The following is a 55,242-nucleotide window of genomic DNA, read 5'->3' on the forward strand; positions in this document are numbered from 1 at the left end:
TCGGGAAGTCGCGAATCTGCTCCACGGTTTTGAAGTTGCCCGACACGCGCAACTGCACACGCTCGCTCGGGGTTTCAAAAAAGCCGGCGGTCGATACGGCATTTTGTTCCTGCAACGCCTGCTGTACTGCGGCCAACGGCAAACCCAGGGTGGCAAGCTTGAGGTTGGACAGTTCGATCCAGATCTTCTCGTCCTGCAGGCCAAGCAACTCGACCTTGCCCACGTCCGGCACCCGTTGCAGCTGAATCTGGATGCGGTCGGCGTAGTCCTTGAGCACCGCATAGTCAAAACCATCGCCGGTCAGGGCGTAGATATTGCCGAAGGTGGTGCCGAACTCGTCGTTGAAAAATGGCCCCTGGATATCCGGTGGCAAGGTTTGGCGGATGTCGCTGATTTTCTTGCGCACCTGGTACCACAACTCAGGAATTTGCGCCGAACGCATCGAGTCGCGGGCGATGAAAGTGACCTGGGATTCGCCAGGGCGCGAGAAAGACACAATGCGCTCGTACTCACCGGTCTCCATCAATTTTTTCTCGATGCGTTCGGTAACTTGGCGCGACACCTCCTGGGCCGTGGCGCCGGGCCAGTTGGTCTTGATCACCATGGCCTTGAAGGTAAAGGGCGGGTCCTCGCTTTGCCCCAGCTTGGTGTAGGACAAGGTGCCGACCACGGCCAGCAGGATCATCAAAAACAGTACGATCTGGCGATTACGCAGCGCCCATTCGGAAAGATTGAAACCCATCGGGATTACTCCTTGGCCGCCAGATTCACGACACGGTTGGAGCGATCCACAGGGCGCACTTGCTGGCCCTCATGCAGCACATGCACGCCTGCGGCGACCACCCAGTCGGTGGGAGCCAAGCCTTCGAGCACCGGCACGTTTTTTTCACCGAACGCACCAATGCGCACCGTCGTACGCTCAAGGGTGTTGTCCGGCTTTACCCGCCAGACGAAGGACGCGCCGTTCTCTGCGCTGAGGGCAGACAGCGGTACCGAGAGCGCAATGACGCCGTCGGTTTGTATGAATACGCGCGCGCTCTGGCCCAGTTCGGCAGGGACTTTACCGCCGGTGAAGGCTACACGGGCGGCGAAGGTGCGGGATTTCGGGTCGGCTGCGGGTGACAGTTCACGGATGCGTCCGGCGAAGCGCTGTTCGGGCTGGCTCCACAACTCTACCGACACCGGCTGGCCGACCTTGAAGCGGCCGAAGCCTTGCTCGGGCAGGCTGATCAGCACTTCGCGCTCACCATCGGTGGCCAGGGTAAACACGGTCTGGCCCGCCGAGACCACTTGGCCGACTTCGACAGCACGCTTGGCGACCACGCCGTCCTGGGGCGCGCGCAGCACAGCATAGCCGGCCTGGTTGCTCGACACGTCGAACTCGGCCTTGATCTGCTTCAGGCGCGCTTCACCTGCTCGGTAGAGGTTTTCGGCGTTGTCGTACTGCGAGCGGCTGACCATCTGACGGTCCATCAGGGTCTTGTAGCGATCGCGCTCAGCGCGCACCAGGTTCAGATTGGCCTCAGCGCCGGCCACTTGGGCACGGCTGGCTTCCAGTTGCAGGCGCACATCCTGGGGGTCAAGTTCAGCCAGTGGCTGGTTGGCCTTGACCCGCTCGCCCTCTTCCACCAGCCGCTTGCTGACTTTGCCGCCGATGCGAAAGGCCAGGTCCGGCTCATAACGGGCACGTACTTCACCGGGGTAGCTGTCCATTGCCTGTGCCGAGGGCTGCGGTTGCACCACCATGGCGGGGCGGACGGTGGCCTGGGTCGCTTCTTCATGGCCGCAGGCGGCCAATAAAAAGACCAGGCTGACAGGCAAAGCAAGGGGCAGGAACGCGCTGCGCATGCTGAAGGACCTTTCGCAAATGGAGCTTGGAATAATTATACTGGCCGGTATGTTATTAATACCAAACTCGCCAGTCCAGTATTAAAGGTGAAAATGTCCGACAATCCTGTGAACACCGCCAGCCCCGGGCGTCCCAAGGACATGGCAAAACGCCAGGCAATCCTCGAAGCCGCGAAATCCCTGTTCCTGGGCAATGGCTACGCGAACACCAGCATGGATGCCGTCGCGCTTGCGGCGGGCGTCTCGAAACTCACCGTCTACAGCCACTTCACCGATAAAGAGACGTTGTTCACCGCGGCGGTAGTGGCCAAATGTGAAGAGCAATTGCCGGTGATGTATTTCGAGCTCCCCGAAGGCATGCCCGTAGAGACGGTATTGCTGAACATCGCACGGGGCTTTCATCGGCTGATCAACAGCGAGGAGTCGGTGAACCTGCATCGCCTGATGATGACCACCGGCAATCAGGACGTGAAGCTCTCGCGGATCTTCTTCGAAGCCGGCCCCATGCGCATGTTGCAAGGCATGGAGCGCCTGCTCGGCAAGATCGACCAGAGCGGTGCCTTACACATCGACAACCCCTTCAAAGCGGCGGAGCACTTCTTTTGCCTGCTCAAGGGCACCGCGAACTTTCGCCTGTTGTACGGCTGCGGCGGGCAACTGAGCGCAGAAGAGGCAGAAGAACATGTGCAGGACGTGGTGAAGTTGTTTATGCGGGCCTATCGCAGCCCGGTCTCGACAACAGCGTAGGGTGCAGCAACCGACCGTAACCATCGGGAGCAAGCCCCCTCCCACATTTGGATCTCGCAGCATCACGAATATGAGTGCTGTTGCTTGCAGCTTATGGCTTGAGCGCTTTCTTGGGATAAATATCGTAGCGGCTGGACTTGCCATCCAACGCATGACTCGGCTTGGGCCCGTCAATGCACGGCGCCTTGCGCGGGCGCTTGACCACCACACGGTGGCTGGCCAAAGCCAGGGCGGCAGCGAGCAAGGCCGGTGCATCCGGATCATCGCCCACCAACGGTCGAAACAGGCGCATTTCCTTCTTCACCAGGGCGGTTTTCTCACGGTGTGGAAACATCGGGTCCAGGTAGATCACCTGGGGCGGCTCGCCCTCCCAATTGAGCATCACATCGATGGAGTTGCCCTTGAGCAGCTTCATGCGCGCCACAATCGGTGCCACTTCAAAATCCTGCGCAGCGCGTGCCAGGCCGTCTTCGAGCAAGGCACCGATCAACGGCTGGCGTTCGATCAGGCTCATCTCGCACCCCAGGCTGGCCAATACGAACGCGTCCTTGCCCAACCCGGCCGTGGCGTCCAGCACCTTGGGCCGTACGCCTTGGGCGATGCCCACGGCCTTGGCGATCATTTGCCCACTGCCACCGCCATATAAACGCCGATGTGCCGCGCCGCCTTCGACAAAGTCGACCCGCACCGGCCCCGGCGCATCGGGCCCAAGCTGCTGCAATTGCAGGCCCTGCTCGCCCACTTGCAGGGAAAAATCCGCATCCGCCACCTGTAAAGGCAAGCCCAGCAGCGAAGCCCACTGCTCGGCGCAGGCCTGGAAACTGTCGGCCAACGCCTCGACTTGGATGCGGCTGGCCGCTGGTTGTTCGTTCATCAATCGCTACGCTCAAAAATATTAAGGATCGGCAAACAGCGGCCGATAAAAACAGCAGTCAGGTATTTTGCCAGAGCTGAGCGTCGACCGAGAAAAATGTCAGACATTCTTCCCCTAACCATCGGTGTACTGCCGACCCACAACCACTACGGCCTGCGCAATACTCAAGCGCTGGCCGGGGTGAGTCATGTGTGGCAGGACTTCTTCGCCCGGGCGCTGGCCGAACAGCTCGGTGAAACGCCGCAGGCACTGGCCGCCAAGGCGCCTGCACCTGCCGACCCTTCGGTCGAACCCGGCGAAGGCGCCGACATGCTCTCGCAGATCCTCACCCAGCGTGAGTGTGACGTGAAAGACACCGAGATCGCCCCGCCTGAGCCGCTGTTCCTGCCGATTGCCGAATTCGAAACCGAGTTGCTGCCACCGGCGCCGATACCCTTCCCGGAAGAAGAACTCGTCGCCCAGCAGCGCCAGCAGGACTTCGACAGCGGTTGGGTCCGCCCGATTGTGCTGAACGCTGGCCAACCACTACCAGAGCCCGGCCCGGCCCCCGAGCCACGCACACTGCACTTGCCGATTGCCGAGTTCGAACTGGACCTGTTGCCACCGGCTGCCGAGCCATACCCCGAAGAAGAATTGATGGCGCAACAGAAGGCGCTGGATTTCGACTACTACTGGGCGCGCCCACTGGTGACCCACAACCTGCGCCTGGCCGCTTAAGCCTCAGCGACACACCCACCATCGCCCCATATCCAGGTGAAAATGGTTGCGGTGAGCAGCGTTGTAATCCGGGCTCAGCACCACGTTGAAATCATCACAGGCACCATCGCGCACCAAGCGCAGGAAACGCGCACTGTCGCCCTCCCCCGGCCAATCCTTCAACACGCTGATGCTGCGCCCGTCCGCCAGACGAAAACCGGAGATATCCAAGGCATTGGCCGAGGCATGTTGGCTCAGGCGCCCGTCGGCACGGTTGTAAACATTACGGCAGGCAAAGCTGCCCAAATGCTCGACCCGACTCACCGCCTGGCCGAACACTGCCTGGGCCGCCGGTTGCAGGCTGTGACGCTCGAACAACGCGAACGCCACAGCCAGGGGGCAACTGGCCAGAAAGCTGCTGCTCAGAGCCACCTCAGCGCCCTGCACACGCAGGACATTGCGCAACGGGCACGCCGCATCGGCAGCGGTATCCGCCTGACGGCTGACCCGCAGGCCGGAGGTTTTCAAGACTTGGTCACACAGCGCCGGATCATCCTGCAAACGGCTGAGCTTGTAGCGCGTGAGCAGGTTGGGACTGGCGCGCACATCCAGGGGTGCCCAGGGGTTCCACTCAGCCGGCATCGGCACCCAGCCACGCCAGACGCCCAGCGCGAAAGCGCCCGCCAGCAGCAACAGCAGGCCCAGCACTTTTATCGAACCCACGGCTCAATCCTTGAAAAATCGGATGTCTAGGGGGCGTTCTCAATTAGTTTCCCCGCCGGGGAAACTAATTGAGAACGCCCCCTAGAGTAACCCCAGTTGCTGCGCAACGGGCTCTCGATGCAGGGTGGGCAGCGGCGGCAGGCCGGGCAGGCGCGCCATCAGCTGTGCATGAAAGCGCAACGCCAGTTGTGCCGCGAGGCGGTTGTCCGAGGTGTGCAGGAATATGTACGGCGTGCGTCCCTCTTCGATCCAACTGGCGATCTTTTCCACCCATGGGATCAGGAACGGGTCATTGGCCTCCAGATCCGGATGCCCGATGAAGCGCACCTGGGGAAACCGGGTCAGCGCCGCCGGGCGCGGTGGCACCCTGGGCTTTTTGGATTGGGCGTGCAGCACTGCCGCCGAGGTTGACGTACAACTGAACAGGGCGCGAGGGTCGAGGCAGATGCGCTCGACGCCACGATCGCGCAACAGGCGGTTGAGCATACGCTCGGCGTCTCCCTTGGCGAAGAACTGCTCGTGCCGGACTTCCACGGCCAATGGACGATCAATGCCATCGAGGAAACCGGCCAGTTCGGCCAGGCGCTGCGGGGTAAACCCTTTTGAGAGCTGCAGCCACAGCGGTGAAACGCGCTCACCCAAAGGGCTCATCAAACTGACAAAACTCTCTGCCGCAGGCAATTGCTCGCGCAAGTCACCCGCATGGCTGATATCCCCTGGGAATTTGGCGGTGAAGCGAAAGTCAGCCGGCATGATCTCGGCCCAGCGCTGCACGGTAGCGGCCGAAGGTCGAGCATAAAACGTGGTATTGCCTTCAACCGCATTGAAGACTTGAGAATAGAGCCCGAGGTAATCGCTGGAACGCGCCTCCACCGGGTACAGGTACTCACGCCAGGCGTTTTCACTCCAGGACGGGCAACCAATGTAATAAGGCAAACCCATCAGATATGAATGTCGAGACCCAGCACTTCCATATCCCATTCGACAAAGCCGGCGGTGGTCAGGTAACTGGCCAGGGCGGTGGCAACGCTTTTGCTCATGGAGCGGGGGAAGACCATGTCTTGCTGGCGGGCAGGAACGCCGCTGATACGTGCGCTCCCGGCCCCCTTGGCGCTGGAGGGCGAATCAGCGTGGACTTCAATGAAGTCCGGCGAATCCTCCACGGACTCGTCTACCGTCACGTTCGCCTTGCGTGGCTTACGTTTGAGAGGGTAGGACTGTGAGGAGAAGCCGTCTATACGCATACATGCAGACTCGGTATCAATGATGGCAATTTAGCGGCACTTTCCGTAGTGCGCAAATGCTCTGGTGATAACTAGAACACATAATTTGTAAAAGGTTTAAAAACCGCGGCAAATTCTGACGATTGGCGAAATTTGCCACCGAATGCCCACATTTTTGGCGTCAAATAATTCCGCGCTCGGCCTTTGTCTGCGCCACTTTGTCGCGCAGGTAAACCGGTGCCGCTTGATCCGCCGGGATCGCCTCACCGCGTTCGAATGCAAAACGTGCCAACGCCAGCAGATCTTCGGCATGAGGCAACATCGCAGCGTCCTGCCCTACCAAATGCACGTCGATGCGTTCGCCATAACCCCAGCCGGTGCCGGCACCGAACCACTCACCGCTGGCATCAGCCGGCAACCCTGCCGCTTCTGGCGGCTGCACTGCCTCCACGCCCACCAGACGCATTTCACCGGCAGTTTCGCGGTAGCAGCCCCAATAGACTTCATCCATCCGCGCATCAATCGCCGCGGCCACTTGCGTGGCGCCGCGTTCACGCAGTGCGCGCTGGGCCAGCACGGCAAGGTTGGACACCGGTAACACCGGGCGCTCCAACGCAAACGCCAGGCCCTGCACCACGCCAATGGCAATGCGCACACCAGTAAAGGCACCGGGGCCGCGACCAAAGGCGATGGCATCCACGGCAGCCAGGGTGATACCGGCGTCTTCGAGCAACTGCTTGATCATCGGCAGCAACTTCTGCGCGTGCAGGCGCGGGATCACCTCGTAGTGGCTCGTTACCTTGCCATCGTGCAGCAAGGCAACGGAGCAAGCTTCAGTCGCGGTGTCCAGGGCCAGCAGGGTGCTCATCGGTGTGGGTGTCCAAATCGGGAAAAAAGTGCGCCAGTATAAACAACAACGGCCCGCAAGCGGGCCGTTGTACGCAAAGCTGATGGCGGGATCAGCTCAGTGCTTGCATCACCTTGGCGGTAATGGCTTCTACCGAACCCACGCCAGGGATATGGCTGTACTTCGGCTTGCCTTGGGCAGCGGACAACTTCTGGTAGAAGTCCACCAGTGGCTTGGTCTGGGAGTGATAGACCGACAGGCGATGACGCACGGTTTCTTCGGTGTCGTCTTTACGCTGCACCAGGTCTTCACCGGTGACATCGTCCTTGCCTGCCACTTTTGGCGGGTTGTAGACGATGTGGTAAACGCGGCCCGAGCCTTCGTGAACGCGACGACCGGCAATACGCTGGACGATTTCTTCGTCTTCTACGGCGATTTCAACCACCGCATCCAACTCAACACCCGCCTTCACCAAGGCTTCAGCCTGGGGAATGGTGCGAGGGAAACCGTCGAACAGGAAGCCGTTCTTGCAATCTTCCTGGCTGATGCGTTCCTTGACCAGGTTGATGATCAGATCATCGGAGACCAGGCCGCCGCTGTCCATCACGCTCTTGGCGATCAGGCCCAGCTCGGTGCCGGCTTTGACAGCAGCACGCAGCATGTCGCCGGTGGAGATTTGTGGAATGCCGAATTTTTCAGTGATGAACTTTGCCTGAGTACCTTTACCGGCCCCGGGAGCTCCCAGCAGAATGACGCGCATCGATGTGCTCCTCAATTTTTTATAGAGATGACGCTCGGATTCGCCGCGTGGGGCCAATCTCGTAAAAATATGGGTCCAGGCCGATCAAACGGCCAAAGGCTGATCAAGATACACAGCGGGCCCTCACCATACAAGCCGCCAAAAGTAGGAGAAACCCGCACCCGGCATACGTCAGCGACAGGGTGTGCCTGAGCGCAACCCACCTCCTCAAACAACGACCGCCCTTTTCAGGGCGGTCGTCGTGGTTGATCCGCAAGCCGTTGAGAACACGCAAGAAACCTCAACCGGTGTTGCGCAAACCGGCGGCAATACCGGCCACGGACACCAGCAGCGCCTGTTCCAGAGGGCTGTCTTGCGCCGCCTCTTGCCGACGAGACCGCGCCAGCAACTCGGCCTGCAACAGGTGCAACGGGTCGAGGTAGGTGTTGCGCAGGCGGATGAACTCCAGGGTGTCAGGGCTATGGGCCAGCAACTGCGACTGACCGGTCAAGCCAAGCACCACATTACAGGCCTGCGACAATAGGTCGCGTAAATGCGCACCCAATGGCAGCAGGTCTGGCTGCACCAGGCGCTCGTCATAAAGACGGGCGATATCGGCATCGGCCTTGGCCAGCACCATTTCCAGCATGTCGATGCGCGTGCGGAAAAACGGCCACTGTTCACGCATCTGCGCCAGCAACTCACCTTCCCCCCGCTCCAGCGCCTTGCTCAATGCCGCCTCCCAGCCGAGCCAGGCAGGCAGCATCAGGCGCGTCTGGGTCCAGCCGAAGATCCACGGGATCGCGCGCAAGCTTTCAATCCCACCTGCGCGACGCTTGGCCGGGCGGCTGCCCAGGGGCAAACGGCCCAACTCCTGCTCCGGCGTGGACTGGCGAAAATACTCGACGAACTGCGGATTTTCCCGCACCACGGCGCGGTAAGCGCTGACACCGTCTGCCGCCAATTCGTCCATCAAGTGACGCCAGGCAGGCTCCGGTGGTGGCGGCGGCAGCAGTGTCGCTTCCAGCACGGCGGCCAGGTAGAGGTTGAGGTTCTGCTCGGCGATATCCGGCAGGCCGAATTTGAAGCGGATCATCTCGCCTTGTTCCGTGGTGCGGAAACGCCCTGCCACCGAGCCCGGCGGCTGCGACAGGATCGCCGCGTGGGCCGGGCCGCCGCCACGACCAACGGTGCCACCACGACCATGGAACAACAGCAGTTCCACCTGCTGTTCGCGGCAGATATCGACCAGACGCTCCTGCGCCCGGTATTGCGCCCAGGCGGCGGCGGTAGTGCCTGCGTCCTTGGCCGAGTCGGAGTAGCCGATCATCACTTCCTGAGGCCCCTGCAACCGCGCGCGATAACCCGGCAGTTGCAACAGCCGCTCCATCACCGGCCCGGCGTTATCCAGGTCAGCCAGCGTTTCGAACAACGGCACCACACGCATCGGTCGTTGTACGCCCGACTCTTTCAACAGCAACTGCACCGCCAGCACATCCGAGGCGGCACCCGCCATGGAGATAACATACGAGCCCAATGAGGCAGCCGGTGCGGCGGCGATTTCCTTGCAGGTATTCAATACCTCGGCAGTGTCCGCCGAGGGTTTGAAGTAACCCGGCAGCAATGGCCGCCGATTGGTCAGTTCCTGGGTCAGGAAGCTGATACGCGCATCCTCATCCCAGTCCTCATAACGCCCCAGGCCCAGGTAATCGGTGATTTCGGTCATGGCCGCCGAGTGACGGCTGGAGTCCTGACGCACATCCAGGCGCACCAGGAACAGCCCGAAGGTCACCGCACGGCGCAAGCAGTCGAGCAGCGGCCCATCGGCGATCACGCCCATACCGCATTCATGCAGGGACTGGTAGCACAACTCCAGTGGGTCCAGCAGGTCGCGGTTGTTCTGCAACACTTCGGCAGGCGCCGGGGTGCTGGCCGTCAACGAAGCGTGAGCCCACTGGCGCGTGGCACGCAGGCGTTCGCGCAGTTGCTTGAGCAAGGCGCGATAGGGTTCGACGCTGTCGCCGACCTTGGCTTGCAACGCCGGGCTGGCCTGTTGCATCGACAGCTCGGAGGCCAGCTGATCGATGTCGCGCAAGTACAAATCCGCTGCCATCCAGCGCGCCAACAACAGCACCTCGCGGGTAACCGGCGCGGTGACATTGGGGTTGCCGTCACGATCGCCGCCCATCCACGAGGCAAAGCGAATCGGCGCAGCCTCCAGGGGCAGGCGCAAGCCGGTAGCAGCGTGCAGGGCCTGGTCAGCCTTGCGCAGGTAATTGGGAATGGCGTGCCACAGCGAATGTTCGATCACCGCAAAGCCCCACTTGGCTTCGTCCACCGGGGTGGGCCGGATGCGGCGAATTTCTTCGGTGTGCCAGGCTTCGGCGATCAGCCGTTGCAAGCGTTCGCGGATCTGCTCGCGTTCGGCGTTGGTAAGGTCACGGTGGTCCTGGAGGGCCAGTTGCGCGGCGATGGCATCGTATTTCTGGATCAGGGTACGGCGAGCCACTTCGGTGGGGTGGGCGGTGAGCACCAGCTCGATCTCCAACCGTGCCAACTGCCGGGCCAGGGATTCATGGCTGTGCCCTTCGCTTTTCAGGCGCGCCAGCAACTCCGGCAACACCCGGGACTCAAAAGGCGCTGGTTGCGATTCATCGCGCCGATGAATCAGTTGATATTGTTCGGCAATGTTGGCCAGGTTGAGGAACTGGTTAAAGGCCCGGGCAACAGGCAGCAACTCGTCCTCTTGCAACTGATTCAAGCTGGCACTCAGTTCGTCGCCGGCCGCCTTGTCCGAGACGGCGCCGCGGCGGTCAGCCTTGGCGCCTTTGCGGATTTGCTCGATCTTGTCGAGAAAGTCATCGCCGTACTGCTCTCGAATGGTGTTGCCCAACAGTTCACCCAGCAGGTGAACATCCTCACGCAAGCGTGCATCGATATCACTCATCAGCCAATCTCCAGCCAGAAATCCGGGACGCGCAGGTGTTCCAGAGTGCCGTCGGCGTCGGTTTCTGACAAGGCCGAACGCAAACGACTTTAAACCTTGTGGCTTAAAGCTAGTCTCAAGCATGAGCCGTCGCGTTATTCACGCAGGCGGCTGGTCACTCATCACCGCCTGCCAACGCAGGCTTATTGAGGTAGCCATGAAAATTCGAGAACTGGCCCAGCATTGGGAAGAAACCGCCAAGGGTCGCCTGACCAAGACTGAGTACGCGATTCATCTGGATGTGGAATCTGCCGCAAGGCTGGCCGCCATTGCCGAGATGTACCCCAAGCGCCACGTCGAAGAACTGCTCGGCGAGCTGATCGGCGCCGCCCTTGAAGAGCTGGAAGAAAGCTTTCCCTATATCAAGGGCGACCAAGTGATTGCCACCGATGAAGAGGGGGACCCGCTGTATGAAGACGTGGGTCTCACACCCAGGTTTCTGACATTGTCGCGCCGCTATTTGCATGATTTGTCCGCCAGCGCTGACGAACAGAAGCACTGAACAACATTTTATTGACGTCAATCCAACCCAGGTATTCCGGGCTTTTTACAGGCTCGGAGTACCGCTGCGCGCTGCGAAAGTTCCATCTTTTGAACACTGACCACTCAGTCAGATATTTTTTCAGGCAATTCGCCATATCCGCTGAACTTTTGAAAAAAGCCTCAGGTCACAGCCAGTAGCCATCACTTGTGGAACGGTCGTTTGAACTGGCCTCATGAGCTTTACCGCCGGGCCCGCAACCGATACGCCACGATGGATTTTGATGTTTTTCAGGAGTTATCCAATGGAGTTGAAGACGATGAACACCAGCACCGCCAAATCCTCGTTTAACCACCTGCGCGGGCTCAAATTGGCCGCGCTGGCAATCGGCACCAGCTTCGTTCTGGCAGGCTGCGCCGGCAACCCTCCAACCGAGCAGTACGCCGTGACCCAATCGGCCGTTAACAGCGCCGTGAGCGCTGGCGGTACCGAGTTTGCAGCCGTGGAAATGAAGTCGGCTCAGGACAAGCTCAAAGAAGCTGAAATCGCGATGCACGACAAGAACTACGAGAAAGCTCGTCAGCTGGCTGAACAAGCCGAATGGGACGCCCGCGTCGCCGAGCGTAAAGCCCAGGCTGCCAAGGCTCAACAGGCTGTGAAGGATTCCCAGAAGGCTGTTGAAGAACTGCGTAAGGAAGGCATGCGCCCAGCTGCAATCATGCAGAAGTAAGCAACTGCCCCTTGATTGCATCGCACCTGATATCGAATTGAAAGGACGACACGACTATGCGTAAACAATTGATGATCCCTGCCCTGCTAGCGATGAGCGTTGCCTTGGCGGCCTGCTCCACCCCGCCGAACGCGAACCTGGAAAATGCACGGACTAACTTCTCGGCCCTGCAAACCAACCCGCAAGCCACCAAACTGGCAGCCCTGGAAACCAAAGACGCCAGCGAATGGCTGGACAAGGCTGACAAGGCATACCGCGACAACGAAGACGAGAAGAAAGTCGACCAACTCGCTTACCTGACCAACCAGCGTGTTGAAGTTGCCAAGGACACCATCGTCCTGCGCGAATCCGAAGCCAAGCTGAAAAATGCCGGCGACGAACGTGCCCGCGCCCTGCTGGACGCCCGCGACGCGCAAATCAAGCAACTGCAAAACAGCCTGAACGCCAAGCAAACCGACCGCGGCACCCTGGTGACTTTCGGTGACGTACTGTTCGCCACCAACAAGTCCGACCTGAAATCCAGCGGCCTGGTGAACATCACCAAGCTGGCGCAGTTCCTGCGCGATAACCCGGATCGTAAAGTGATCGTTGAAGGCTACACCGACAGCACGGGTTCCGACTCGTACAACCAGAGCCTGTCGGAGCGTCGCGCAGCTTCCGTGCAACGTGCACTGGCTCAACAAGGCGTGGATATCTCGCGCATCGTGACCCAGGGCTACGGCAAGGAATATCCAGTTGCCGATAACGGCAGCGTTTCGGGCCGTGCCATGAACCGTCGCGTTGAAGTGACCATCTCCAACGACAACCAGCCAGTCAAGCCACGGTCTTCCGTTGCTAACTGATTGATTGTTGCCGGATAAAAAAACCCACCTCGCGGTGGGTTTTTTTTGGCTAGGAAAAATTGATTGGGCGATCTGTGTCTTCATCAGGCGGTTTTATCATGCCGGGGTCTTTGCAACCCTGCGCCGAACTGCCTGCCGACTTGTTACGCGCCTGCTCCAGCGCATCTTGTCGTTCTAACGCCTGATGCGCCCTGACCATCGCCAGCATATTGCGTATCGCATCAATATTTATCACCACCGTCCCAGCCCCGCTGTAAAGAACTCACACCACCGTTTGTGGCGGTTTACGCAATTCAGTTCCAGGCGACTTCTTGAGGAGATACTGTGGTGGCACCGGCACGCCGTGGGCCGGCCACACTCATGCCCCCCCCCAAATCACTGGCAGGCTTTCAAAGGCAGGGGATTAAAACGCGATAGAGCCCGGGCTGTCGCCGCCGCCCATCTGAATCCGGCCTTGGCCAGATGTGCCACCTGGGTCTTTTGCCTCCAGGGCGGCTCTTTCTTCCAACAACTTCTTCAGCTTTTCGAGCAGTTCTTCAAGGCTCTCCCCGCCTCCAGCCCCCTGGGCCCCGCCCGAACCCTGCGAACCTTCGCCGCGCTTGGCTTGAATTTTATCCCGGATGTCCTGAATTAGCTGATCCAGGCCCTGCGAGGGTGCCTCGGAGCCAACTGAATAGCCCGCGCCAACTGAAAGTGAACCGCCGATACCGTCCATAAACTCGTACTCCAGATTAGTTAATACAATGCACTGATCAGACAAGCTGATCAGTCCACGATCTGTGGCAAGCGAGTACAGATGGTTCCAGGCTATATAGATTCGGACAGACCTCGCCTGACTAATCAGGAGACTTGAAGGACGTTTTCATACAACGGTGGTGTTAGGACTCACTGCTGCAGTTGCGGAGTTTCCTGCCCCATGCAACGCACGGCCTGCTTCTTGTTGTTCACCAGCACGCCGCTCAAGCCTTTTTGCTCGGTATCAAACATCACCAACACGCCGTCAACGCACTGCGCCACCTGCGCGGCAGGGGTCAGGGAAATTTTGTAATCCTCCCCCGGCACGGTTTTGAGCATGGTGAAGTCGCTGAGCAGCAACGCGTCTTGCGGCTTGGCGAAGTGCAGGTAGCCGTAATACCACAAGCACCCAACGGTACCGATGATAGTGCCGATGCCGGTGAGGATCAGCGGGATCATGTTGCGTTCTTCACTCATTGCGGGCTCTCTGATGAATCAACTTTAGGAATTGGATAATTCGGAATCTCGCCCAGCCGGCGCAGGCCGTTGAAGTGCTGCGGGTCGTCCAGGTAACGCAGCATGACGGTTTGCCAGGTCTTGTCGGCAAACGTCTGCACATGGCCGCCACGGGTCAGTTGCAACACCCTTGGCGCAGGGGCCACTTGATACAGGCGGATGCCATTGGCCACTGGCACGATGGGATCATCCAGGCTGTGGAACAACAGTTTTGGCACACCGGTCAGTTGGGGCATGGCATTGATTGCACTGTCGGCGTCGGGCACCAGCCACGACAGGGGCACCTGCAACGGCCAGGTTAACCAGGACGTGCTCAGGGCGAATTGTCCTACGTCACGATAACTGGCGGGTACGCCATCCAGTATCAGCGCCTTGAGCTGGGGTTGACGCGCCGGATGGGCCGCCAGGTAATGCACCGCCAGCGCGCCGCCCAGGCTTTGGCCGAGCACAATCAATGGTTGCCCCTGGGTTTCAGGAGCTTTGTCGAGCCAGCTGAATGCTGCGTCTATATCCTGATAGATCGCCGGCAAGGACGGTTTGCCTTGCGAAAGCCCATAGCCGCGATAATCGAGCAACAGCACTTGATAGCCTTGCTCCGGCAACCACCAACTGCCGCCCAGGTGCCAGGCGAGATTACCGCCGTTGCCGTGCAGGTGCAGCACCGTTCCCTTCAGAGGTACGCCGGGTTTAGCCGGCAACCACCAGGCGTGGAGCTTGAGGCCGTCAGCAGTGGTGATAGTGACGTCGCGGTATTGCAGGCGGGCTTTTTCCGGCGTGAAGGGCAGGCCAGGCTCGGGATAGAACAGCAAGGAGCTGCAGCCGTTCAATGTGAGTAGCAGGCATAAAATGCCGAGGATTCTCATCCGTTGAAACCTCGTAGGTGAGTTGAAACCTGAAGTCTTGTGAAGATCCAATGGTGGGAGGGGGCAAGCCCCCTCCCACACGGTGACCCGGTTGCTTCAATGAAATACCTAAAGGATATTGGAGTAATCCGCCTCGATCCGATCCAGGCTCAAGTGGTTGAGGAAGTTGGAAAAACACATCCACGCCGCCAGCGCGTTCATATCGCGAAACTGCTCCGGCAGGTACTTGGGCGGTACCACCAGCCCCTCGTCTACCAGTTGGCGCAGGGTACGCATGTCTTCCAGGGTGGTCTTGCCACAGAACAGCAGCGGCACTTGTTCCAACTTGCCTTTGCGCACGGCGAGCTGGATGTAGTTGTAGACCATGATAAAGCCCTTGAGGTAGGACAAATCCTTGGTAAACGGCAGACCGGTCGGCACTGAACCACGGAACACCCGGCTGGCGTTGCCATAGCTTTCGGCCATTTCAAAGCCTTGCTCACGGAAGAACTCGAACACCTGCAGGAAGTCGGCGCCCTCCTCCACCATATGGATGGCGCGGGTACGGTTGGTCAATTTACGCAAGCGGCTGGGATAGGAGGCAAACGTGATGATTTCCATCAGGATCGCCAGGCCCTCCTGGGTCACGGTGGACGACGGCGGACCCTTGGACAGGAACGTGCAGATTGGCTGGTTCTGGCCATTGAGCGTGGTGCCCACATGCACCAGCCCTTCATGCACTTCCAGGGCGCGCACGTCGCGGTCGTTGAACATCGCGTCGGCGCGGATCTTGATATAGTCGGCGCCCGCCGCCGCATCCGCGACGATACCGTCGGACTCGAACACGCGGATGGTCTCTTCTGCCTCGCCAAACACCTTGTTCAGACGCGTTTGCAGCAGGCTCACCGCATCCTTGGCGGTGAGGGTCTTGGCTTCGTCCTTCAGATCGCCCCGGCCATCGATATTGTTCAGGTAGTCCGACAGCATCAGCCCCAGGTCTGCCAGGGTCGGGTCGCCGGCGTGGAACGCATCGGAGGCAGCGCCGTACAGTTCCTGGGATATCAGGCCAAAGTCCTCGGTGCCGCGCGCTTCAAGCATACGCACCACCATGCGGTATTCGCGGCACATGCGCCGCATGATCTGCCCCACCGGGCTGAACTGGCCCAGGCGGCGGGTGATGTCGCGCTCGATGTTCTGGAACTCCAGCTTCACCGCACTGGAATCGAAAGACAGGGGCCGGTTCAGGTAGTAATCGCGGTCCACGGCAGGCATGGCTTTGCCCTTGGCCTTGAGGAATCCCTGGCGGATGTTCTCGTCCCACTTTACTGCGTCGAGAACCCGGATCGGTGTCTGCGCCAGCACAATGCGATCGGACAAGCTGCGTATCGTCTGCTGGTAATCGTCCACCCGGTGTTTTCCTCTTTAAACGTTGAGCGTTGTCAGGCTTTGCTCGAATGCTGTCAGACCGAGGCCAATACCAGGTGCATGTAACGCTTGAGGATTTCAAGCATCTCTTCACCGGTCAGAGGCTCTGCGCCGCCCAACAGGCCCTGATATTCCATCCGACTGATGATAGCCGTCAACACCTTGGCATCCTGCTGCGGCTCACGGGAGCCCAACACTTGAAAAAACTGCCCGGTGCCCTGCAACAGAATCTGTTGATGGGAGCGCACCAGTTCAGCCAGTCGCGGGTTCAGCAGGGCCTCCTGTCGAAACGCCTGCTCGGCCATCAGGTATTCGCGGCGGTTGGTCAGTTGGCGCAGCACGTAATCGGCGGTCAGCCGGGCAATGTCATCGGCCAGTTGCGCGCGCGACTGCGGGCTGCCATCGCCATAGGCAACCATCTCGCGCAACAAGCCCTCGTTACGCACCCACAGTTTGCCCATGAAGGCCGCGCTGCGCTCGACGTATTGGGCGAAGGTGTCGGTGAGCAGGTCATCGATATCCTTGAAATAGTAGGTGGTGGCCGACAACGGCACACCCGCCTCCGCCGCGACGGCTCGATGGCGTACGGCACGCACCCCTTCGCGCACCACGATGCGCATGGCCGCATCGAGAATGTCCTGGCGGCGTTGTTCGCTGCCCCGGCGGCTGGCCTTGCGGCCCTGGTACTGAACGCTTTCAGCCACGGCAGCAGCAATGCCGGCGGCACCTTCTTGAGCCATTACGCGGTTCACCACACTTCTTCCTTTAAAAGTGACACTGGAATACGCCACATAAAAAAGCCGCCTTATAAAAGGCGGCTTCGGATTTCGCAACGGTTACGCTTGTGGCCGCATGTGCGGGAACAGGATCACATCGCGGATCGATGGCGAGTTGGTCAACAACATCACCAGGCGGTCGATGCCGATGCCTTCACCAGCCGTCGGCGGCATGCCGTACTCCAGGGCACGTACGAAGTCGGCGTCGTAGTGCATGGCTTCGTCATCGCCGGCGTCCTTGTCGGCCACCTGAGCCATGAAGCGCTCGGCCTGATCTTCCGCGTCGTTAAGCTCGGAGTAGGCGTTGGCGATTTCGCGGCCGCCGATGAACAGTTCGAAACGGTCAGTGACGTTCGGGTTGTCGTCGTTGCGACGCGCCAGCGGCGACACTTCGAACGGGTACTGGGTAATGAAGTGTGGCTGCTCCAGCTTGTGCTCGACCAGCTCTTCGAAAATCATCACCTGCAATTTGCCCAGGCCTTCAAAGCCCAACACCTTGGCGCCGGCTTTCTTGGCGATGGCGCGAGCCTTGTCGATGTCGTTCAGATCGTCAGCGGTCAGCTCAGGGTTGTACTTGAGGATCGAGTCGAACACCGACAGACGCACGAACGGCTCGCCGAAGTGGAACACCTTGTCGCCGTACGGCACGTCGGTAGTCCCCAGAACAAGCTGCGCCAGTTCACGGAACAGTTCTTCGGTCAGGTCCATGTTGTCTTCGTAGTCGGCGTAGGCCTGGTAGAACTCCAACATGGTGAATTCAGGGTTGTGACGGGTCGAGACGCCTTCGTTACGGAAGTTGCGGTTGATCTCGAACACCTTCTCAAACCCGCCGACCACCAGACGCTTGAGGTACAGCTCCGGCGCGATACGCAGGAACATTTCCATGTCCAGCGCGTTGTGGTGGGTTTCAAATGGCTTGGCTGCGGCACCACCGGGGATGGTTTGCAGCATCGGCGTTTCCACTTCCAGGAAGTCACGCTGCATCAGGAAGCTGCGGATGTGGGCAATGACTTGCGAACGCACACGGAAGGTCTGGCGCACGTCTTCGTTGACGATCAGGTCAACGTAACGCTGGCGATAGCGCTGCTCGGTGTCGGTCAGGCCGTGGTGCTTGTCCGGCAGAGGGCGCAAGGACTTGGTCAGCAGGCGCACGCTGGTCATTTCGACGTACAGGTCGCCCTTGCCGGAACGGGCCAGGGTGCCTTCTGCGGCGATGATGTCACCCATGTCCCAGGTTTTCACCGAGGCCAGGGTTTCTTCCGAGAGGGTTTTACGGTTGACGTAAACCTGGATACGCCCGGTCATGTCCTGAATCACCATGAACGAGCCACGGTTGAGCATGATGCGACCTGCCACCTTGACCGGGATCGCCGCTTCTGCCAGCTCTTCCTTGGTCTTGTCCGCGTACTGTTTCTGCAAGGCATCGCAGTAGTTGTCGCGGCGGAAGTCGTTGGGGAAGGCGTTACCCTTGGCGCGCTCGGCAGCAAGCTTTTCCTTGCGCAGGGCGATCAGGGAGTTTTCTTCCTGTTGCAGGGCTTGCGGGTCGAGTTGTTGGTCGCTCATGTCTTTTGAAATTCCATCACAGGTACGTTTTCCCCAGCCTTCGGCTGGGGATCGCGAGCAAGCTCGCTCCTACAGGGGTGTTACAGGCCGGATTTCAGGCTGGCTTCCAGGTATTCGTCGATATCACCGTCGAGTACCTTGTCGCAGTCGCTGCGTTCGATGTTGGTGCGCAGATCCTTGATCCGCGACGCATCGAGTACATACGAACGGATCTGGTGACCCCAGCCGATATCCGACTTGGTGTCTTCCAGCGCCTGGGAAGCGGCGTTGCGCTTCTGCATTTCCTGCTCGTACAACTTGGCCCGCAGCATTTTCATGGCGGTATCCTTGTTGGCGTGCTGGGAACGTTCGTTCTGGCAACTGACCACGGTGTTGGTCGGTACGTGGGTAATACGTACGGCCGAGTCAGTGGTGTTTACGTGCTGACCACCGGCACCGGAGGAACGGTAGGTGTCGATGCGCAGGTCGGCTGGGTTGATCTCGATTTCCACCTTGTCGTCGATCTCTGGCGAGACGAAAACGGCGGAGAACGAAGTGTGACGACGGTTGCCGGAGTCGAACGGGCTCTTGCGCACCAGGCGGTGCACACCGATTTCGGTACGCAGCCAGCCAAAGGCGTATTCACCCTTGATATGCACGGTCGCGCCCTTGATACCGGCGACTTCACCGGCGGACAGTTCCATGATGGTCGCGTCGAAACCGCGCTTGTCGGCCCAGCGCAGGTACATGCGCAGCAGGATGTTGGCCCAGTCCTGGGCCTCGGTGCCGCCGGAACCGGCCTGGATGTCCAGGTAGGCGTTGTTCGGGTCCATTTCATGGCTGAACATGCGGCGGAATTCGAGCTTGGCGAGGTTTTCCTCGAGACGGGCCAGCTCGGCGACGACATCGCCCACTGCGCCTTCATCATTTTCTTCGACAGCCATGTCCAGCAGGTCACGGCAATCGGCCAGACCGGTGTTCAGCTCGTCGAGGGTGTCGACGATCTGCGCCAGCGCAGCGCGCTCGCGCCCCAGTTCCTGGGCGTATTCAGGTTTGTTCCAGACACTCGGATCTTCAAGCTCGCGGTTGACCTCGGTCAGACGCTCATGCTTTTGATCGTAGTCAAAGATACCCCCGAATAGTTTCGGAGCGCTCGGACAGGTCCTTGATGGTGTTAAGGATCGGGTTGATTTCCATGGCGGGCAGCACTCGTTGGCGAACTTTTGAAAGCCGGCGAGTATAACGGCAAACGGCTGGGAACGGCAGCCCGCTTGGCCGAAAAGGCGGGGGTTTGTACAGGATCCATAGCCAGATAGCGATCAAATGTGGGAGCTGGCTTGCCTGCGATATCGGTGTATCAGTCGGTACTTCTGTGACAGATGCGCCGCTATCGCAGGCAAGCCAGCTCCCACATAGGGTGCGCGGCGCTTGGGATTACTCGATACCAACCTGATTACGCCCATTATGCTTGGCCGTATACAGCCCCTTGTCCGCCGCCATGATCAACTGCCGGCAGTCCGTGCCCTGCACCGGCGTCAAGGTCGACAGGCCAATGCTGATGGTCAGGCTCGCCCCTTCTGCCGGGGCAATGTGCGGGATTTTCAGGGCCGCCACCGCCATACGCAGTTTTTCTGCAACCAACCGTGCGCCGCCCGGCGAGGTGTTGGGCAGGACCAGGGCAAATTCTTCTCCGCCGTAGCGCGCCGGCAAGTCCGAAGGGCGGCTGCTGGCGTCGCGGATAGCGGCGGCGACTTTGCGCAAGGCTTCATCGCCTTCGACGTGGCCGAAGCTGTCGTTGTAGGTCTTGAAGAAGTCCACGTCGATCATCAGCAGCGACAGTTGGGTCTGGTCGCGCATGGCGCGGCGCCACTCCAGTTCCAGGTATTCGTCGAAGTGGCGGCGGTTGGACAGCCCGGTCAGGCCGTCGGAGTTCATCAGGCGTTGCAGCACCAGGTTGGTATCCAGCAACTGTTGCTGGCTGACCCGCAGCGCACGGTAGGCCGCGTCACGCTGCAACAGGGTCATGTAGGAGCGCGAGTGGTAGCGGATACGCGCTACCAGCTCGATGTTGTCGGGCAGCTTGACCAGGTAATCGTTGGCGCCGGCCGCAAAGGCCGCACTCTTGATCAGCGGGTCTTCCTTGGTGGACAGCACGATGATCGGGATATTCGCGGTCGCCGGGTGATTGCGGTACTCACGCACCAAGGTCAGGCCGTCGAGGCCGGGCATTACAAGGTCCTGCAGGATCACCGTCGGCTTGATGCGGATCGCCTGGGCAATCGCCTGGTGCGGGTCGGCGCAAAAGTGGAAGTCGATGTTTTCTTCATGGGCCAGGCCGCGCCGCACGGCTTCGCCGATCATGGCCTGATCGTCGACCAGCAGCACCATGGCGGCGTTCTCATCGGTCTTGAAGTCGTCGAGTTGTAAATCATTCATGTGCAGTCACCTGAATTACTACCTGCAAGCCAGCACGGCGGGAGATTTTCGATCATTTTGCAAAGACCTCCAGCAATCGGGGCGCAATTCTATCCAGTGGGCGAATTTCAACAGCAGCATCAATCGCCGCCGCCGCTTTGGGCATGCCGTACACCGCCGAGCTCTGCTGATCCTGGGCGATGGTCAAATATCCTTGTTCGCGCATCAGCTTGAGGCCTTGAGCCCCGTCGCGCCCCATGCCGGTCAGTAGTACGCCGACGGCGTCACCGGTCCAGTAACTGGCGACGCTTTCGAAAAACACGTCGATGGAGGGCCGGTAAATCTCGTTCACCGGCTCTGCGGTATAGGCTAGCGTGCCATTTTTCAACAAGCGAATATGGTGGTTGGTGCCGGCCAGCAATACCACGCCGGCCTGGGGCGGCTCGCCCTCACAGGCCAGGCGCACGGGCAGGCCGGAGGCGCTGCTCAGCCACTCGGCCATGCCGGCGGCGAAGACCTGGTCCACATGCTGCACCAGCACGATGGCGGCGGGAAAATCCCGCGGCAAGCCCTTGAGCAGAACCTCGAGGGCCGCCGGCCCACCCGCTGAAGAACCAATGGCCACTAGCCGTTGACGCTTGCCGGTGACCCGTTGCGGTGGGGTTTCGGCACGCACGCGCGTGCCGCGCTGGCCGATCAACCAACCGATATTGAGGATCTTGCGCAATAGCGGTGCCGCCGCATCCTTAGGGTTGCCTACGCCCAGCGCCGGGGTATCCACCACATCCAGCGCTCCGTGGCCCATGGCTTCGAATACGCGGCTGACGTTGGCCTGGCGGTCGACAGTGACGATCACGATAGGGCAAGGCGTGTCGGCCATGATCTGCCGGGTAGCCTCCACCCCATCCATCACCGGCATGATCAGGTCCATCAGGATCAGGTCCGGGGTCAGCTCAGCACAGCGCCGCACCGCTTCAAGGCCATTGCTGGCCACCCACACCACCTCGTGGGCGGGCTCAAAGCTCAAGGCGCGGCGCAAGGCCTCTATCGCCAGGGGCATGTCATTGACGATCGCAATCCTCATGCCCGGGCGCCTCCAATCAGTTCAACCACGGCGTCGAGCAAGGCGTCGTCATGAAAACTGGCTTTGGCTAAATAATAGTCGGCGCCCGCGTCGAGTCCACGACGTCGGTCTTCTTCACGATCCTTGTAGGAAACCACCATCACCGGCAACGATTGCAGGCGACTGTCACGACGCAAAAGTGTGACCAATTCAATACCGTCCATGCGAGGCATATCAATATCAGTGATAAGCAGGTCGAAGTCCTCGGAGCGCAATGCGTTCCAGCCATCCATGCCATCGACCGCAACAGCGACTTCATAACCACGATTGAGTAATAATTTGCGTTGCAGCTCGCGTACGGTCAGCGAGTCGTCTACCACCAGCACGCGCTTGCGCGGTGCTTCGGTGGCCTGCTGGCTGCGCCGGGCGATACGTTCCAGGCGGCCGGTGTTGAGCAATTTATCCACCGAACGCAACATGTCTTCGACATCGACGATCAACACCACCGAGCCGTCATCGAGCAAGGCCCCTGCGGAAATATCCTGGACCTTGCCCAGACGATCATCCAGCGGCAACACCACCAGGGTGCGTTCACCGATAAAGCGCTCCACGGCAATCCCGTACACGGCATCGCGCTCGCGGATCACCACGACTTTCAGGGTTTGCGAAGGACTCTGCCCCGGTGGGCGCTGCAGCAACTGGCTGGCGGCAACCAGGCCCACATGCCGGCCCTCGTGCCAGAAATGCTGGCGGCCTTCCAGTTGCACAATGTCGTCGGGAGCCAGGTCACACATGCGTTCAATGTGGGCCAGGGGGAAGGCATAGGCTTCTTCGCCCACGTCCACCACCAGGCTGCGCACCACCGACAAGGTCAACGGCACTTCCAGATGGAAGCGACTGCCCTGCCCCGCCGTCTGCTCCAGTACCACCGCGCCACGCAGTTGGCGAACCATGTGCTGCACCGCATCCAGGCCAACGCCACGACCGGACACCTCGGTGACCTTGTCGCGCAAGCTGAACCCCGGCAGGAACAGGAACGTCAGCAATTCCTCTTCGCTCAGGCGCAGGGCAGTTTCCACCGGCGACAGATTACGTTCGACAATGGTGCCGCGCAGCCGCTCCAGGTCGACACCGTTGCCGTCGTCGCTCAATTCCAGTACCAGCAACCCGGCTTGATGGGACGCACGCAGGCGGATCAGGCCTTCCGCCGGTTTGCCTGCCAGCAGCCGCTGCTCGGGCGTTTCGATGCCGTGGTCGACAGCATTGCGCAGTAAATGAGTGAGCGGTGCTTCAAGTTTTTCCAGGACGTCTCGATCGACCTGGGTCTTTTCGCCTTCGATTTCCAGGCGCACTTGCTTGCCCAGGCTGCGACCGAGGTCACGCACCATGCGCACCTGCCCCGCCAGCACGTCGGCAAACGGTCGCATGCGGCAGGCCAGCGCGGTGTCGTATAGCACCTGGGCGCGCTGGCCTGCCTGCCAGGCGTACTCGTCAAGTTCCGCGTTTTTATCCGCCAGCAGTGCCTGAGCTTCGCTCAACAAGCGGCGGGTATCGGCCAGGGCTTCCTGAGTCTCAAGATTCAAATCCAGGTGCTTGAGGTGACCGTCCAGGGTATCGAGGGCGCGCAGGCTGTTGCTTTGAATGCGCTTGAGGCGTTGCATACTGGCCAGGTGAGGCTTGAGCCGCTGGGTTTCCACCAGGGACTTGCTCGACAGGTCCAACAGGCTGTTCAAGCGCTCGGCGGTGACCCGCAGCACGCGCTCGCCACCCTCGGTGATGCGCTTGTTCTGACGCGGTGGCTCACTGCTGACGGGCGGTGCAACCTCTGGCTCTTGCGGCAATGCTTCAACGATAGGCGCCGGAGCAGGCTCGGGCTCAGCTTTTGGCGCAGGCGTAGCGGGTGGCTGCGCCGGGTCAAGCAGACGCTCCATCAACGCCACGTACGCCTGGATATCCAACGGCCCCACGCTGTTGCCTGGCGTGGCGATACGCATCAGCAGGTCAGTGCCTTGCAACAACGCATCGATATGTTCCGGTTGCAGGTACAGACGACCTTCCTGGGCGCTGACCAGGCAGTCCTCCATGACGTGGGCCACGCTGACCCCGGCATCCACGCCAACAATCCGCGCCGCGCCCTTGAGCGAATGTGCGGCGCGCATACAGGCTTCAAGTTGATCCGCCTGCGTCGGGTTGCGCTCCAGGGCCAGCAGGCCGGCGCTCAATACCTGGGTTTGCGCATCGGCCTCCAGACTGAACAGCTCCAACAGCGAGGCATCACGCATCTGATCGGGGGTCATGCGAGGCTCCGGGTCACGGCGGACAACAATTGCGTTTCGTCCAGCCAGCGCAGGCTGCGGCCTTTGAACTGCAACACACCTTGGGTATAGCGTGCGCTGGCCTGGGTACCGGAGGCCGAGGCCGCGTTCAAGGTGCGCTCATCGATGGCATGAATGCCATCCACCTCATCCACCGGCACGACGATCGGACCGTCCTGGGCGGCAATGATCAACATGCGCGGCATGATCCGCCCGCCACTGGGCACGCTGCTGGTGCTGTCCAGGCCCAGCAGTTCCACCAGCGACAGGCACGCCACCAGCGCACCCCGCACGTTGGCCACCCCCAGCAGCGCACGGGAACGCTGGTGCGGCAAGGAGTGGATCGGTTGCAATGGCGCCACTTCCACCAGGCAGCGGGTGGCGATACCGAGCCATTCTTCACCGAGGCGGAACATCAACAGCGAACGGGTGACCACCTCGCTACCCGCTTCGGCGGCGGCCTGCGGGCGCTGATCATCCTGCTGCAGGGCATAGCGGTCGAGCAGGCGCGTGGCGGCGGCGGAATACACCGAGCAGTTGCGGCAGTGAATATGCTCGTCCAGCAGTGGGCAGGACCTGTCGCCATGAATGCCGATACGGTTCCAGCAGTCATCGATGGCTTGGGTATCGGTCAGCGTCAGGTCCAGGCCTGCGGTGTCGAGCGCGTCAGGGCTGTTCATCGTTCGGACTCACTGTGTGCTCGCTCGCTACGAGCGGCGCGGGCTTGTAGCCGGCGCGCTCCCGCACTGTCGCCCTGGGACTCGAGCAACGCAGCCAGATGCATCAAGGCCTGCGAATGCTGCGGTTCCAGGTACAAGGCTTTTCGGTAATACCCCTGGGCTTCCAGGGCGCTGCCCGCCACATCGCTGAGCAACCCCAACCAGTAGAACACCTGGGCAACCGGCGGGTGGCTGCTTAAATAACGCTCACAGGCGGCCCGGGCCTCGGCACTTTTGCCTTCATTGGCCAGGGTCGCGATCTGGCCGAGCAAATCCCCTGCGTCGGTGTGGGGCACCTTGACCGGCGGCACCTGAGTGCTGACCGTGCTGAACGGACGCGGCTTGAGTGGTATCGGTGCTGCACTGCGCTGCGGTGCTGGCGCAGGCATCGGCACGAATACCGGCGGCGGGGTCTGCTCTATGTGTCGACTGAAGGCAAAGGATTGCGGCACGCCAATCGAACGCATGCCATGGCGCCCCAGCAGGCTGCCCTCGGCCGGGCCGATAAACAGCACACCGTCCACATGAGTCAGTTCCTTGAGCACATCAAAGACTTGCTTCTGGGTCGGCTGGTCGAAGTAGATCAATAGGTTGCGGCAGAACACAAAATCGTAGGTCGGCTCGTTGGCCAGCAGTGTCGGGTCGAGCAAGTTGCCCACTTGCAGACGCACTTGCTCGCGCACCCGGTCGGCGATGCGGTAACCGCCCGTTTCTTCTGTGAAGTGGCGGTCGCGAAATTCGAGATCGGCCCCGCGAAACGAGTTCTTGCCGTACACACCGCGCCGGGCACGTTCCACCGACAGCGGGCTGACGTCCATCCCCTGAACCTTGAACTGATGGGGCGCCAGGCCCGCATCCAACAAGGCCATGGCAATCGAATAGGGCTCTTCGCCAGTCGAACACGGCAGGCTGAGGATGCGCAGCGCGCGCATCTGCTTGATCTCGGCCAGGCGCAGCAGGGCCAGGCGAGCCAAGGTCGCGAAGGATTCGGGATAGCGGAAAAACCAGGTCTCGGGAACGATCACCGCTTCGATCAGTGCCTGCTGCTCGTCGTGGGAATGTTGCAGGAGCTGCCAGTAGGCCTCCGTCGACTGCGCCTGGGAGGCTTGGCAGCGCTGGCGCACCGCACGCTCGATGATCGCCTCGCCCACCGAGGCAACGTCCAGGCCGATGCGTTCTTTCAAGAACGCCGAAAAACGCGGGTCACTGCTCATAGGCTCAACTCGGCGCAAAACAACAAGGCGCGTACTTCAGCGCTCAGCAGCTCGGCAATGCCAATCCACTGCATCAAGCCCTGTGCATCCTCGCGTACCGGCCCCAGGTAGGGCGCCTGCTGGTTGTCCACGCCATAAGGCTGGAACTCGGCGGGGTCGCAACGCAGGGTATCGGTGGCCTGCTCCAGGATCAGCCCCAGCCCACGCGCTTCACTCCAGGGTTGCGGCTGGTAGTTGATCAGCACCAGCCGCGTGCTGGTGCGAGCCTGGGCCGGGGTGCCGAACGTCAGGGCACTGACATCGATTACCGGCACCAGCGCGCCGCGATGCGCAAAGATACCCGCCACCCACAGTGGTGCATGGGCGATGGGTTTGAGCGGCAGGCGCGGCAGCACCTCCGCCACTTCGGTGGCCTTGAGGGCAAAGCGTTCGTTGCCGATGCGAAACACCAGGAACAACGCCGTTTTCGCTGCCGGGATGGCGACGCGTTTAGCCGCGAGATCGCTCATCAGACTTTGAAACGCGACACGCCACTGCGCAGACCCACCGCGACCTGGCTCAGCTCATCAATGGCAAAGCTGGCCTGACGCAGGGATTCGACGGTCTGGCTGCTGGCATCGCCCAATTGCACCAGCGCGTGGTTGATCTGTTCGGCGCCGGTGGCCTGGGCCTGCATGCCTTCGTTGACCATCAACACCCGCGGCGCCAGGGCCTGTACCTGGTGGATGATCTGCGACAGTTGCTCGCCCACTTGCTGCACTTCGAACATACCCCGGCGGACTTCCTCGGAGAACTTGTCCATGCCCATCACGCCCGCCGACACCGCTGACTGGATCTCACGCACCATTTGCTCGATGTCGTAGGTTGCCACGGCAGTCTGGTCGGCCAGGCGGCGCACTTCGGTGGCCACCACGGCAAAGCCGCGACCGTACTCACCAGCTTTCTCCGCCTCGATGGCGGCATTGAGAGACAACAGGTTGGTCTGGTCAGCCACCTTGACGATGGTCACCACCACCTGGTTGATGTTGCCGGCCTTCTCATTGAGGATCGCCAGCTTGGCGTTGACCAGGTCGGCGGCGCCCATCACCGAGTGCATGGTCTCTTCCATGCGTGCCAGGCCCTGCTGGCCGGAACCGGCGGCCACCGAGGCCTGGTCGGCGGCGGTGGACACTTCGGTCATGGTACGCACCAGGTCCTTGGACGTGGCCGCAATCTCGCGGGAGGTGGCGCCGATTTCCGTGGTGGTGGCTGCGGTTTCCGTGGCGGTGGCCTGTTGCTGCTTGGAGGTCGCGGCGATCTCGGTGACCGAGGTGGTGACCTGCACCGACGAACGCTGCGCCTGGGACACCAGGGCAGTCAGCTCGGTCATCATGTCGTTGAAGCCGGTTTCGACCGCGTTGAATTCGTCTTTGCGCTCCAGGTTCAGGCGCTTGCTCAGGTCGCCGGTACGCATGACTTCGAGGATCTGCACGATACGCTGCATCGGCGCCATGATCGCGCGCATCAGCAACAGGCCGCACAGCGCCGCGGCGAGAATCGCCAGCAGCAGCGAGACGCCCATGCTGACCTTTGCCGCTGCTACGGCATCATCGATGGCAGCGGTGGCATTGTCGGCGACCTGTTTGTTCTCATTGATGATGTCGTTGAGCTTCATGCGGCCTGCGGTCCAGGCGGGGGTCAGTTGCTCGTTGAACAGCCTCAGCGCCTCGGCCGGGTTGTTGCTCTGATGAGCCGCCAGGACCTGGGCAAGAATGGCGTTGTAGTTCTGGTGCAATTTTTCGAAGGCATCGAATTCGGTGCGATCCTGGGTGATATTGATCGTGCCCGCGTAACTGGCCATGTGCTGCTCAAGCCGCGCTTCGAATGACTTGTAGTCCTGCTTGTCTTCATCGGAAATGCCCTGGTTTTCGTGGATCCCGACCAGTTCCTGGGTTTGCAGGTAGCTGTCGACCCAGGCACTGCGGATCATCGAACTGAAAAACACGCCGGGCACGGCGTCGTCGCGCACGGAGTTTTCGCTGGCTTCGATCTTGAGCAGGCGCGAATAGGAGAGCACCACCATCAGCAGCATGATGGCGATAATTACCGCAAAGCTCGCCAAAATCCTTTGGCGCAGGGTCCAGTTCTTCACAGTAATTCCTCGCAGGGGCATTCAAATGGAGGGGAGTATAGCTGAGCGGATGCTCGGGTTTATCAACGCTTTTGAGGGGGGATCCACAGAATGCGTAAGTGGGATGGGTGGTACGTGTGCCTAGGGAGATCCAACTGATGGGCCGCAGTTCAAATGTGGGAGGGGGGCTTGCTCCCGATGGCGGTCTTGTAGTCGACCGGATCTTGGATCAGACCGAGTACATATCCATTGCTGCGGTAACGGTTGCTATTGGTTCCGCTTTTACAGCGGGTCACTTTTGGAAAAGAGCCCGGAATGCCGGCCCAGCCAAAAGTAACCAAAAGGGCTCTTGCCCCACCACTCGGCACCTCGCTTAGGCTCGGTGTGCCCGTAATCCGCCATGGATTTGGGAGGCCGCCGCCACGCGCCGTCCATGGCGCGGGGCGGCTAAACCGGCATCCCTGCCGGTTTACCCCCCAAATCCCTGTCGAATTCCGGCCAGCGTGGTTTGACGGGGCGCCTAAGATCAAGATCAAAAGCAGATCAAGAGCGGCTCGCTTCGCATCGTGGTTAGCGGGGCAGAGCTGCGTCGATAGCCTTACTTATGCGTTGAGCCGCACTTGCTTTTCCAACTCCAGCTTTAAGCCGGGTTCAAGTTTCAGTTGGCGGGCCAGTTCATCCAGGTAGGCTTTTTCCATGAAATTTTCCTCATCCACCAGCATTACGCTGGCGATGTACATTTCGGCGGCCATTTCCGGGGTGCTGGCGGCGCGGGCGACGTCGGTGGGGTCCAGGGGCTTGTTGAGTTCAGCGTGCAGCCAGTGTTGCAGTTCCTGGTCGTTGTCCAGCTTGGTGAATTCGCCTTCGATCAACGCGCGCTCGCGGTCATCCACATGGCCGTCTGCCTTTGCAGCGGCCACCAGTGCCTTGAGAATGCCCTGGCTGTGTTGTTCAACCTGGGCCGGAGGCAGGCGGTCGATGGTTTGTGGTTCGCCTTGGGGGGCGCTGGCTTGCTGGGCTTGCCAGTTGCCGTAGGCTTTATAGGCAATCACACCCAATGCGGCCAGGCCGCCGTAGGTCAGGGCCTTGCCGCCGAATTTGCGCGCTTTTTTGTTGCCCAGCAGCAAGCCCATGGCTCCGGCCGCCAGGGCGCCGCCACCGGCACCGCGGAGCATGCTGCCCAGCCCGCTACCGCCGAGTAAACCGCCAAGGGCGCTTTTGTCGCTGGATTTGCGTTGGCCGCCAGCCTTGTTTTGCAACATATCCTGGCCAGACTTGAGCAACTGATCGAGCAATCCGCGGGTATTCATTCGTAGCCTCCAGACACTTGGGTTCATAGGACCAATAGGCCCCCAGCGTAAGACGAAGTGCCAAAAAGCCGCGATCTAGAGTGCTTCCAGATGTAACGCGGGTATGCCAACCAGGAAACGTCTTGTTGCATATGCAAGGCCATCATCCCGCCATCAATCAATTTGCCTTGTTCATCGAACCGCTTAAGCTATCCGGCGTCTGTTTATTGTCCGTTGCGTTTGGCCGAAGGCATGTCCGAACCGTTATTTCTGATCCGCTACGTGCCAGGAACGGCGCGGGATTTGCTCACGACAGGTTGTCTCTATGCACCGCAGGAATTTGCTCAAAGCATCCATGGCCATTGCGGCTTACACCGGTTTGTCGGCCAGCGGCCTGCTGGCCGCGCAGGCTTGGGCCGGGAACCGTGCCGCCGACGGCGAGGCCGTGGCGTTCGATTTCGAAGCGCTCAAGGCGCAAGCCAAGCAACTGGCCACCCGTGGCTATCAAGACACTAAGCAGGTGCTGCCGCCAACCCTGGCCACCATGACCCCGCAGAATTTCAACGCCATTGGCTACGACGGTAACCATTCGTTGTGGAAAGAGTTGAACGGCCAACTGGACGTGCAATTCTTCCATGTCGGCATGGGCTTCAAGACGCCGGTGCGCATGCACAGTGTCGACCCCAAGACCCGCGAGGCTCGCGAAGTTCATTTCCGCCCTTCACTGTTCAACTATGAAAAAACCACGGTGGACACCCAGCAACTGACCGGCGACCTGGGTTTTTCCGGCTTCAAGCTGTTCAAGGCGCCGGAGCTGGACCGCCATGACGTGCTGTCGTTTCTCGGCGCCAGCTACTTTCGCGCGGTTGACTCCACCGGCCAATATGGCCTGTCGGCCCGCGGCCTGGCGATTGATACCTACGCGAAAAAACGCGAGGAATTCCCCGACTTCACGCAGTTCTGGTTCGAAACTCCGGACAAGAATGCCACCCGCTTTGTGGTCTACGCCCTGCTTGACTCGCCAAGCGCCACCGGCGCCTACCGCTTCGATATCGACTGCCAGGCCAACCAGGTGGTGATGGCAATCGACGCGCACATCAATGCACGCACTGCCATCGAACAATTGGGCATCGCCCCCATGACCAGCATGTTCAGCTGCGGCACCCATGAGCGGCGCATGTGCGACACCATCCACCCGCAAATCCACGATTCGGACCGCCTGGCCATGTGGCGCGGCAATGGCGAGTGGATCTGCCGCCCGCTGAACAACCCGGCCAAGCTGCAATTCAACGCGTTCGCCGACACCGACCCCAAAGGCTTCGGCCTTGTGCAGACCGACCATGAGTTCGCCAGCTACCAGGACACCGTCGACTGGTACAGCAAGCGCCCAAGCCTGTGGGTTGAACCGACCACCGCGTGGGGCGAAGGCTCGATCGACCTGCTGGAGATCCCCACCACCGGCGAAACCCTGGACAATATCGTCGCCTTCTGGACCCCGAAAAAGCCCGTAGCCGCGGGTGATTCGCTCAACTATGGCTACAAGTTGTACTGGAGCGCACTGCCACCGGTGAGCACGCCGCTGGCGCAGGTCGACGCGACCCGGTCAGGCATGGGTGGTTTTACCGAAGGCTGGGCACCCGGCGAGCATTACCCGAAGGTGTGGGCGCGGCGTTTCGCCGTAGACTTCAAAGGCGGCGGGCTGGATCGCCTGCCAGCGGGCACCGGCATCGAGCCGGTGGTGACCTGCTCCCATGGTGAGGTGAAGGATTTCAGCGTGCTGGTGCTGGATAACATCAAGGGCTATCGCATTCTGTTCGACTGGTACCCCACCAGCGACAGTGTGGAGCCGGTGGAGCTGCGCCTGTTTATTCGCACCCAAGACCGCACCCTGAGCGAAACCTGGCTGTATCAGTACTTCCCGCCCGCACCGGAGCAGCGCAAGTACACCTGAAATTAACCGCCTGATCATTCCCACGTCGCAGCGTGGGAATGATCGCAGGTGGCTTAGAACCGCGATACGCTTTTCATCGCGCCAATCAGATACCGCATCGCCACCTGATCACTCTCGGTCAGCGCCCGGTACTGGGCCAGCAACTCCATTTCATCCGAACTCAACCTTCGACCCCGCAATGACATCCGGCGGCTCAGAAAAGACGCCATTGCACCCGCTACGCCATAGGATTTGGCCATGGACCACTACTCCTGATATCAGTCAAATACTCCTGGTGCCCATTTCCAAACTCCCCCCGAAGCACAACGCTTTCGTGGTCAAGCAGCCTACCTCCCTGGGCTAGGAACCAGGCTTACCCTAAGCTTAGAAACTATCTTGTGGCACGTGGGATTTTTTTAGAGTATTCACTTAAAAAAATGGCCTCGGTAATAAAACCCTACAGCGCTTGCTTACGCCGTGGTCGATACAGGACGCGAGTTCTGGCAACCGCAAGAAAAAACCCACCGTATCAGGGTGGGTTCGACCTAACTGTGCGCGGGATCAATCGCGCAGATCCGACTCATGAATCGGCTGGTCCCGATGGGTTGCCCGCTGGTACTGCGCCGGCCAGATAGCCTTGCGCCCGCCCAGGTCATCGTCGGCATGCAGCGGCCAGTACGGGTCGCGCAGCAGTTCACGGGCCAGGAAGATGATGTCGGCCTGGCAGGTGCGCAGGATGTGCTCGGCCTGGGCCGGTTCGGTAATCATGCCAACCGTGCCGGTGGCGATGCCCGACTCCTTGCGCACGCGCTCGGCGAAGCGCGTCTGGTAGCCAGGGCCGGTGGGGATCTCGGCATTGGCGGCGGTGCCCCCGGAGGACACATCGATCAGGTCAACACCCAAGTCTTTCAGGCGGCGCGCCAATTCCACGGTTTCATCCGGGTTCCATCCGTCTTCGACCCAGTCGGTAGCCGATACCCGCACAAACAGTGGCAACTCCTGAGGCCAGGCCGCACGTACGGCCTTGGTCACCTCCAGCACCAGGCGAATGCGGTTTTCGAACGAGCCGCCGTAGTGGTCCTGACGCTGGTTGCTGATGGGCGAGAGAAACTGGTGCAGCAGGTAGCCATGGGCAGCATGGATTTCCACCACTTCAAAACCTGCGGTCAAGGCACGCTTGGCGGCAGCGACAAAGTCGGCGATTACTTGCTGGATCTGCCCTTCGTCCAATTGCTTGGGCTGGGTGTGATTGGGGTCGAAGGCAATCGGCGAAGGGCCCACCGGCACCCACCCGCCCTCCTCCGGCTTGACGCTGCCATGCTTGCCGATCCAGGGCCGATGGGTGCTGGCCTTGCGCCCGGCATGGGCCAGTTGAATACCCGCCACCGCGCCCTGGGCCGCGATAAAGCGCGTGATACGCCGCAGCGGCTCGATCTGGGCGTCGTTCCACAGGCCCAGGTCCTGGGCGGTGATACGCCCATCAGCAGTCACGGCGGTGGCTTCGGTGAAAATCAGCCCCGCGCCCCCCACGGCTCGGCTGCCGAGATGCACCAGGTGCCAGTCATTGGCCAGGCCGTCGTCGCTGGAGTATTGGCACATCGGCGAGACCGCGATGCGGTTGAGCAGGGTCAATTGGCGCAGGGTATAGGGTTCGAGCAGCTGACTCATGGCGCACCTCTTCTGGGTTCTATGGGCACTGTTCAACAGTGTTTAGAGCCTAGTCGACAACCACCGATTGCACAGGGTTCAGAAAGGAAAGCGGGAGCCGATTGCCGGCTCCCGTTATGCAGCGCCTTACATTTCGACCTGGGTGCCCAGCTCGATCACACGGTTTACCGGCAGCTTGAAGAAGCGCAGGTTACCGTTGGCGTTCTTCAACATGAAGGCGAACAAGGTTTCGCGCCAGCGCGCCATGCCCTTGATGCGCGAGGCGATCACGGTCTCGCGGCTGAGGAAATAGGTGGTGCGCATCGGGCTGAAATCCAGATCATCCAGATGGCACAGTTTCAGCGCTTCGGGCACGTCCGGCTCATCGGTGAACCCGAAATGCAGGATCACGCGAAAGAAGCCTTCGCCGTAGGAGTCCACCTCGAAACGCCGTGCGGCAGGCACCCGTGGAATGTCTTCGTAGACCACCGTCAGCAGCACCACCTGCTCATGCAGCACCTGGTTGTGCAGCAGGTTATGCAACAGCGCGTGGGGCACCGCATCCGGGCGCGCGGTCAGGAACACCGCCGTGCCCTGCACGCGATGAGGCGGCTGCACGCGGATGCTGCTGATAAAAATCGGCAATGGCAGCCCACCCTCGTCGAGGCGCTCGACCAGCAATTGCTTGCCGCGCTTCCAGGTGGTCATCAACACGAACAACACAATCCCCGCCAGTACCGGGAACGCGCCGCCCTGGATCACCTTGGGCACGTTGGCGGCGAAAAACAGACCGTCCACCAGCAAGCAGCAGAGCAACACCGGCACCGCCAGCACCGGCGGCCACTTCCACAGCAACAGCATGACCGCCGACACCAGGATGGTGGTCATCAGCATGGTGCCGGTCACCGCTACGCCGTAGGCCGACGCCAGGGCACCGGAAGATTCGAAGCCCAGCACCAGCAGGATCACGCCCACCATCAACGACCAGTTCACGGCGCCGATGTAGATCTGGCCTTGCTCGGCACTCGAAGTGTGCTGGATGTGCATACGCGGGATGTAACCCAACTGGATCGCCTGGCGGGTCAACGAGAACGCACCGGAAATGACTGCCTGGGACGCGATTACGGTCGCCAGGGTGGACAAACCCACCAGCGGGATCAGCGCCCAGCTCGGTGCCAGCAGGTAAAACGGGTTGCGCGCAGCCTCCGGATCGCCCAGCAGCATCGCGCCCTGGCCGAAATAGTTGAGCACCAGCGCCGGCAGCACCAGGATGAACCAGGCACGGGCGATGGGCTTGCGCCCGAAGTGGCCCATGTCGGCGTACAACGCTTCGGCGCCGGTCAAGGCCAGCACCACCGCGCCAAGAATCGCCACGCCGATGCCGGGGTGAACCATAAAGAAGCGCACGCCCCATGCAGGGTTCAGCGCATTCAATACTTCAGGCTGCTGCAGAATGCCGTACACCCCGAGACCGCCCAACACCAGGAACCAGGTGACCATCACCGGGCCGAACAGCTTGCCGATACGATCGGTGCCGTGTTTCTGGATCAGAAACAGCGCCACCAGCACGATCAGCGCGATGGGCACCACCCATTTTTCCAGGCCGTCAAACGCCAGCTCCAGACCTTCAATGGCCGACAATACCGAAATCGCCGGGGTGATCATGCTGTCGCCATAAAAGAGCGCCGCGCCACACAGGCCGCACACCACCAGGAAACTGCGCAATTTAGCGCGCTCCCCAGCAGCCCGCCGCGCCAACGCCGTGAGCGCCATGATGCCGCCCTCGCCCTGGTTGTCGGCACGTAGCACGAACAACATGTACTTGATCGACACCACCCAGATCAGCGACCAGAAGATCAGCGCCAGTATCCCCAAGACGCCGTCATGGTTGACCTGTACTCCGTAACCGCCGTTGAACACCTCTTTAAGGGTGTAGAGCGGGCTGGTCCCGATATCGCCATAAACCACCCCGACTGCCGCCACCAGCATGCCAATCGGCTTGGCGTTTGAATGCTCGGCACCTGCTGCCTGACTACTTGCCTGACCCATCAACCACTCCTGCCCTTTGACCCAAGGTCTTTTATAAACAGCACGACTAAGCTGACCCTAGCATGCGCTGTTTTACTTCTCGAAACAGACGTTTTATTGACCCAAGGGCATTACCCGTGCGCAACGGCGCGAAGCATAGCGCAGCACTCGTCGCATTTCGCTGTTCCAGTAGCTGAGACGTCGCTTTATGTAGTCAGCAATGACTGAGGCGGCATTTTGGCGCCTTTTTGCCTGCATTGATGACATCGCGGCCAACCGTATATGTTGGCCCGGCTCAGCAGGGTTGCCTCAGAAACTACTTGATCAGCTTGGCCGATCAATAAATTACGATCCGGCATGTCACCTTCAGTCCATATAAAAACTCAATCATCGCCCTGTCTCTTTTAAGGTACATTGCTCATGTACGAAGTGAAACATGTGCTGTCAGTCAATGGCGTGGATATCTACCAAGCTTGGCTAGACACCGTGCAAGACACACGTTCAAAAGCAAGAATCACTGCCAGAGTGGACCGCGCTTCGTTGGGTCACTTTGGCGTTACCGAGCCAGTAGGTGATGGAGTCTTTGAGATGAAGCTCGACTTCGGGCCTGGATTTCGCGTCTATTACGCAATCCAGGATCGAAAAATTGTGTTTCTGCTAGGCGGAGGCTCAAAGGCCAGACAGCAAAACGACATCAATCAGGCCAAGGCTCTCTGGACGTCTTATAAGGGGCAGCAAAAATGACCAGTCGGACTCGCTCTCATGAAGATAGCGTTCTTGAAATGCTCCAAGACGACGAGGCGTTTGCTCTCGAGTATCTCTCTGTAGCTCTTGAGGAAATCGATGAAGCGGGTGGTGAGGACGCCTTCCTTGTTGCTGTCCGCCGAGTCGCGGAAGCCCGTGGCGGAATGCTTAGCTTGTCGCAAAACACAGGGCTCAATAGGGCTAATCTCTACAGGTCCATCGCTGTGGGCGGCGATCCAAAGCTCTCCACCCTCCTGAAAGTACTTCAGGCATTAGGTGTGGGCATGTCTAAAGTCGTCTCGCACCGTACAGAACAAGACGTACGCGCTTGAAAGCGTTGTAAGCACTCTGCGAATTATCCAGCGCAGCACTCGTCGCATTTCCCTGCATAAAGCTGGTCAAGTGCGCTGCCCGCCGATAGAATTGCGCACTTTTTGATCAGAGGCGCACCAAGCGCCCATCCGTTGCCTTGTCGTGCACGACCGGCAGCGTCATTCAATACCGAGGTTAGACATGTCCACCACCATCGCAAAAGCCAACCCCAAGGTTGGCTTTGTTTCCCTGGGTTGCCCGAAGGCTCTGGTCGACTCCGAGCGCATCCTCACGCAACTGCGTATGGAAGGCTATGACGTCGTGTCCACTTACCAGGACGCCGATGTGGTGGTGGTCAACACCTGCGGCTTCATTGATTCGGCCAAGGCCGAGTCTTTGGAAGTGATCGGCGAAGCCATCAAGGAAAACGGCAAGGTCATCGTGACCGGCTGCATGGGCGTGGAAGAAGGCAATATCCGTAACGTGCACCCGAGTGTGCTGGCGGTGACCGGCCCGCAGCAGTACGAGCAGGTGGTCAACGCCGTGCATGACGTGGTGCCGCCACGCCAGGATCACAACCCGCTGATCGACCTGGTGCCGCCTCAAGGTATCAAACTGACCCCACGCCACTACGCGTACCTGAAGATATCCGAGGGCTGCAACCACAGCTGCAGCTTCTGCATCATCCCGTCGATGCGCGGCAAACTGGTGAGCCGCCCGGTGGGTGATGTGCTTGACGAGGCCCAGCGCCTGGTCAAATCCGGCGTCAAGGAGCTGCTGGTGATCTCCCAGGACACCAGCGCCTACGGCGTCGACGTGAAATACCGCACTGGCTTCTGGAATGGCGCGCCGGTGAAAACCCGCATGACCGAGCTCTGCGAAGCCCTCAGCAGCCTGGGCGTGTGGGTGCGCCTGCACTACGTTTACCCGTACCCGCACGTGGACGAGCTGATCCCGTTGATGGCCGCCGGCAAGATCCTGCCGTACCTGGACATCCCATTCCAGCACGCCAGCCCCAAAGTGCTCAAGGCAATGAAACGCCCGGCGTTCGAAGACAAGACCCTGGCGCGTATCAAGAACTGGCGCGAGATCTGCCCGGAGCTGATCATCCGCTCCACCTTCATCGTCGGCTTCCCCGGCGAGACCGAAGAAGACTTCCAGTACCTGCTCGACTGGCTGACCGAAGCGCAGCTGGACCGCGTCGGCTGCTTCCAGTACTCGCCAGTGGAAGGCGCTCCGGCCAACCTGCTGGACCTGGCCGTGGTGCCGGACGACGTCAAGCAAGATCGTTGGGAGCGCTTCATGGCGCACCAACAGGCGATCAGCTCTGCACGCCTGCAACTGCGCATCGGCAAGGAAATCGAAGTGCTGATCGACGAAGTCGACGAGCAAGGCGCCGTTGGCCGCTGCTTCTTCGATGCACCGGAAATCGACGGCAACGTGTTTATTGACGATGCCAGCGGCTTGAAGCCGGGCGACAAGGTCTGGTGCACCGTGACCGACGCCGACGAGTACGACTTGTGGGCTGAAAAGCGCGACTGAAGCGTGTTTGCGTAATATTTTGAAAAAGCCCCGCCTCTGACAAGATGCGGGGCTTTTTTAGGTCTATCGTTTTGCTCATCAGCGCAAATAACGCCAAGAGGCAGCGGTCATGCGACAGCATTCGGTCATCTATACGCCTAAATCCAGCGACTACCCGCGCCTGGCGCAGATCTGGGAAGCCTCAGTACGCGCCACCCACGACTTCCTGCCGGACAGCTATATAGACCGGTTGAAAAACCTGGTGCTGACCCGCTACCTGGATGCGGTGATGCTGATCTGCACCAAGGACTCGCGCCAGCGCATCACCGGGTTCGCCGGGGTGGTGGCCGGCAAGGTGGAAATGCTGTTTATCGACCCGCAACACCGTGGCCAGGGCCTGGGCCGGCAATTGCTGGGCTATGCCACCGAACACCTGAACGCCGAGGAACTGGACGTCAACGAGCAGAACCCCCAGGCGCTGGGCTTTTACCTCAAGCAGGGCTTCGAGGTGATCGGACGCACGGAGCATGATGGCCTTGGGCAGCCTTACCCGTTGCTGCATATGCGTTTGCGCCAGCTGCAACAACAGGCGCGCCAGGGCTAAATGAAATGGGCTCGGGATTAACCGGCGCCAGGCAGGTACAATAGCCGCCCCCTTTTGTTACGGCCCTTGTCATGACTGACCCCATACGCCTCTCCAAACGCCTTATCGAACTGGTCGGTTGCTCCCGTCGGGAGGCTGAGCTGTTTATCGAAGGCGGCTGGGTCTCGGTGGACGGCGAAGTGATCGACGAGCCGCAGTTCAAGGTCACAACCGAAAAAGTCGAGCTGGACCCAGAGGCCAAAGCCACCCCACCAGAGCCGGTGACCATTCTGTTGCACGCGCCGGCAGGCATGGACGCTGAAACCGCCATGGCCACGATCAGCGCCGAGACCTTGTCTGAAGAACACCGCTTCAGCAAGCGCCCGCTCAAGGGGCATTTCCTGCGCCTGACCGCCAGCGCCGACTTGCAAGCCAAGGCCAGCGGCTTGCTGGTGTTCACCCAGGACTGGAAGATTCTGCGCAAGTTGACCGCCGACGCCGCCAAGATCGAGCAGGAATACGTAGTAGAAGTCGAAGGCGACATGGTTGCCCACGGCCTCAACCGCCTGAACCACGGCCTGACCTACAAAGGTAAGGAACTGCCCGCTGTGAAAGCCAGCTGGCAGAACGAAAACCGCCTGCGCTTTGCGATGAAAAACCCGCAACCCGGCGTTATCGCGCTGTTCTGCGAAGCTGTTGGCCTGAAAGTCATCGCCATCCGCCGTATCCGCATCGGCGGCGTGTCCATTGGCAAGGTGCCAGTGGGCCAATGGCGCTACCTGTCCGGCAAAGAGAAGTTCTAAGCCGTTCCCCTTTTCCCGACACCGCCTGATTGGGCGGCGTCATCAGTTCAATAGCAGGATTGCTCACCATGATTCACAACGACGTACTGCGCAGCGTGCGCTACATGCTCGACATCAGCGACAACAAGATGGTCGAGATCATCAAGCTCGGCGGCATGGACGTGACCAAGGAAGACCTGCTGACCTACCTCAAGAAAGATGAGGAAGAAGGCTTCGTGTTCTGCCCGGATGAAGTCATGGCTCACTTCCTCGATGGCTTGGTCATCTTCAAGCGCGGCAAGGACGAAAGCCGTCCACCGCAGCCGATCGAAACGCCGGTGACCAACAACATCATCCTGAAAAAGCTGCGCGTGGCCTTCGAACTGAAGGAAGACGACATGCATGCCATCCTCAAGGCAGCGGAGTTCCCGGTGTCCAAGCCAGAGCTGAGCGCGCTGTTCCGCAAGTTCGGCCATACCAACTACCGCACCTGTGGTGATCAGTTGCTGCGTAACTTCCTCAAGGGCCTGACCTTGCGGGTCCGTGCCTAAGCCATGAGTTACCAGGTCTCGCCCGTCGGTTTCGTACGCTCCTGCTTCAAGGAGAAGTTCGCCATCCCGCGCCAACCGCAACTGGCACCGGCTGCCCGTGGCGTGCTGGAGTTGGTGGCGCCGTTCGACCAGGGCGAGGCGGTGCAGGGGCTGGAACAGGTCAGCCATGTGTGGTTGCTGTTCCTGTTTCATCAGGCCCTGGAAGACAAGCCACGCCTGAAAGTGCGCCCGCCACGCCTGGGCGGCAATACGTCCATGGGCGTGTTTGCCACCCGTGCCACCCACCGACCTAATGGCATTGGCCAATCGGTGGTCAAGCTGGACAAGGTGGAACCGGGGCGACTGTGGATTTCCGGGATCGACTTGCTCGATGGCACGCCGGTGCTGGATATCAAGCCATATGTGCCCTATGCCGACATTGTCGACAGCGCTACCAACACCATTGCCAGCAGCGCGCCGCAACTGATTGCGGTGCAGTGGCTGAAGACGGCGCTGCAACAGGCGCAAGGCCACGCTCAACGCCTCGGCGAGCCGTTGGTGGAACTGATTGAGCAGTGTTTGGCGCAGGATCCGCGGCCGGCGTATCAGGTTCCTACGTCGGAACGGGAATACGGTGCGCAATTCTGGGATGTGGATGTGCGCTGGCACTACCCGGAACCCGGGATGATTTGTGTGCTGGAAGTGGTTACCGCCGGATAAACCGGAGACTGAATGTGGGAGGGGGCTTGCTCCCGATAGCAGTGGGTCAGTCACCAGATGCAGTGACTGACACTCCGCCATCGGGGCAAGCCCCCTCCCACATTTTGATCTGCTTACTGACGCTGTATTACTTCTCGACGAACGCACGCTCGATCAGGTAATCGCCCGGCTCACGCATCCGTGGCGAAACCTTCAGGCCGAAGCTGTTCAGCACTTCGCTGGTCTCATCCAACATGCTTGGGCTGCCGCACAGCATGGCGCGGTCGTCTTCGGGGTTGATCGGTGGCAGGCCGATGTCGCTGAACAGCTTGCCACTGCGCATCAGGTCGGTCAGGCGGCCTTCGTTTTCGAACGGCTCGCGGGTCACGGTCGGGTAGTAGATCAACTTGTCACGCAGGGCCTCGCCGAAGAATTCGTTCTGCGGCAGGTGCTCGGTGATGAATTCGCGGTAGGCGACTTCGTTGACGTAGCGCACGCCGTGGCACAGGATGACTTTTTCGAAACGCTCGTACGTCTCTGGGTCCTGAATCACGCTCATGAACGGCGCGAGGCCAGTGCCGGTGCTGAGCAGGTACAGGTGTTTGCCCGGCTTCAAATCGTCAAGCACCAGGGTGCCCGTCGGTTTTTTGCTGATGATGATCTCGTCGCCTTCCTTCAAGTGCTGCAATTGGGAAGTCAGCGGGCCATCCGGCACCTTGATGCTGAAGAATTCCAGATGCTCTTCCCAGTTCGGGCTGGCAATCGAGTAAGCGCGCATGAGCGGGCGGCCGTTGGGCTGTTGCAGGCCGATCATCACGAACTGACCGTTCTCGAAGCGCAGGCCCGGATCGCGGGTGCACTTGAAGCTGAACAGAGTGTCGTTCCAGTGATGAACACTGAGGACACGCTCGTGGTTCATGTTGCTCATGTACGGGGGACTCCTGGAAATGGGTCTGCGCCAAAGGTAAGGATGCGCAATTGCACAGCATTCTAATGGCGGCGACAATATCTGTTAACTGGATTATTAAGATAAGGGTTATCGGTTATATCGATATGCGATTTACTCTCCGTCAACTGCAAGTTTTCGTCGCCGTCGCCCAGCAGGAAAGCGTCTCGCGCGCTGCTGGCCTTCTGGCCTTATCTCAATCCGCCGCCAGCACGTCGATCACCGAGCTGGAGCGTCAATCCAGCTGCCAATTGTTCGACCGCGCCGGCAAACGCCTGAGTCTCAACGCCCTCGGTCACCAGCTATTGCCCCAGGCGGTTGCACTGCTGGACCAGGCCAAAGAGATCGAGGACCTGCTCAACGGCAAGTCCGGCTTCGGCTCCTTGGCGGTCGGCGCGACCCTGACCATCGGCAATTACTTGGCGACGCTGCTGATTGGCAGCTTTATGCAGCAGCATCCCGAAAGCCAGGTGAAACTCCATGTGCAGAACACTGCACATATCGTGCATCAGGTAGCGCACTACGAAATTGACCTGGGTCTAATCGAAGGTGACTGCAGCCATCCGGACATCGAGGTGCAAACCTGGGTAGAAGACGAGCTCGTGGTGTTTTGTGCGCCCCAGCATCATCTGGCCAAACGTGGCGTGGCCAGCATGGATGAGTTGACCCACGAGGCGTGGATCCTGCGCGAACAAGGCTCGGGCACGCGCCTGACGTTTGACCAGGCCATGCGCCATCATCGCAGCGCGCTGAATATCCGTCTGGAGCTGGAACACACGGAGGCGATCAAGCGGGCAGTGGAGTCGGGGTTGGGGATCGGCTGCATTTCGCGGCTGGCGCTGCGCGACGCGTTCCGCCGCGGCAGCCTGGTACCGGTGGAAACCCCGGATCTGGACCTGGCCCGGCAGTTCTACTTCATCTGGCATAAGCAGAAATACCAGACCTCGGCGATGCGCGAGTTTCTCGAACTGTGCCGCGCCTTCACCGCCGGGGTGCAGCGCAGCGACGAGATCGTACTGCCGAGTATCGCCTGATCGTCAGATCAGGATCACCGCCCACACCAGGGTGATCATGGTCAGTGCCACAAATTGCGCGGCGCTGCCCATGTCCTTGGCGTTCTTCGACAGCGGATGGCGGTCCAGGGAAATACGGTCAATGGCCGCTTCTACCGCAGAGTTGAGTAATTCGACAATCAACGCCAGCAGGCACACCGCAATCAGCAGTGCTCGCTCGACCCGGCTGACCTGCAGGAAAAAGCTCAAAGGGATCAGGATGACGTTCAACAACACCAACTGACGGAACGCCGCCTCGCCGGTGAAAGCTGCGCGCAGACCATCCAGGGAATAGCCCCCTGCATTGAAGATACGTTTGATACCGGTTTGACCCTTGAAAGGCGACATAGATGTAGGCAACTGAACCAAAGAAGTGGGGAAGCTAGATCACGCAAAGTCAAAAAAGCGTGAAGCGGCTGTAACTTAATGTTGCGAGATTGACTCAAGTTGTTGCAAGAGCAACGCCGCCTGGGTCCGGGTACGCACTCCCAGCTTACGGAAAATCGCCGTTACATGGGCCTTGATGGTCGCTTCCGACACGCTCAATTCGTAGGCAATCTGCTTGTTCAGCAAACCCTCGCAGACCATGGTCAGCACCCGAAACTGCTGGGGTGTGAGACTGGCCAGGCCATCACGGGCGGCCTTGGCTTCGTCGGACACGTTGATTTGTTCAAACGCCTGGGGCGGCCAGGACACATCGCCGTCCAATACCGCGCGCACGGCTTTCTGGATATCTTCCATCGCGCTGGACTTGGGAATGAAGCCACTGGCGCCAAACTCCTTGGAGCGCACCACCACGTCGGCTTCCTCCTGGGCCGAGACCATCACCACGGGGATCTGCGGGTATTGCCCGCGCAGCAGCACCAGCCCGGAAAAGCCGTAGGCACCGGGCATGTTCAGGTCGAGCAGCACCAGGTCCCAGTCGGATTTTTCGGTGAGGCGAGCTTCCAGTTCGGCGATGCTGGCCACTTCGACCAGGCGAACATCAGGGCCAAGCCCCAGGGTGACTGCCTGATGCAGAGCGCTGCGAAACAGCGGATGGTCATCGGCTATCAGGATTTCGTATGTGGCCATTGGTTAAATGATCCTGTTTTTTATGGCAGCCCTGATGGTTCAGGGCTCACCAATACACAAGGCGACGGCCTGGCAGCTATCGCCACAGGGCCTGCTCAACGTCAAAAGCACTTGAAACGACGTCAGGCATTCACGGTTGCGCCCCAATCGGCGCCCAGCATGACCAGCGTAGCCTGGAGGGTCAAGCACTACGCCCGCGGGCATTTTAGCGGGTTGCAGGTTTACGGTGCCATCATGCAAACGTCGTCTGGTTATACCGCCGGGATGTAGGGTGCAAGGCGAGTATGCACAGCGTCCATCGGGTCCAGCGGCATTTGGAACTTGGCAGCCAGGTAATGGGTGCTGAATACATCGAGATAGGCATCCAACACTTCGCTGGCGGCCACGTCTTCGGCCAACTCCAGACAAAGTGCCGCCACCTCGGCGGTGCAGAAATGGTCATCACGCTTGGAACGCCGCAGTTTGTAGCGTGACAACTGCTCTGGCGCCAGGCTCAGTACCGGCAAGTGCTCCAAGTAGGGGCTTTTGCGAAACATCTTGCGCGCTTCGCTCCAGGTGCCGTCCAGCAAGATAAACAGCGGGCGCTTGCCCTCCTCCATGCGCACTTCACTGACCACCCGTTCCGGTGCCACGAATTCACCAGGGAAGACAATATATGGCTGCCACTGCGGGTCAGCCAACAATCTGAGCAAATCGGGGTCGACTTCGGTGCGCGACCATGCGAATGCAGTGGTGTCGTGTATGACATCAGCGATCAGCCAACCCGTGTTACTGGGTTTCATCGGCTCAACGTCATGCATCAACAGGCACATGGCCGACTTGGCTTGTACCTGGGGCCGCCAGGCACATAAACAGTACTCGGGAATTACCCGACAGCCGGGGCAACGCTCAGCTCGGGAACCACGATTAAGAAACGGCCTGACGGCACGCGCCAGACGCTGAGCACGCAAACGGGAAACGGCGTGGCTCATCGGGCACGCGGCGAAGAAAAGGGAATCGGCACGGAAGAAACTCGTGAAAAGCAGAAGTCCCGCAGTTTACCAGCGATACGCCTGGCTGTAGTGGCAAGGGCTCACCTATAATTGCGCGCCACTGAACGCACAGCGCAGTGGCTGGTCTATGCACCAGTAACCGAATCAGGAGAGTTTCATGCTGCGTTCCATGCTGCGCCTTGTTGCCCCATCCCTCGCCATAGCGTTGGTCTTGCCTATGGGCGCCCACGCGGCCTCGCTGCTGGAGGCTCAAATGAACAGGAAACTGCAAAGCGTCGCGGCCGAAAGCAACAAGGACCTGCCCCGGGAAATTGATGAAAAGACCCTGGAAGTGGCCTACACCGTTGAAGGTATGCAGCTGATTGATCACCTCAGCGTTCAGCCTGATCGTGCCGAACAGATGCGTGCCAACCCCAAGGCTGTGTATTTCCAGTTGGGCCGCAGCGTATGCACCAACCCAGGCTACCGCGAACTGATGGCAAAGGGCGCAGTGATACGCTATGAAATCACCGAGAACAAAAGCAACCGCCCTGTGGCATCGGTCAAGTTCGTTGAAGCGGATTGCCCGGCACCGGCTGCGGCGAAGAAGAAAAAGTAAGCACGATTTGACCGTCGCGCGCTGCTGTCCAGCGGCGCGCACTCCCCCGCTCCAGCTCCTGCCAACGACTAAACTACGCGATGAGTAACCAATAAGCGGTTGCCAGCCAAGGGTTTTTCGGCCCATGATCAAGCCATCCCATACGCCCGCCCACAGCTACTTCAATGCTGTTCTGTAACACTTTCAGGGCATAAGCGGCCTGCCCTCCTGTGGCATGCAACGACACATGCAGTGTCGTGGCCCCGACGACGCTCTCGTCGACTATCCAGGCCCTGTAAAGAAGGAGAAGTTGAATGCCTTATGAATCCAATGATCAGTTGCTTCGTCATTTTGAAGAAAACGGGACCGACCTCACGCAGCAGGTCGACGCGCAAATCCAGTTGATCGCCCCCAACAGCCCGAATATCCCCCTTTATCGCGACATGATCCTTACCGTTCTGCGCATGGCCCAGGACGACCGGGATCGCTGGAATGCCAAGATCACCCTGCGCGCCATTCGTGAATTGGACCATGCATTTCGCGTACTCGAACAATTCAAGGACCGGCGCAAGGTGACGGTGTTCGGCTCGGCACGTACACCTGTGGAAAGCCCACTGTATGCACTGGCCCGAGAAGTGGGTGCAGCATTGGCGCGCTCCGACCTGATGGTGATCACCGGCGGTGGCGGCGGCATCATGGCGGCAGCCCACGAAGGCGCGGGCCTGGCGCACAGCCTGGGGTTCAATATCACGCTACCCTTTGAACAGCACGCCAACCCCACCATCGATGGCACCGAAAACCTGCTGTCATTCCACTTCTTCTTTACCCGCAAGTTGTTCTTCGTCAAGGAAGCCGATGCGCTGGTGTTGTGCCCAGGCGGTTTCGGCACCCTGGACGAGGCTTTGGAAGTACTGACCCTGATCCAGACTGGCAAGAGCCCGCTGGTGCCAGTCGTGTTGCTGGATGCGCCGGGCGGTGGGTTCTGGCAAGGTGCCCTGGACTTTATCCGCAGCCAGTTGGAAGCCAACCGCTATATCCTGCCCACCGACCTCAAGCTGATACGCCTGGTCTACAGCGCCGAAGAAGCAGTGGATGAAATCAACCAGTTCTATGCCAACTTCCACTCCACCCGTTGGTTGAAACGCGAGTTTGTGGTGCGCATGAACCATCCTCTCAGTGAGCGTGCTCTGGCCCATTTGCAGCAAGAGTTTGCCAGCCTGCGGCTCAGTGGCGAGTTTCAACAGCTCGCCTATACAGGCGAAGACCATGACGAACCAAGGTTCAGTCACTTGACCCGCCTGATGTTCAACTTCAATGGCCGCGACCAGGGGCGACTGCGTGAATTGGTGGATTACATCAACCTGCCGGAAAACTGGGCACAGGCCCAAGGCAAGACGCAGCAACGTGTGACGTCACTGCCGGCGTAGTTTTTTGCAGGCGAAAAAAAAGGCCCACTATTTTCATAGTGGGCCTTTTCGTTTTGGGGCGTTCAGTCGTCCATATCGCGGCCGCTCAACAAGCGGCTGATCATGTCCATCGAAAACCCGCGATAGCTCAGAAAGCGCCCTTGCTTCGCACGCTCCCTGGCGTCAATCGGAAGGTGCCCCGCAAACTTGCGGCGCCAAGTGTCTTCCAACTGCGACTGCCAGTTGATACCGCACTCACGCAGGGCAAGGTCGATATCGGCACGTTGCAGACCACGCTGGCTCAGCTCTTCACGAATCCGCGCAGGGCCGTAACCGGAGCGCGCTCGATAGGACACAAAACTTTCAAGGTAACGGGCTTCCGACAACAGCCCTTCTTCTGTCAAACGGTCGAGGGCTGTTTCGATCATCTCAGGCTCTGCGCCGCGCTGACGCAATTTACGCGTCAGCTCGACTCGGCCATGCTCGCGGCGAGCGAGCAGGTCCATTGCAGTGCGCCGAACGGCAACGAGTGTATCCAGTACAACGGTCATCGTTTGCTTCAGATGTCAGTGTCGGCTTCTTCCATCTCGTCAACCGGCTCGCGGTTAGCGGCAGCTTTCACGTCCGGCGCCGGGGTCAGCAGCTTGTCGCGAATCTGCTTCTCAAGCGTGGCAGCGATATCCGGGTTGTCCGCCAGGAACTTGGCCGAGTTGGCCTTGCCCTGACCGATCTTGCTGCCGTTGTAGGCATACCAGGCACCGGACTTTTCGACGAAACCGTGCAGTACACCCAGGTCGATCATCTCGCCGTTCAGGTAGATACCCTTGCCGTAGAGAATCTGGAACTCAGCCTGACGGAATGGCGGGGCCACTTTGTTCTTCACAACCTTGACGCGAGTTTCGCTACCGACAACCTCGTCACCTTCCTTCACCGCGCCAGTACGGCGGATATCCAGACGGACCGAAGCGTAGAACTTCAGCGCGTTACCACCGGTGGTGGTTTCCGGGCTGCCGAACATCACGCCGATCTTCATGCGGATCTGGTTGATGAAGATCACCAGGCAGTTGGCGTTCTTGATGTTACCGGTGATTTTACGCAGCGCCTGGGACATCAGGCGGGCTTGCAGGCCCACGTGCATGTCGCCCATTTCGCCTTCGATTTCAGCCTTGGGTACCAGGGCAGCCACAGAGTCGACCACGATCACGTCAATGGCGTTGGAGCGCACCAGCATGTCGGTGATTTCCAGGGCTTGCTCGCCGGTGTCCGGCTGGGAAACCAGCAGGTCATCGACGTTGACGCCCAGCTTGCCGGCGTACTCAGGATCCAGGGCGTGCTCGGCGTCGACGAACGCGCAGGTGGCGCCCATCTTTTGCGCCTGGGCAATCACCGACAGGGTCAGGGTGGTTTTACCGGAAGATTCAGGACCGTAGATTTCAACGATACGGCCTTTTGGCAGGCCGCCAATGCCGAGCGCGATGTCCAGACCCAGAGAGCCAGTGGAAATAGCCGGGATCGCCTGACGGTCGTGATCGCCCATACGCATTACGGCACCCTTGCCGAATTGACGTTCGATCTGACCCAGGGCCGCAGCCAAGGCTTTCTTCTTGTTGTCGTCCATTAAAGTCCTCACGTAATCAATAAGGCCTGACGGCCAACACCTGTATAAGTAGACAGTATTGTTCCACAAAGATCGGTGATCGCCTACCCCTGTTTCTCGATTTCTGCTGCAGCTCGTCGCAACAAGCCCTCCAGTGCGACTTTTACCGTTTGTCGGCGCACCTCGTCGCGGTTGCCGGGGAAGTGCGCAAGCTCGGCTGTCACCTCGTCGCCCACTGCAAAGGCCAGCCAAACGGTGCCCACCGGCTTGTCTGGCGAGCCACCATCGGGGCCGGCCACACCGCTGACCGCCACGGCAAAGCGCGCCAGGCTTTTTTCCTGCGCGCCGCGGGCCATCGCCTCCACCACTTCCTGGCTGACGGCGCCTACTTTGGAGAAGAGTTTTTCCGGCACGTTCAACTGCCGGGTCTTCTGGCGATTGGAATAGGTGACATAGCCCGCCTCGAACCAGGCCGAACTGCCCGGGATCCGCGTGATGGCTTCGGCAATGCCGCCGCCGGTACAGGACTCGGCAGTGGTGACGTGGGCACTGAGCACCTGCAAACGGCGACCCAGTTCAGCGGCCAGTTGAGTGATTTCCTTCACGGTCGTCTCCAGGAGTGGGCGGGGGTTCGCCTACCCTACAGGAGCCTATCGGCCATGCAAGATACAGAGTGCATCAAGAGGCTAACGCGCGACGGCCTGCACATAGGCCTGGCAAGCGCGCAAGGCGATCAGGGCGCTGTCGCCGTCGTCGGTGATGCGGATAATTCGCTGAGCATGCGCCGGGTCAAGTCGGGCTCGCGGGGCTGCATGAACCAGGCTGCCGGCGGTGGTGGAGGCAGGCACTGTACAGCCAGTGGCGGAATCGGCGGCGTCGAGAAGGACTGACAACCGCACATCAGCAGTGGCCAGACGGTCACGCAGAGCAGCTTGGTTGCGTTGGGCATCGCTCAACTCCTGGGTGTGTTGGTGGTCGTTGACGTTGAGCTGTTGCTCCAGAGCCCGGCGTTGGTTTTGTGCTGCCAGCCTTTGCTGGTTCAGCGCTTGAGCATGGGTGCTTGATTGCAGCTCAAGCTGCGCACCATATCGCCAAGCCTGGACCTGCCAAACAAACGCCATGAGCAGACACACGCCGATCAAACGCAACGCACTTAGGAGATGCATAACACCGCCTTGGCCCGCGCCCACAAGCGCAAACGCTCATCCAGGCCATTGAGACCGCCGTTGATACGCCGAGTGATAGCGGTGAATTGGTCCCTGTCGGCCAGTTCATTCAAACCGTTGCTCTGCCAAAACCAGGCTGCCGATTCGCAAGCCCATTGCGGTTGCTCCAGCAATTGCGGTTGCAGCAGCAGGCGATCATCGCCGAACAGCGCTCGGCTGCAGGCCAGGTAGTTGCGACGCCCCGTGATCTGGATAAGCCCCCTGCCCCGATACTTCTGGCCATCGCCATCCGCCTCGGGCGTGTTGCCCAGCCGGGCGGCCAGGGTACCGGTGTCGTATTTGCTCAGGTAGTGATCGCTACCCAGTTCTCGCACATAGAGCAACTGAGCAGATTCGTGGCCGATTTGGGCGAGGAATGCCGCAGTGCGTTCAGGTGTGGTGATTTGGTGATGGGACATCGCCGTGTTTAACGCCGAAATGAAAACTCCCGCTTTAAGGCGGGAGTTTGGTAGTACTTTAACCAGCTGTTGCTCAGATAGAACCATGCATCCCTCCTTCTTGAGCTCGAGCTTTCAGTGATACACGAACTCAAGCTCCCTCTTCTGCCCGCGCCTAAGACGCCAATCCACTGGCCATGATCGAACTGCGATACCCCGTCGCCGGGTCGCCAACGTGGGTCACTTGAGTAATCGACCAGCGCCCCTGCATATACGAAGGCCAGGTTTCATCCAGCACCAGCAAGCCTTCGGCAGCGAGCAACGGGTTACCGGGGCAATCGATCTGCAGCTTCAAACCTTCACGTCCCACCCGGCGCAGTTCGCCTTCGGCCACGGCGCGGGCTTCGGCTTCGTTCTGGCAGCGCTGGCGCAGGGTCTTGAACGGGGCAATCCCGACCTGGACCATGCGCTGCTTGCCAGCTCCGGAATCCCACCAGCTGACGCGGCTGCCCATGTATTTGGAGCGCGATTTTTCGTCGAGCTTGGCGGTGATAAAGGCCTGCTCACCGGGACGGTTGTCCTCGGTCACCGACAATTTCACTTGCGGTAATAGCTGGCCGGAGAGTGATTTGGCTTGCCCCGCTTCGGCCAGCACATAGAGTTCGTTGAACGGCTTGGTGACAGCGTTGTAGCGTTTGGCCAGGCGGGTGATGAAGGCCATGTCGCTTTCGTTGGACTGGTCGATGTGCGCAATCGCAATGCCGTCCAGTGTCGGTGCCACTCGCGGTGAAAAACCATGGCGGCTGACCACTTGGCGAAACAATGCCCCCAAGGTAGTCGGCCCATGGCTGGCGGAGCGGCGCTGGCGATAGCCGCTTTTATCCGCCTCGCTGAAGGGCGCGGCGGTCGCCACGATCATCAGGCGCATCGGAAACAACACTGGGGTGCGTTGGGTGACAACAAACTCGCCTTTTTCCACCAAGCCGGTTTCCTGGTAACCGACGCGCAGGCCAATCTTGCCACTGAGGCTGGGCAAGCCCTCCAACCCTTCTATATTAAGGGTCAGTTCCAGGCGGTCAGTCTGGATACCCGCGGCGTCGGTGTGGCTCCAGTGCATCAGGCGTTGATTGAGCAGCGCCGCGTTGGCGCCGTAGAACTCTACGATCGGGGTAAATCCCTGTGCCATGCAGCCTCCTTAATCCCAGGCCAGAACGGGCCGTACAGCAGCCGGCCGGGCTTGCATCTCAGGCACGACCACCCATACGCCTGCCGGCAGTACCGGGCCGTATTCAGCCAGTTCAGGGTTCAAGCGCCAGAGGGTTTCTTCCGCCGCGTCATCGCAACGCCCCAGTTCGCGGTAGAGCAGCAGGTTGACCGAATCACCGGCAATACTTCGCACTCTACGCATTGACGTACTCCTCCAGCTCAAGGGTCCAGGTCATGACCATGGCAGTGCCGTCATCGATCACATTGCTTTGGGCTTCCACCACCGAATTGATCCGCCACAGGCCCCAGTTACGGCCGATACCGTCGACCAGCGGCAACGGCGCCCGCGCATTTTGCAGAGCGCGCAATTCGTCCAGGCGCTGCATGCCAACGGCGTACATGGCCGTGCCGCTGAAGGTGAGTTTTTCCAGCTTCTGGCCGCTCTGACGCGACTGCGGCTTGCTGGCAATAATCGCCAGGTCACTCCAGCCGCCGTCGCTGTTGCGGGCCAGTGTGGAATAGGCGAACCCTCGGGATAAGCCAAAAATAAAGTCGCCCAGCACCATTTGTTGTCGCATCAATCACCTCCTGAAGGATCGGCCAGTGCCGCGTTGCGCCGGATGCCCAGGGAATCGGTGACCATCGGCACGCATTGAAACTGCAGGGCCTGGATCACCTGATTGACCACTTGCTGGGCGTCCGCCGGATTAACGCCGGTGATCTGGATGCTCGGTGAGAGCGTGACCTGGACGTTGTCCGTTCGCGCGCTGTTGAGCTCTTTACTCAGCGCGTTCGGCGCAGGTAGACGATCGCCTGAACCGAACAACTTGTCCCCAAGCCAACTGCCGGCTTCGCTGCCGAGCAAGCCACCGATGGCGCCACCGACTGCGGTGCCAATGCCAGGGAAAACCAGCGTGCCGAGCGCGGCGCCGGCGGATGCTCCCGCCCAGGCGCCGCCAGCAGTGCTAAGGCCAGCACCGACGGCCTTGGCGTCGCCATTGCGTACGCCCTGGATCACATCCACGGCGGTGTCGACATACTTCAGCGGGCCAAGGCGGCGTACGGCGGACGATTCAAGCTTTGCGAGCGTCCCCGACAGTCCAGGGGCCAAACCCTTGGGCCCACCCTGTGCTGCGACTCGGTCTGCCGAAGCGGCTGCGTAAGAGGTCAATGAGTTGCCGGAAATACTGCGTGTAGTCTCGCTCACCCGTTTGCTGTCGAACGCTAGCTGCGGCTGGCCCATGATATTGACTGGCGGCGCAGCAGGGGCTGGCGTGACAGTAGGCTGCGATTTGAGATCCGTCCGCCTTCTGACCTCTGGGATTTTGACCTCGCGCGATTTTATTTGACGGGCCTTGTTACGCTTGCCGCGCGGCCTCCTGGGATTATCTTTGGGCCGTGCCTTCTCTTCTTTCCTGGCGGTCTCACCGACACTCTCTGGCAACTGTGCGGCAGCGCTATCAAGCGGGCCGCGAATCTGCGCAGGCAGTGCTCCGGTGCAGCAACAGTCCTTGCCTTTTTCAGCGCCCTTGCCGTTATCGTCCTTGAGCCACTTGGCACCCTTCGGATACCTGGCAGCCACCGCATCAATCGCCTTGCCTGAAAGACGGTCTTTGGCTTTATCCCACAAACCGGTGAACACTTCCTTGCCGACGAACTTGACGGCATCCGTGGCCAGTTCAACACTTTTTTCCCCCCAGGACGGGATAGCAGACGCAGGCTTGTCCTGCTTGCTTTCTGCGACTCCCGCGCGGACCTCTGCCGTCTTGGTTGCCAGCGAATTGGCGCTAATGAACAGCGTGCTGGTGAGCGTTTCCAGCGATTCGCGCAACCGAATTTGCTCTTGGGCCAGAGCGTTGATGTCCACACTGACGGTGATCAGCGCCGAGGTCAGCTCCGGCAGTGGTTGCGGCTGGGGTTGGAGTTGCGGTTGCGGTTGCGGCTGCGGCTGCGGCTGCGGCTGCGGCTGCGGCAACAATAACGGCGCCGACTGTGGTACCGATTCAAGGCTGACAGGCGCGGCGAGGTCTGCGGAAAACGGCGCCAGCACATTGCCCAGGTCCGCATCGCCAAGCAGCCAACGCTTGTCCTCCTGGACGAGCCTGGTCCCAAATTGAGTTTCTTGCATCCCGCTTACTCCTGTTTAACGCCAAGGCGAGTGATCGCTATGTCGTAGCGGCGCAATGCTTTTCCGGCGTCCCAGTCGAGGATCTCCGCCTCATTGACCGAGTAGATCAGCGGCACCACATCGAGGATTACTTCGATGTCGCGCTGCGAAAGAAGTCCGCCGGTTGATTTAAAAAATCGTCGATACGCTCCTGCAGTTCCGTCCAGTCGGGCACGGTCAAGCCGGCCAGGTCAGGGATCATCAGGCCGGTGCAATGGGCGGTGATGAACTCGGCGCGCTCTTTGTTGGTGGCGAGTTTTTTCATCACCTTGGTGGCGCGCAGGGCAGGCATTTCCAGGGGCAGTTCGGTCAGGGTTCGGCCGGCTGCGTTCAGGGGCAATAGCAACTGGACGGGTTGGTCGTGGGGTGTCGCTTCATCCGCATTCAGGAAGAACGACGTCGGGCGCGTCGACATCTCGTGTACGTACTGGGCAATGCTCACGTAGTCAGGGCGCTTGAGCTGGTCGAGCTCTTTTTCCGACAGGCCAGTGGCGAGTTTCGCCAGTTCGAAAAACTGATCGTCCTCGTCATCACCGGCCCGGGCCAGCGCGTCTTTTTGCGCGGCGTAGAACAACGGTTTTAGCTGAACCTGCTGGATCGTCGCGCCGGTGTCGGCGGTGATCGGAGCCAGCAGGATGTGCAACGGTGGCATCCAGGCCATGGGGCAATTCCTTGTAGAACGGTATTGAAAAGCACGGGAATCCCAATCTGAGCGCGGTCTCTGTGGGAGCTGGCTTGCCTGCGATAGCATCAACTCGGTGCTCCAGACGCACCGAGTCGCCTGCATCGCGGGCAAGCCCGGCTCCCACATTGACCGTGCCCGCTTCGATTGCAGTTATCCTTACGGCATCAGCACGGCGCGGCGCGCATCGCCCAGAATGTCGACGCCGTTGAGCACGAACTTCTGGGTGCGCACGTCGATGTCGATCACCGAAACGCCATTTTCCAGACGGTTGTAGGTACGGCAGGACAGTTCCAGCGTGGTGGTAGCCTTGTCGCCCATTTTCAGCTTCGCCTCCTCCAGGGATTTGAGCTTGCCGCCGACGGTGTGGTAGGTGAAGTAGGTCTTCCCGTCCTGGTCCTGGCCGGCTTCACGCACGTTCAGCAGGATGTCGTCGCCCATGCGCACGCCCAGGGCCAGCATGATTTCCGGACCGGCACCTTGCAGCACCAGCTTGGCATTGAGCACCTTGCCGCTCTTGGCCATTTCCTCGGCGATAAAGCGACCGCCGGACATGGGCTCCATGTCGAACTCGATCTTCGGCGGGGTGAACTCTTCCACGGTTGCGGACAACGGCAGGCCTTGAAGGGTGGCCGCAATGGCCTGTCTGACTCGGTTGGTAAACATTAGAGAACGTCCTCCAGGAACTGCTCGATGATTTCATCGCGGGCGTTGAGTTGATAAACCATGTGTTCGTTCGGCGCGTAGCGGCCGTAGTCGATAACGATGAACCAGGTGCCGTTCTTGTACTTCTCGACGCTGTTCAATTCCGGGTGCAGGTATACGCTGCCGCCAGGGATGGTCTCGTCGGCCACCAGGGTTTGCAGCCAGTCGTTGATGCGCTTGACCTCCTGGTCCATGAAGGACTTGGTGAGGTTCTTGGCCATGGCTTTCTGGCCGGCCTTGACCAGCTTGCGGCTGATAGCATCTTCCAGGCCGACGTAGCTGATGAACTTGCCGGTGATGGAGCGGTTACCCAGCAGCGAGAAACCGCCGAGGATGGTGCGGGCGTAGTAGCTCACGCCGTAGCGGTTGAGCAGGTCCCCTTCGGTGGAGGTATCGAGGATGTTGTACTCGACCACGCGGGAAACGTCTTCGGCGAAGGTCACCTGGTTGCCCGGGCTTTCCCACTGTTTGACCTTGGCCAGTGCGGCGATGGCCAACGAGGATGGCGACAGGAATACGTTTTTCTTCGCGGCCTTGGAGTACACCGACGGCATGTTGTGCACCAGCAGGCAACGGTCGAAACCGAGGTCGGCACCGCCCAGCTCGCCGCTGTAGGTCACTTGATCGGCCACCGAAGCGTCCTTGCCATCCAGTACCACACGCGCCTTGATACGCTTGCCGAAGGAGGCAAACTCACCGGCCACGGCCTTGGTGCCGGTAAAGCCTGGAGCGCCGATGATGGTCAGGTCTTCAGGCACGCTG

The 55,242-nt window shown here is 60.1% G+C and carries 59 protein-coding genes (2 of these 59 only partly in view); 16 read left to right on the forward strand and 43 right to left on the reverse strand.

All coding sequences use genetic code 11. The features are described from left to right. Both JH25_RS19100 and JH25_RS19095 read right to left on the reverse strand, forming a co-directional pair. Positions 1-742, reverse strand: the beginning of a protein-coding gene (locus JH25_RS19100; protein WP_032877469.1) for an efflux RND transporter permease subunit. It extends 2,324 nt beyond the left edge of the window; the window shows 742 of its 3,066 coding nt (coding positions 1-742); the start codon lies at positions 740-742; the stop codon falls past the left edge of the window. A gap of 5 nt (positions 743-747) precedes the next feature. Then, a complete protein-coding gene (locus JH25_RS19095; RefSeq protein ID WP_032877470.1) occupies positions 748-1,848 on the reverse strand; it encodes an efflux RND transporter periplasmic adaptor subunit in 1,101 nt (366 codons plus the stop codon). Positions 1,849-1,941: 93 nt separating this feature from the next. Between JH25_RS19095 and JH25_RS19090 the strand changes: the two genes are divergently transcribed. Further along, on the forward strand, positions 1,942-2,595 hold the full coding sequence (locus JH25_RS19090; RefSeq protein ID WP_032877471.1) for a TetR/AcrR family transcriptional regulator: 654 nt from the start codon (positions 1,942-1,944) through the stop codon (positions 2,593-2,595). 91 nt (positions 2,596-2,686) lie between these two features. On the opposite strand, the gene JH25_RS19085 is transcribed toward JH25_RS19090, so the two are convergent. Next, a complete protein-coding gene (locus tag JH25_RS19085; protein WP_032877472.1) occupies positions 2,687-3,469 on the reverse strand; it encodes a class I SAM-dependent methyltransferase in 783 nt (260 codons plus the stop codon). Positions 3,470-3,565: 96 nt separating this feature from the next. On the opposite strand from JH25_RS19085, the gene JH25_RS19080 reads away from it, so the two are divergent. Beyond that, positions 3,566-4,186: a hypothetical protein gene (locus JH25_RS19080; RefSeq protein ID WP_032877474.1), complete on the forward strand. Its 621-nt coding sequence runs from the start codon at positions 3,566-3,568 to the stop codon at positions 4,184-4,186. Between the two features lie 3 nt (positions 4,187-4,189). Here JH25_RS19080 and JH25_RS19075 read toward each other — a convergent pair whose 3' ends face one another. From JH25_RS19075 to ppc, 6 genes are all read right to left on the reverse strand, one after another. Next, complete coding sequence (locus tag JH25_RS19075) at positions 4,190-4,888, reverse strand: extensin-like domain-containing protein (RefSeq protein WP_032877475.1); 699 nt, start codon at positions 4,886-4,888, stop codon at positions 4,190-4,192. A gap of 81 nt (positions 4,889-4,969) precedes the next feature. Next, positions 4,970-5,830, reverse strand: a complete 861-nt coding sequence (locus tag JH25_RS19070; protein WP_032877476.1) for a DUF72 domain-containing protein — start codon at positions 5,828-5,830, stop codon at positions 4,970-4,972. After that, on the reverse strand, positions 5,830-6,132 hold the full coding sequence (locus JH25_RS19065; protein WP_032877477.1) for a hypothetical protein: 303 nt from the start codon (positions 6,130-6,132) through the stop codon (positions 5,830-5,832). The genes JH25_RS19070 and JH25_RS19065 overlap by 1 nt, the downstream gene beginning before the upstream one ends. Before the next feature lie 160 nt (positions 6,133-6,292). Beyond that, entirely contained in the window at positions 6,293-6,979 is a 687-nt protein-coding gene (gene tsaB / locus JH25_RS19060) for a tRNA (adenosine(37)-N6)-threonylcarbamoyltransferase complex dimerization subunit type 1 TsaB (RefSeq protein ID WP_032877479.1), read from the reverse strand. A gap of 91 nt (positions 6,980-7,070) precedes the next feature. Further along, complete coding sequence (adk, locus tag JH25_RS19055) at positions 7,071-7,718, reverse strand: adenylate kinase (RefSeq protein ID WP_005785523.1); 648 nt, start codon at positions 7,716-7,718, stop codon at positions 7,071-7,073. Positions 7,719-7,998: 280 nt separating this feature from the next. Next, entirely contained in the window at positions 7,999-10,644 is a 2,646-nt protein-coding gene (gene ppc / locus JH25_RS19050; RefSeq protein ID WP_032877480.1) for a phosphoenolpyruvate carboxylase, read from the reverse strand. Between the two features lie 196 nt (positions 10,645-10,840). Between ppc and JH25_RS19045 the strand changes: the two genes are divergently transcribed. From JH25_RS19045 to JH25_RS19035, 3 genes are all read left to right on the forward strand, one after another. Then, positions 10,841-11,185 carry a hypothetical protein gene (locus JH25_RS19045; RefSeq protein WP_005785520.1) on the forward strand — a complete coding sequence of 115 codons (345 nt, stop codon included), beginning with the start codon at positions 10,841-10,843 and terminating at the stop codon, positions 11,183-11,185. 283 nt (positions 11,186-11,468) lie between these two features. Next, positions 11,469-11,894, forward strand: a complete 426-nt coding sequence (locus JH25_RS19040; protein WP_005785519.1) for a DUF4398 domain-containing protein — start codon at positions 11,469-11,471, stop codon at positions 11,892-11,894. Positions 11,895-11,950: 56 nt separating this feature from the next. After that, entirely contained in the window at positions 11,951-12,736 is a 786-nt protein-coding gene (locus JH25_RS19035) for an OmpA family protein (RefSeq protein WP_005785517.1), read from the forward strand. 403 nt (positions 12,737-13,139) lie between these two features. On the opposite strand, the gene JH25_RS19030 is transcribed toward JH25_RS19035, so the two are convergent. From JH25_RS19030 to JH25_RS18955, 15 genes are all read right to left on the reverse strand, one after another. After that, positions 13,140-13,451 (reverse strand): hypothetical protein, encoded by a 312-nt coding sequence (locus tag JH25_RS19030; RefSeq protein WP_032877482.1) that lies wholly within the window; start codon positions 13,449-13,451, stop codon positions 13,140-13,142. Between the two features lie 170 nt (positions 13,452-13,621). Beyond that, positions 13,622-13,948, reverse strand: a complete 327-nt coding sequence (locus JH25_RS19025) for a hypothetical protein (RefSeq protein ID WP_017529735.1) — start codon at positions 13,946-13,948, stop codon at positions 13,622-13,624. Beyond that, complete coding sequence (locus tag JH25_RS19020; RefSeq protein ID WP_032877483.1) at positions 13,945-14,850, reverse strand: alpha/beta hydrolase; 906 nt, start codon at positions 14,848-14,850, stop codon at positions 13,945-13,947. The genes JH25_RS19025 and JH25_RS19020 overlap by 4 nt, the downstream gene beginning before the upstream one ends. A gap of 108 nt (positions 14,851-14,958) precedes the next feature. After that, positions 14,959-16,236 (reverse strand): flavohemoglobin expression-modulating QEGLA motif protein, encoded by a 1,278-nt coding sequence (locus tag JH25_RS19015; protein ID WP_005785511.1) that lies wholly within the window; start codon positions 16,234-16,236, stop codon positions 14,959-14,961. 53 nt (positions 16,237-16,289) lie between these two features. Next, entirely contained in the window at positions 16,290-17,006 is a 717-nt protein-coding gene (locus tag JH25_RS19010; protein WP_078820451.1) for a TetR/AcrR family transcriptional regulator, read from the reverse strand. 84 nt (positions 17,007-17,090) lie between these two features. Further along, the gene (lysS, locus tag JH25_RS19005; protein ID WP_005785507.1) at positions 17,091-18,593 is read right to left on the reverse strand and encodes a lysine--tRNA ligase; all 1,503 of its coding nucleotides are present in this window, start codon (positions 18,591-18,593) and stop codon (positions 17,091-17,093) included. 80 nt (positions 18,594-18,673) lie between these two features. Continuing rightward, positions 18,674-19,769, reverse strand: a protein-coding gene (prfB, locus tag JH25_RS19000; RefSeq protein ID WP_098465888.1) for a peptide chain release factor 2 whose coding sequence is annotated in 2 segments (ribosomal slippage) — positions 18,674-19,696 and positions 19,698-19,769 — 1,095 coding nt in all. Because the reading frame shifts where the segments join, the coding sequence is not laid out codon by codon here. A gap of 237 nt (positions 19,770-20,006) precedes the next feature. After that, on the reverse strand, positions 20,007-21,008 hold the full coding sequence (locus tag JH25_RS18990) for a response regulator (protein WP_032877485.1): 1,002 nt from the start codon (positions 21,006-21,008) through the stop codon (positions 20,007-20,009). A 52-nt stretch (positions 21,009-21,060) separates the two neighbouring features. After that, positions 21,061-22,071, reverse strand: a complete 1,011-nt coding sequence (locus JH25_RS18985) for a chemotaxis response regulator protein-glutamate methylesterase (protein WP_032877486.1) — start codon at positions 22,069-22,071, stop codon at positions 21,061-21,063. Then, complete coding sequence (locus JH25_RS18980) at positions 22,068-24,347, reverse strand: hybrid sensor histidine kinase/response regulator (protein ID WP_032877487.1); 2,280 nt, start codon at positions 24,345-24,347, stop codon at positions 22,068-22,070. Before JH25_RS18980 ends, JH25_RS18985 begins: the two co-directional genes overlap by 4 nt. Continuing rightward, entirely contained in the window at positions 24,344-25,045 is a 702-nt protein-coding gene (locus tag JH25_RS18975; RefSeq protein ID WP_032877488.1) for a chemotaxis protein CheW, read from the reverse strand. The genes JH25_RS18980 and JH25_RS18975 overlap by 4 nt, the downstream gene beginning before the upstream one ends. Beyond that, complete coding sequence (locus tag JH25_RS18970; RefSeq protein WP_032877489.1) at positions 25,042-26,298, reverse strand: CheR family methyltransferase; 1,257 nt, start codon at positions 26,296-26,298, stop codon at positions 25,042-25,044. The genes JH25_RS18975 and JH25_RS18970 overlap by 4 nt, the downstream gene beginning before the upstream one ends. Beyond that, complete coding sequence (locus JH25_RS18965; RefSeq protein WP_032877490.1) at positions 26,295-26,807, reverse strand: chemotaxis protein CheW; 513 nt, start codon at positions 26,805-26,807, stop codon at positions 26,295-26,297. The genes JH25_RS18970 and JH25_RS18965 overlap by 4 nt, the downstream gene beginning before the upstream one ends. Further along, entirely contained in the window at positions 26,807-28,429 is a 1,623-nt protein-coding gene (locus tag JH25_RS18960) for a methyl-accepting chemotaxis protein (RefSeq protein ID WP_032877491.1), read from the reverse strand. The genes JH25_RS18965 and JH25_RS18960 overlap by 1 nt, the downstream gene beginning before the upstream one ends. A gap of 581 nt (positions 28,430-29,010) precedes the next feature. After that, entirely contained in the window at positions 29,011-29,718 is a 708-nt protein-coding gene (locus JH25_RS18955; protein ID WP_032877492.1) for a tellurite resistance TerB family protein, read from the reverse strand. Between the two features lie 304 nt (positions 29,719-30,022). On the opposite strand from JH25_RS18955, the gene JH25_RS18950 reads away from it, so the two are divergent. Beyond that, positions 30,023-31,648, forward strand: a complete 1,626-nt coding sequence (locus JH25_RS18950; RefSeq protein WP_032877493.1) for a glucan biosynthesis protein D — start codon at positions 30,023-30,025, stop codon at positions 31,646-31,648. 53 nt (positions 31,649-31,701) lie between these two features. Here JH25_RS18950 and JH25_RS18945 read toward each other — a convergent pair whose 3' ends face one another. The 3 genes from JH25_RS18945 to JH25_RS18935 all read right to left on the reverse strand — a co-directional run bounded on the left by JH25_RS18945 (position 31,702) and on the right by JH25_RS18935 (position 35,323). After that, positions 31,702-31,887 carry a hypothetical protein gene (locus JH25_RS18945; RefSeq protein WP_005785481.1) on the reverse strand — a complete coding sequence of 62 codons (186 nt, stop codon included), beginning with the start codon at positions 31,885-31,887 and terminating at the stop codon, positions 31,702-31,704. Positions 31,888-32,188: 301 nt separating this feature from the next. Further along, on the reverse strand, positions 32,189-33,295 hold the full coding sequence (locus JH25_RS18940) for an NADH:flavin oxidoreductase/NADH oxidase (protein WP_005785478.1): 1,107 nt from the start codon (positions 33,293-33,295) through the stop codon (positions 32,189-32,191). Between the two features lie 126 nt (positions 33,296-33,421). Continuing rightward, positions 33,422-35,323 (reverse strand): potassium transporter Kup, encoded by a 1,902-nt coding sequence (locus JH25_RS18935; protein WP_005785476.1) that lies wholly within the window; start codon positions 35,321-35,323, stop codon positions 33,422-33,424. A 399-nt stretch (positions 35,324-35,722) separates the two neighbouring features. On the opposite strand from JH25_RS18935, the gene JH25_RS18930 reads away from it, so the two are divergent. The 7 genes from JH25_RS18930 to tsaA all read left to right on the forward strand — a co-directional run bounded on the left by JH25_RS18930 (position 35,723) and on the right by tsaA (position 40,494). After that, positions 35,723-36,046, forward strand: coding sequence for a type II toxin-antitoxin system RelE/ParE family toxin (locus JH25_RS18930; protein WP_032877494.1), 324 nt, complete (start codon positions 35,723-35,725; stop codon positions 36,044-36,046). Beyond that, positions 36,043-36,378 (forward strand): addiction module antidote protein, encoded by a 336-nt coding sequence (locus JH25_RS18925; RefSeq protein ID WP_032877495.1) that lies wholly within the window; start codon positions 36,043-36,045, stop codon positions 36,376-36,378. The genes JH25_RS18930 and JH25_RS18925 overlap by 4 nt, the downstream gene beginning before the upstream one ends. A 181-nt stretch (positions 36,379-36,559) precedes the next feature. Further along, complete coding sequence (rimO, locus tag JH25_RS18920; RefSeq protein ID WP_005785474.1) at positions 36,560-37,900, forward strand: 30S ribosomal protein S12 methylthiotransferase RimO; 1,341 nt, start codon at positions 36,560-36,562, stop codon at positions 37,898-37,900. A gap of 109 nt (positions 37,901-38,009) precedes the next feature. Beyond that, positions 38,010-38,483, forward strand: a complete 474-nt coding sequence (locus JH25_RS18915; protein ID WP_032877496.1) for a GNAT family N-acetyltransferase — start codon at positions 38,010-38,012, stop codon at positions 38,481-38,483. A gap of 71 nt (positions 38,484-38,554) precedes the next feature. Then, positions 38,555-39,265, forward strand: coding sequence for an rRNA pseudouridine synthase (locus tag JH25_RS18910; RefSeq protein ID WP_005785471.1), 711 nt, complete (start codon positions 38,555-38,557; stop codon positions 39,263-39,265). Positions 39,266-39,333: 68 nt separating this feature from the next. Then, complete coding sequence (locus JH25_RS18905) at positions 39,334-39,795, forward strand: DUF1456 family protein (RefSeq protein ID WP_005785469.1); 462 nt, start codon at positions 39,334-39,336, stop codon at positions 39,793-39,795. A gap of 3 nt (positions 39,796-39,798) precedes the next feature. Next, the gene (tsaA, locus tag JH25_RS18900; RefSeq protein ID WP_032877497.1) at positions 39,799-40,494 is read left to right on the forward strand and encodes a tRNA (N6-threonylcarbamoyladenosine(37)-N6)-methyltransferase TrmO; all 696 of its coding nucleotides are present in this window, start codon (positions 39,799-39,801) and stop codon (positions 40,492-40,494) included. 127 nt (positions 40,495-40,621) lie between these two features. Here the strand turns inward: tsaA and fpr are convergent, their stop codons facing one another. Continuing rightward, positions 40,622-41,401 carry a ferredoxin-NADP reductase gene (gene fpr / locus JH25_RS18895; RefSeq protein WP_003189055.1) on the reverse strand — a complete coding sequence of 260 codons (780 nt, stop codon included), beginning with the start codon at positions 41,399-41,401 and terminating at the stop codon, positions 40,622-40,624. 125 nt (positions 41,402-41,526) lie between these two features. Between fpr and JH25_RS18890 the strand changes: the two genes are divergently transcribed. Next, positions 41,527-42,453, forward strand: a complete 927-nt coding sequence (locus JH25_RS18890; protein ID WP_010212678.1) for a LysR family transcriptional regulator — start codon at positions 41,527-41,529, stop codon at positions 42,451-42,453. A 3-nt stretch (positions 42,454-42,456) separates the two neighbouring features. On the opposite strand, the gene JH25_RS18885 is transcribed toward JH25_RS18890, so the two are convergent. The 3 genes from JH25_RS18885 to JH25_RS18875 all read right to left on the reverse strand — a co-directional run bounded on the left by JH25_RS18885 (position 42,457) and on the right by JH25_RS18875 (position 44,516). Further along, positions 42,457-42,819, reverse strand: a complete 363-nt coding sequence (locus tag JH25_RS18885) for a diacylglycerol kinase (protein ID WP_003189051.1) — start codon at positions 42,817-42,819, stop codon at positions 42,457-42,459. Positions 42,820-42,894: 75 nt separating this feature from the next. Next, positions 42,895-43,545 (reverse strand): response regulator transcription factor ErdR, encoded by a 651-nt coding sequence (erdR, locus tag JH25_RS18880; RefSeq protein ID WP_032877498.1) that lies wholly within the window; start codon positions 43,543-43,545, stop codon positions 42,895-42,897. A gap of 251 nt (positions 43,546-43,796) precedes the next feature. Continuing rightward, a complete protein-coding gene (locus JH25_RS18875; RefSeq protein ID WP_032877499.1) occupies positions 43,797-44,516 on the reverse strand; it encodes a tRNA-uridine aminocarboxypropyltransferase in 720 nt (239 codons plus the stop codon). 178 nt (positions 44,517-44,694) lie between these two features. Between JH25_RS18875 and JH25_RS18870 the strand changes: the two genes are divergently transcribed. Both JH25_RS18870 and JH25_RS18865 read left to right on the forward strand, forming a co-directional pair. Further along, entirely contained in the window at positions 44,695-45,135 is a 441-nt protein-coding gene (locus JH25_RS18870) for a PA3611 family quorum-sensing-regulated virulence factor (protein WP_032877500.1), read from the forward strand. A gap of 293 nt (positions 45,136-45,428) precedes the next feature. Beyond that, positions 45,429-46,541, forward strand: a complete 1,113-nt coding sequence (locus tag JH25_RS18865; protein WP_032877501.1) for a TIGR00730 family Rossman fold protein — start codon at positions 45,429-45,431, stop codon at positions 46,539-46,541. A 62-nt stretch (positions 46,542-46,603) separates the two neighbouring features. Here the strand turns inward: JH25_RS18865 and recX are convergent, their stop codons facing one another. The 12 genes from recX to JH25_RS18805 form a co-directional block, all read right to left on the reverse strand. Beyond that, positions 46,604-47,071 carry a recombination regulator RecX gene (gene recX / locus JH25_RS18860; RefSeq protein WP_005785456.1) on the reverse strand — a complete coding sequence of 156 codons (468 nt, stop codon included), beginning with the start codon at positions 47,069-47,071 and terminating at the stop codon, positions 46,604-46,606. A gap of 8 nt (positions 47,072-47,079) precedes the next feature. Further along, positions 47,080-48,138, reverse strand: a complete 1,059-nt coding sequence (recA, locus tag JH25_RS18855) for a recombinase RecA (protein ID WP_005785454.1) — start codon at positions 48,136-48,138, stop codon at positions 47,080-47,082. Positions 48,139-48,221: 83 nt separating this feature from the next. After that, positions 48,222-48,722 carry a CinA family protein gene (locus tag JH25_RS18850; protein ID WP_032877502.1) on the reverse strand — a complete coding sequence of 167 codons (501 nt, stop codon included), beginning with the start codon at positions 48,720-48,722 and terminating at the stop codon, positions 48,222-48,224. An 81-nt stretch (positions 48,723-48,803) separates the two neighbouring features. Further along, on the reverse strand, positions 48,804-49,283 hold the full coding sequence (locus tag JH25_RS18845; protein WP_032877503.1) for a lysis system i-spanin subunit Rz: 480 nt from the start codon (positions 49,281-49,283) through the stop codon (positions 48,804-48,806). Continuing rightward, the gene (locus tag JH25_RS18840) at positions 49,271-49,828 is read right to left on the reverse strand and encodes a glycoside hydrolase family 19 protein (protein ID WP_032877504.1); all 558 of its coding nucleotides are present in this window, start codon (positions 49,826-49,828) and stop codon (positions 49,271-49,273) included. Before JH25_RS18840 ends, JH25_RS18845 begins: the two co-directional genes overlap by 13 nt. Positions 49,829-49,895: 67 nt before the next feature. Next, positions 49,896-50,906: a contractile injection system protein, VgrG/Pvc8 family gene (locus tag JH25_RS18835; RefSeq protein WP_032877505.1), complete on the reverse strand. Its 1,011-nt coding sequence runs from the start codon at positions 50,904-50,906 to the stop codon at positions 49,896-49,898. Positions 50,907-50,915: 9 nt separating this feature from the next. Further along, positions 50,916-51,128: a tail protein X gene (locus JH25_RS18830; protein WP_005785409.1), complete on the reverse strand. Its 213-nt coding sequence runs from the start codon at positions 51,126-51,128 to the stop codon at positions 50,916-50,918. Further along, positions 51,121-51,504: a phage tail protein gene (locus JH25_RS18825; protein ID WP_005785407.1), complete on the reverse strand. Its 384-nt coding sequence runs from the start codon at positions 51,502-51,504 to the stop codon at positions 51,121-51,123. The genes JH25_RS18830 and JH25_RS18825 overlap by 8 nt, the downstream gene beginning before the upstream one ends. Then, positions 51,504-53,054: a hypothetical protein gene (locus JH25_RS18820; protein WP_032877506.1), complete on the reverse strand. Its 1,551-nt coding sequence runs from the start codon at positions 53,052-53,054 to the stop codon at positions 51,504-51,506. The genes JH25_RS18825 and JH25_RS18820 overlap by 1 nt, the downstream gene beginning before the upstream one ends. Before the next feature lie 127 nt (positions 53,055-53,181). Further along, positions 53,182-53,754: a phage tail assembly protein gene (locus JH25_RS18815; RefSeq protein ID WP_032877507.1), complete on the reverse strand. Its 573-nt coding sequence runs from the start codon at positions 53,752-53,754 to the stop codon at positions 53,182-53,184. Positions 53,755-53,934: 180 nt separating this feature from the next. Next, positions 53,935-54,441 (reverse strand): phage major tail tube protein, encoded by a 507-nt coding sequence (locus JH25_RS18810; protein ID WP_005785401.1) that lies wholly within the window; start codon positions 54,439-54,441, stop codon positions 53,935-53,937. Further along, on the reverse strand, positions 54,441-55,242 hold the 3' portion of the coding sequence (locus JH25_RS18805) for a tail protein (RefSeq protein WP_032877508.1). It continues 365 nt past the right edge of the window; the window shows 802 of its 1,167 coding nt (coding positions 366-1,167); its start codon lies beyond the right edge, outside the window; it ends in the stop codon at positions 54,441-54,443. Before JH25_RS18805 ends, JH25_RS18810 begins: the two co-directional genes overlap by 1 nt.

The sequence above is a fragment of the Pseudomonas sp. BRG-100 genome, assembly GCF_000737955.1.
GTDB classification, from domain to species: Bacteria; Pseudomonadota; Gammaproteobacteria; order Pseudomonadales; family Pseudomonadaceae; genus Aquipseudomonas; species Aquipseudomonas synxantha_A.

Excerpts from the sequence above, each read along its gene's own strand:
- JH25_RS18830 (WP_005785409.1), bottom strand. The coding sequence starts at position 51,128 with ATGCGTAGAGTGCGAAGTATTGCCGGTGATTCGGTCAACCTGCTGCTC.
- JH25_RS18935 (WP_005785476.1), bottom strand. The coding sequence starts at position 35,323 with ATGGGTCAGGCAAGTAGTCAGGCAGCAGGTGCCGAGCATTCAAACGCC.
- JH25_RS18840 (WP_032877504.1), bottom strand. The coding sequence starts at position 49,828 with ATGGTTCTATCTGAGCAACAGCTGGTTAAAGTACTACCAAACTCCCGC.
- JH25_RS18945 (WP_005785481.1), bottom strand. The coding sequence starts at position 31,887 with ATGGCCAAATCCTATGGCGTAGCGGGTGCAATGGCGTCTTTTCTGAGC.
- JH25_RS18990 (WP_032877485.1), bottom strand. The coding sequence starts at position 21,008 with ATGAATGATTTACAACTCGACGACTTCAAGACCGATGAGAACGCCGCC.
- JH25_RS18825 (WP_005785407.1), bottom strand. The coding sequence starts at position 51,504 with ATGCGACAACAAATGGTGCTGGGCGACTTTATTTTTGGCTTATCCCGA.
- JH25_RS18810 (WP_005785401.1), bottom strand. The coding sequence starts at position 54,441 with ATGTTTACCAACCGAGTCAGACAGGCCATTGCGGCCACCCTTCAAGGC.
- JH25_RS18930 (WP_032877494.1), top strand. The coding sequence starts at position 35,723 with ATGTACGAAGTGAAACATGTGCTGTCAGTCAATGGCGTGGATATCTAC.
- JH25_RS18970 (WP_032877489.1), bottom strand. The coding sequence starts at position 26,298 with ATGAGCAGTGACCCGCGTTTTTCGGCGTTCTTGAAAGAACGCATCGGC.
- JH25_RS18950 (WP_032877493.1), top strand. The coding sequence starts at position 30,023 with ATGCACCGCAGGAATTTGCTCAAAGCATCCATGGCCATTGCGGCTTAC.
- JH25_RS19090 (WP_032877471.1), top strand. The coding sequence starts at position 1,942 with ATGTCCGACAATCCTGTGAACACCGCCAGCCCCGGGCGTCCCAAGGAC.
- JH25_RS18820 (WP_032877506.1), bottom strand. The coding sequence starts at position 53,054 with ATGCAAGAAACTCAATTTGGGACCAGGCTCGTCCAGGAGGACAAGCGT.
- recX (WP_005785456.1), bottom strand. The coding sequence starts at position 47,071 with ATGACCGTTGTACTGGATACACTCGTTGCCGTTCGGCGCACTGCAATG.
- recA (WP_005785454.1), bottom strand. The coding sequence starts at position 48,138 with ATGGACGACAACAAGAAGAAAGCCTTGGCTGCGGCCCTGGGTCAGATC.
- JH25_RS18875 (WP_032877499.1), bottom strand. The coding sequence starts at position 44,516 with ATGAGCCACGCCGTTTCCCGTTTGCGTGCTCAGCGTCTGGCGCGTGCC.
- tsaB (WP_032877479.1), bottom strand. The coding sequence starts at position 6,979 with ATGAGCACCCTGCTGGCCCTGGACACCGCGACTGAAGCTTGCTCCGTT.
- JH25_RS19085 (WP_032877472.1), bottom strand. The coding sequence starts at position 3,469 with ATGAACGAACAACCAGCGGCCAGCCGCATCCAAGTCGAGGCGTTGGCC.
- JH25_RS19065 (WP_032877477.1), bottom strand. The coding sequence starts at position 6,132 with ATGCGTATAGACGGCTTCTCCTCACAGTCCTACCCTCTCAAACGTAAG.
- tsaA (WP_032877497.1), top strand. The coding sequence starts at position 39,799 with ATGAGTTACCAGGTCTCGCCCGTCGGTTTCGTACGCTCCTGCTTCAAG.
- JH25_RS18940 (WP_005785478.1), bottom strand. The coding sequence starts at position 33,295 with ATGAGTCAGCTGCTCGAACCCTATACCCTGCGCCAATTGACCCTGCTC.
- JH25_RS18845 (WP_032877503.1), bottom strand. The coding sequence starts at position 49,283 with ATGCATCTCCTAAGTGCGTTGCGTTTGATCGGCGTGTGTCTGCTCATG.
- JH25_RS18905 (WP_005785469.1), top strand. The coding sequence starts at position 39,334 with ATGATTCACAACGACGTACTGCGCAGCGTGCGCTACATGCTCGACATC.
- JH25_RS18925 (WP_032877495.1), top strand. The coding sequence starts at position 36,043 with ATGACCAGTCGGACTCGCTCTCATGAAGATAGCGTTCTTGAAATGCTC.
- JH25_RS18955 (WP_032877492.1), bottom strand. The coding sequence starts at position 29,718 with ATGAATACCCGCGGATTGCTCGATCAGTTGCTCAAGTCTGGCCAGGAT.
- JH25_RS18815 (WP_032877507.1), bottom strand. The coding sequence starts at position 53,754 with ATGGCCTGGATGCCACCGTTGCACATCCTGCTGGCTCCGATCACCGCC.
- JH25_RS18975 (WP_032877488.1), bottom strand. The coding sequence starts at position 25,045 with ATGAACAGCCCTGACGCGCTCGACACCGCAGGCCTGGACCTGACGCTG.
- JH25_RS18980 (WP_032877487.1), bottom strand. The coding sequence starts at position 24,347 with ATGACCCCCGATCAGATGCGTGATGCCTCGCTGTTGGAGCTGTTCAGT.
- JH25_RS18865 (WP_032877501.1), top strand. The coding sequence starts at position 45,429 with ATGCCTTATGAATCCAATGATCAGTTGCTTCGTCATTTTGAAGAAAAC.
- JH25_RS18915 (WP_032877496.1), top strand. The coding sequence starts at position 38,010 with ATGCGACAGCATTCGGTCATCTATACGCCTAAATCCAGCGACTACCCG.
- ppc (WP_032877480.1), bottom strand. The coding sequence starts at position 10,644 with ATGAGTGATATCGATGCACGCTTGCGTGAGGATGTTCACCTGCTGGGT.
- JH25_RS18985 (WP_032877486.1), bottom strand. The coding sequence starts at position 22,071 with ATGAGGATTGCGATCGTCAATGACATGCCCCTGGCGATAGAGGCCTTG.
- JH25_RS18870 (WP_032877500.1), top strand. The coding sequence starts at position 44,695 with ATGCTGCGTTCCATGCTGCGCCTTGTTGCCCCATCCCTCGCCATAGCG.
- JH25_RS18885 (WP_003189051.1), bottom strand. The coding sequence starts at position 42,819 with ATGTCGCCTTTCAAGGGTCAAACCGGTATCAAACGTATCTTCAATGCA.
- JH25_RS18965 (WP_032877490.1), bottom strand. The coding sequence starts at position 26,807 with ATGAGCGATCTCGCGGCTAAACGCGTCGCCATCCCGGCAGCGAAAACG.
- lysS (WP_005785507.1), bottom strand. The coding sequence starts at position 18,593 with ATGAGCGACCAACAACTCGACCCGCAAGCCCTGCAACAGGAAGAAAAC.
- JH25_RS19020 (WP_032877483.1), bottom strand. The coding sequence starts at position 14,850 with ATGAGAATCCTCGGCATTTTATGCCTGCTACTCACATTGAACGGCTGC.
- JH25_RS19045 (WP_005785520.1), top strand. The coding sequence starts at position 10,841 with ATGAAAATTCGAGAACTGGCCCAGCATTGGGAAGAAACCGCCAAGGGT.
- JH25_RS19040 (WP_005785519.1), top strand. The coding sequence starts at position 11,469 with ATGGAGTTGAAGACGATGAACACCAGCACCGCCAAATCCTCGTTTAAC.
- fpr (WP_003189055.1), bottom strand. The coding sequence starts at position 41,401 with ATGAGCAACATGAACCACGAGCGTGTCCTCAGTGTTCATCACTGGAAC.
- JH25_RS19030 (WP_032877482.1), bottom strand. The coding sequence starts at position 13,451 with ATGGACGGTATCGGCGGTTCACTTTCAGTTGGCGCGGGCTATTCAGTT.
- JH25_RS18910 (WP_005785471.1), top strand. The coding sequence starts at position 38,555 with ATGACTGACCCCATACGCCTCTCCAAACGCCTTATCGAACTGGTCGGT.
- rimO (WP_005785474.1), top strand. The coding sequence starts at position 36,560 with ATGTCCACCACCATCGCAAAAGCCAACCCCAAGGTTGGCTTTGTTTCC.
- erdR (WP_032877498.1), bottom strand. The coding sequence starts at position 43,545 with ATGGCCACATACGAAATCCTGATAGCCGATGACCATCCGCTGTTTCGC.
- adk (WP_005785523.1), bottom strand. The coding sequence starts at position 7,718 with ATGCGCGTCATTCTGCTGGGAGCTCCCGGGGCCGGTAAAGGTACTCAG.
- JH25_RS19095 (WP_032877470.1), bottom strand. The coding sequence starts at position 1,848 with ATGCGCAGCGCGTTCCTGCCCCTTGCTTTGCCTGTCAGCCTGGTCTTT.
- JH25_RS18835 (WP_032877505.1), bottom strand. The coding sequence starts at position 50,906 with ATGGCACAGGGATTTACCCCGATCGTAGAGTTCTACGGCGCCAACGCG.
- JH25_RS19035 (WP_005785517.1), top strand. The coding sequence starts at position 11,951 with ATGCGTAAACAATTGATGATCCCTGCCCTGCTAGCGATGAGCGTTGCC.
- JH25_RS19080 (WP_032877474.1), top strand. The coding sequence starts at position 3,566 with ATGTCAGACATTCTTCCCCTAACCATCGGTGTACTGCCGACCCACAAC.
- JH25_RS18890 (WP_010212678.1), top strand. The coding sequence starts at position 41,527 with ATGCGATTTACTCTCCGTCAACTGCAAGTTTTCGTCGCCGTCGCCCAG.
- JH25_RS19025 (WP_017529735.1), bottom strand. The coding sequence starts at position 13,948 with ATGAGTGAAGAACGCAACATGATCCCGCTGATCCTCACCGGCATCGGC.
- JH25_RS19070 (WP_032877476.1), bottom strand. The coding sequence starts at position 5,830 with ATGGGTTTGCCTTATTACATTGGTTGCCCGTCCTGGAGTGAAAACGCC.